Source organism: Thermococcus gorgonarius (assembly GCF_002214385.1).
In the GTDB taxonomy this organism is placed as follows: domain Archaea; phylum Methanobacteriota_B; class Thermococci; order Thermococcales; family Thermococcaceae; genus Thermococcus; species Thermococcus gorgonarius.
Map to the genome: position 1 here is coordinate 327,998 of NZ_CP014855.1, position 54,803 is coordinate 382,800.

Genomic DNA, 54,803 nt, shown 5'->3' on the forward strand with positions numbered 1-54,803 from the left:
CTCGTTGAGCTTGACCAGCTCCCCCAAAGCCCTCTCGTCTATCTTCCTACCGAGCCAGCTCTCGTCGAGGCCGTAGGCTGCCGTTCCCACCATCACGATGTCGAAGATTCCAACAATCTCGCGCATGTACTCGATAGGGTCGCGGTGCCAGGCCGGGGCGAAGCTTTTCAAGCCAAGCTCCTCAGCCACTCTGTCAACTCTCCTCTTCTGATACTCGCTCGCCAAAGCGCCGGCGACGACGCCGTCTATCTTAAGCCCCTCAAGGACAGCCTTCATGTCCTCAACCTCTTTCTCCTTCTCACCGCTTGTAAAGCCCTTGACGAGGGGGATTCCTATGGCTTTGGCCTGAAGCTCGGTGAGGTGGATGTTTGGGACGTGATACATGTAGCTCTCGTCGCTCTCGCTCACCATGCTGACAAGGTACCTGACTTCAAACCCCTGCTTCAGCGCCCAGTAGAGGGCGTAGTTCGAGTCCTTTCCACCTGAGTAGAGTACCGCAACCCTCATTTTTTCCACCCGAAAAATTTTTAAAAACTTTAGGTTATTTTAAATCCGGACGCTTCTAGGCTTCTTGATTAATAAGGGATTAAAAAGGTGATGCCGATGCCAGAGACGGCAGTAATACTAGCAGCTGGCCTCGGGACCAGGATGGGCGGGAAGCCCAAGGGACTTGTCAAAGTTGCAGGAAGGGAGATTCTGTACCGCACCATGGCCATTCTCCAGAGAAACGGCGTTGAGCGCTTCGTTTTCGTCACCAACGACCGCTACGCACCGCTTTACAGGGAGTTCCTTGAGAAACACGGTTTTCCGGCAGAGGTTATCATCAATCCCGAGCCTGAAAAGGGTAACGGGCACTCCCTTCACTTGGCAAAGGGAAGGGTTTCGGGGAAGTTTGTCCTTGTGATGAGCGACCACGTCTACAGCGAGGCTTTTCTTGAGAAAGCAATCAACGGAAACGGCCTCATAGCGGACAGAAGGCCTGGATGGGTTGACGTTGGCGAGGCAACGAAGGTTAAAGTGAGAAACGGCCGCGTCGAGAGGATAGGAAAGGGCATCAAAGAGTGGGACGCAGTGGATACGGGCTTCTTCGTCCTTGATGAGGACATCTTTGAGGTAACCGAAGAGCTGGAGCGCGAGAGGAACGGCGATTATTCGCTCAGCGAGGTCGTTGAAAGGGCAAAGCTTCCGGTAACTTTCGTTGACGGCCTCGGCTGGACGGACGTTGACACGCCGGAAGACATCAAACGGGCCAGAAAAATGCTTGTGAAGACCGCGGTGAAGGGAACAGGAGATGGATTCGTTAGCAGGTACCTTAACAGAAAAATCTCAACCGAGATAAGTGCCCTGCTCGTTGATAAAGTCACGCCGAATCAAATGACTGCTTTTACATTTGCCCTCGGAATCTTCTCTGCCCTGTTAACCCTGGTGAGCCTTCCGCTGGCGGGAATACTCTACCAGCTCAGCTCTATCTTAGATGGTGTTGACGGCGAACTGGCGAGGGCCCAGCTGAGGACAAGCAGACTGGGCGGTTATATAGACTCAATCCTAGACCGCTACGTTGACGGAACTTTCCTGGCACTTCTGGCTTACTCAACGCTTAGCGAGCCCTTGTGGTACCTCATAGCTCTCTTCGCCCTCCTCGGCTCGGTGATGGTCAGCTACTCAACCGAGCGCTTTAAGGGGGCCTTCTGCAGGGATGCCTACGTCGAAGTGCCTTCCCTCAGAAAACTGCTCGGTAAGAGGGACGAGAGGGCATTCATCACGATGCTCTTCCTGCTCTATCCCCTGGATATGTCAATCAAAATGCTGTTCCTCACCCTCGCTCTCCTCTCCAACCTCCGCGTTGGGCTGACCCTTTATTTTGTCTCCAGAGAAGTTTCGTGAGCGAAAACTATTTAACTGGTGTAAAATATCCTACAACAACACAAGGAGGTGATAGGAGATGGTTAGGGTAGTCATACTCGGACAGGGCTACGTGGCAAGTATATTCGCGAGCGGACTTGAGAAGATAAAGGCTGGAAAGATGGAGCCCTACGGCGTTCCGCTTGCCGACGAGCTACCGATTAAGATCAAGGACATAGAGATAGTCGGTTCCTACGACGTTGATAAAGCAAAGGTCGGGAGGGACATCTACGAGGTGGTTAAGGGCTACGACCCAGAAGCCCCGGAGAGCCTCAGGGGAATAACCATTAGGAAGGGCGTCCACCTCGGAAGCCTGAGGAACCTCCCGCTCGAAGCCACTGGCCTCGACGACGAGATGAGCCTCAAGGAGGCCGTTGACCACCTCGTTAGCGAGTGGAAGGAGCTCAAGCCCGACGTCTTCGTCAACGTCTGCACCACCGAAGCCTTTGTCCCCTTCGAGAGCAGGGAGGAGCTTGAGAAGGCAATCGAGGAGGACAGGAAGGACAGGCTCACCGCTACCCAGGTCTACGTCTACGCGGCGGCAAAATACGCCAAGGAAGTTGGAGGAGCGGCCTTCGTAAACGCCATCCCGACCCTCATAGCCAACGACCCGGCCTTCGTTGAGCTCGCCAAGGAGAGCAACCTCGTTATCTTCGGTGACGACGGAGCTACTGGTGCTACTCCGCTGACAGCTGATATACTCAGCCACCTCGCCCAGAGGAACCGCTACGTCCTCGACATAGCCCAGTTTAACATTGGCGGAAACCAGGACTTCTTAGCACTGACCGACAAGGAGAGGAACAAGAGCAAGGAGTTCACGAAGTCAAGCGTTGTCGAGGATCTGCTCGGCTACAACGCCCCGCACTACATAAAGCCGACGGGCTTCCTTGAGCCCCTCGGCGACAAGAAGTTCATAGCGATGCACATCGAGTACATCTCCTTCAACGGCGCCCACGACGAGCTCGTCATAACCGGAAGGATAAACGACAGCCCGGCCCTGGCTGGCCTCCTCGTTGACCTCGTCAGGCTCGGAAAGATTGCCGTTGACAGGAAGGAGTTCGGAACCGTCTACGAGGTCAACGCCTTCTACATGAAGAACCCCGGACCGAAGGAGGCCAAGAACATACCGCGCATCATCGCCCACGAGAAGATGCGCACCTGGGCTGGCCTCAAGCCAAGGTGGCTTTGAAGTACCTTTACAATTTTCTCCTTTTCTTGCTGGAGATCAACGGTTGCTGACTTGTGCTAGGCTTAGTTCAAGTAATCTTCCAGATTACTGCCTTTTTCCGTATTCTCTGTTGTTCATATGGCCTTAAACATTGAAAAGCTTTTAATGATCGTGCTTAAATTCTTTCATGTCGTCTGACAAGAGAATCCTCCTCGTCACCGGCAGGCTGGCAGAGCCGCTCGTCAGGAAATACGGTAAAGGATGCGATGTCTTCGTTACACCTGTTAGCGTCGCGGCCTTCCTCACGCCCGAGCTTATCGCCCGCTACCTGAAAAAAGCCGGAATCAAGAGCGAGGACTACGACCTGATACTCATTCCGGGTCTCGTCCGCGGCTCCGCCCAAATCATTGAAGACGAGCTTGGAATCTCAGCCTTCAAGGGGCCGAGAAACGCGATGGACCTGCCCCAGGTTCTCAATGCCCTGAGTGAAGGTTTTAGGCTGAGTAAAGAAAAGCCCGCTGATGATCTCTTTTCCATTGATGCCCTAAAGAGGGTTGAGGACATAAGGAACAGAACGCGGAACAGGCGCTACATCGAGGATGCCCTGAAGAAGCCGTGGAACGTCCTCATTGGAAACCTTCCGGCGGGGAGGGACTTCCCTGCGAGGATTTTGGGTGAGGTTGTGGATGCTCCAAGACTGGGCGTTGAAAAGACGATCGAGAAGGCCCTCTACTACCTCCGCGAGGGTGCCGATATAGTGGACATCGGCATGGTGGCTGGAGAGAGCAACCTCGACTTCATCGAGGAAATCCCTGAAATCCGGGAACAACTCAAGGAGAACGGTTTCGACGTTCCAATAAGCTTTGACTCGCTCAACACTGCTGAGATTGAGAAAGCCTTAGAGTATGCAGACCTCTTTCTCAGCGTCGATGCTGGAAACCTTGAGGAGCTGGTAACCGAGAAACCCGTCGTCTTAATCCCCACGAACCAGAAGAAGGGCTTCTTTCCGGCAAAACCGAGTGAACGCGTTGAGTTCCTTGAACGGCTGAAGGAGAGGGCCCTAAATCTGGGCTACAGAACGGTCATCCTCGATACCATCCTCGAGCACGTGCCCCACCTCGCCCGCTCCATAACTGCTTTCCAGCTCTATCGCGAGAGGAATCCAGATGACGTCCTGCTCGCGGGCGTTGGCAACGTTGTTGAACTCTACGACGCGGACAGCGTTGGAATGAACGCTCTCCTCGCTGGAATTGCGAAGGAGCTCTCCATAAACCTACTCCTCACGACCGAGGTCAGCGCGAAGGCAAGGGGCTCGGTTCGGGAACTGAGGAGAGCCATTGACATGAACCTCTTCGATATGCCAAAAGACCTCGGCTTTGACCTCCTAATTCTCAAGGAGAAGCGCGCGAGCGAGTGGAGGTTCAAGCCGGCCGAGAAAATCATCGAGGCCGAGGAAAAGCAAGTCGAGCTTGAGCCGGTTTACTTCCGCATCTGGATCAATGACGGGAGAATCTGGGTCAATGCACATCGCGGGACTGAGGCAATCCTCACGATAACCGGGGAGGATCCAAACGCGATAATCGACACGATTTTAGAGCACTTCGAGATAAGCCCGAGGCATGCTTTCTACCTCGGGAGGGAGCTTGAGAGGGCAAAGACTGCCCTGAAGTTAAGGCGGAGCTACGTCCAGGAGGTTGAGCTGTTCAAGGAGTTTTACCTCTCCAAACGGGACTGAGGTATAAAATCTCTCAGCTCCAAGACCAAAAAGCCCTCCTCCCCCAGCTCTTCTTCCTCTCGACCTTCTTAGCAACCAGTCTGTGGAACTTCTCTCACCTTTCCGCACCCGTAGGGGATTAGAACCTCCTTCTTGCCCGAGGAGTAGGGCGACTCAAGGAAGGTCAGCTCGTCCTTTCAGACGACAAGAGTGGAACTGCGAAGGTATAGAAAACGCCCCTGAGAAGCTGGTGCTCTCTGAGCGGTTTTACTCTCCCTCTAGGTATGGAATCCTTGGCTTTCTGAACTGCTCGTCGAGTTCAGACCTTCTCGCTTTCACTTTCTCGTAGAGTTCCTCTACCCTTGTGTCCTCAGGGTATTTTCTCCTCATGACCATCAGGATGCCCTCAAGAAAGCCCAGTATAGAGACCTCTATGAACTCTTTCCCTTTCTTGCTTTCCAAGCCTTCGTTCAGCCTCACAAACGAGTCGAGCCTTGCGATGAGGGCCTTCTCGTCGAGCTCTTCAAGCAGTTTCTTGACTTCTTCAACTTCCGGAACGTCAACAGCCATTTTGTCACGCACCTCCTTCGTTATAGTTTGAGTCCAAAAAACCTGGCCGCGTTTCTTTCGGTGACCTTCTCAACTTCCTCAAACTGCAGCCCTTTAAGCTCTGCTATCCTCCTAACCGCGTACTCAACGTTCCAGGGGTAGTTCTTTTCGCCCTTGTAGGGACTCATGTACGGAGAATCAGTTTCCACAACGATGTTCTCAAGTGGAAGAACCTCAGCCGCCTCCCTAACTTCTGGAATGAAGTCTATCCCCGTGTTTATGCCGATTATGTGTCCGTTCTCGGCTATTTCAAGCGCGAGCTCCTTTGGCCCGCTGTAGGAGTGGAAGTAGGCCCTAACGCCGGCCCTTTGAATGGCTTCAAAGACCTCCCGCTCCGCTTCCCTCGCGTGGAGGACTACCGGGAGGTCGAGCTCGACCGCAAGGCCTAGAAAGTGGTGGAAAATCTCTCTTTGGTTCCTTCTTTCTTCCTCGGTCTTCGCGTAGTAGAAGTCAAGCCCAATCTCGCCGAGGGCGACTATCTCACCGGCGTGCTCACGGATGAAGGCTTCAACCCTCCCGACCTTCTCCCAGTTGCCCCTCCTTGCTTCGTTCGGCGCGTAGCCGAGGGTTGGGTGGATGAAGCCGAAGTAGGGCCTCAGAAGCTCCCAGCTCTTCCAGACGTGGAACTTCCGGTATTCCGTGATGGAATCGACAACCGCTTTAAGGCGCTTCCTGCTCTCCTCTACGATTTCCGGTGCTTTTCCCTTGAACATCTCAACGTGGGCGTGGGCGTCTATCATGGTGGCGAGTTTGGCAGATGGTAGAAAAGCTTTTCTGGTGAGGCGGTGTATTCAAAGTTGGGAGGTTGTTATGTCGAACTTATCACCGGAACTTAGGGAGTACATGGAGAAAGTTATTGAGGCCCTCAAGAATAGGCCCGTCAAGGAGGTACTGAGCTACGCTATCTTCAATGAGAAAGATGAGGTTGAATACTACCGCAAGCTCGCCGAACACGCGGGCAGGGAGAGCATAAAGGTGCTCTTCATCCAGATGGCCGAGGAGAGCCAGGAGCACTACGACAGGCTCTACTCGCTCTTCAAGAAGCTTTACCCGGACGAGGAGCCGGTGAAAGTTGATGCACCTCCGGTGGAGGTTGCTCCCTTATACCCAAAGTTCGAGACGGTGGATGACTACCTCGAGGCCCTGGAGTACTGCATGCAGAGTGAGTTATTCGCCAAAGAGACGTATGAGGTACTCGCTCTAAAGGCTGAAAATGAAGAATCAAGAGTTTTGTTCGCCCAGCTTGCTGAAATGGAAAAGGACCATTACCTCAGGCTTAAGAAGCTTTACGACCTTCTAACGTCCTTCAAACGGCAGAAGCTTTTACCGGAGGAACTTGAGCCCGGCGGGTACCTTTTCAAGGATCGCACTAAGGCCAGGTACCTTCTCTTGGATCTGCTCCCCAAGTCGAAGGAAGCCCATGTGTTTACCAGAGAGAACCCCGAGAAGACTAGAGAGTGGTTCAAGCGTGACGATATTAACATAGTCTGGGTCACAAATCTGCCCGGGAAGGGAAGAATATCCCCCAAGATGCTCGCTGAGTCAGATGGCTTTTTATGCGGTGTTCTTGAGCAGAGGAATGTAGTAGTATTGATCGAGAACTTTGAGATCCTCACACTAATTACCGATTTCAGGAAGTTGTTCGAGTGCGTCTCCAGACTCAGGGACATCGCCGTTAACTCTGGCTCATACCTGCTGGTACATGCGAAGAGGGAAGCTTTGGGGGAGAAGGAGTGGGCTCTCTTGGAGTCCGAGCTTGAGGTAGTGGACTGAGATTAGAGCTTCCTGGTCTCCCAGATTACCCTTCCGTCCTTTCTTACAACTTTCAGAATTCTGTGATATGGGATCTGTGCCTCTCCAACGAAAAAGTACCCGTGTCCGAGCTCTATCATCTCAACGGGAATTTTCTTGACGTCTCCGTAAGTTCCCCTGTGCTCTATGACGACATAGTAGTCGCCCTCATTCTCCCGTGGGTCATACTTGATCTTTGCCAGGACTTCCTTGACGGAGCCCTTCCTCATCAGAGCCACCCCAATATCTCCCTGAGGTTCTCCTTCCAGTCGTCTATGTACCTTCCGTGGCCGGGGAGGCCAAAGTCCACCTCGAACTCGGAAAGCCTCTCAAGGCTCTCCCTCAGCTCCCAGCCGTCCCCTGTGGGGAGGTCAGTTCTCCCAACGGTGCCTTTGAAAACTGTATCTCCGGTGAACATAATACTCGTTTCCCCATCGTTGAGGTAGAGACAAGAGCTTCCGGCGGTGTGACCTGGGGTATGGACCAGCTCAAACTCCAGAGAGCCGATTCTGAGCCTGTCTCCATCTTTGAGCTTTAAATCCACATCCTGCGGCTCAAACTTTCGCCCGTAGGAGTAGGCGAGGATAACGTAGTCATTGCCTTCCTCCAGCGTTTTTGCGGTTATCTCGTGGGCGGCGAAGAGGACTCCGATGCTTCTGCTTTCAAGCCATTGTTTCAGCGCTTTGTTTCCGCCAACATGGTCAAAATGCTCGTGAGTGTTGAAGATTATTGCCCTTTTTATTCCGTTAAGGTAACCCTCCCTCTTCCAGATTCCGGTGTAAACGTGCCAGTTCACTCCGGTACCCGTATCAACTATCAAGGCCTCCCTTTCATCCCGCACAAGGTAGACGTTTGAGTCCCAGGCGAGGCCGTGGAGCATTACCGTATGAGGAGGAATCTCGATTGGAACTAGGTCCCTTGGAAACTCCTCTATGGGGCTTATCTTCAAGTTCTCACCTCCGAGAAGGGCTCGAGGGGGGACCGCCTCTTCATCTCGGGGGAGCAGTCCCGTCAGGAGGGATGAATCTCTTCATCGCCCCGGGAATCTAAAAGCCCGGAACGGGCTTTATTTCCCGAATACGGCCTTTTGATGGGAGTGAGACTCATCGCCTCACCCATCAATTCATCGCCTCAATTCCGATTAACTCTCTCAAACATGCCTTAAAAAGGTTTTATCCCCTAAAATTTTCAAACAGGTTAAAATTCATCGCCTCACATAACTCAGTGAATCATAAGAAAAACTCAAGTCATTACCAAAACCATCCCCAAAATCCTAAACTAATTTTTTATTCCAAACACTAATATTACTCGTGAAGTGAGGTTCAATGTCGCGTAGAATAATAGTCTGGTATGAGTATGCGGAGGGCACAGTAAAACTTGCACTCCAAGAACATGCACTAACCTTGAACAAAAAAGAGCATAAAATGGTAATTCCCGTAAACTCAACGACAATACTCGAAGGACTGAATGATAACATTGAGAAAAAGCTCGAAGAATTCTACCTCGAGGGACACGGCGAGATAGTACTAATTGTATCCCCCCAAGGAGACATGATAGGCTACATGTTCTTAGAGGAAGAACTCCAGCAATTAACCCAGAGAGTATCAGCGTCACATAGTTTCAAAAAGCCTCTTCAAGATGTTCTATCAGTCACAGAGGATGTGGAGAATCCTCTCCCAGCTTTGTGAGCCCCTCTTTTTTTCTTTTTACCATTTACCAAAGGAATCACAGGTGGAAAAATACTAAAGAGAGACTTGTTGAAGATTTGCTGCCGAAAGACAGTCTGAAAATCATCGGTATCCATTAAACTGTGCAAATACAGATTTTGTTACACCGTGACAAAATCTCTATTTTTAAACTCTCAGGACAAACATGTGATTAAAAGTTATGAAAAGCATGATTTTAGTGACATAAATTGTAAAAAATGGAGATAATAATAACAAGTTTAACTTTGTTACATTACGGGATCTTTTTAGTTTAAAAAATTTAAAAGCAAGTGGGAATCTTACCCAAGAATCTCTCTCATAAAAAGTGGGTGCATTCTACGTAAGATAGCAGGTTCCTTTGGGACTAGGCAATGTAGATGACTTGGTTTAAGTCAAAAACTTTAACTGAGGCTTTCATCAACTGAACAATACCGGTATTGATCTCTCTGAGGCCTCGGGGATATTTGAGTCCTTAACCAAGCTTTTGAACGAGCTAATTGGTAAAGATAGAGGTGTTTAATTTAGTTAGGTACTTGTGCGTTTCCTTGCAACTGGGGTGCAAGGAAAATTTGGGATGTAGATCCCAATGCCCCCCCGAGTATGTAGAGGCCAAGAATGCGTACGTCGGACCACTCTCAAAGAAAACCATTGAATACTGTCAGGAGTTCTATCCTGACAGCCACGTTATTCTTTCAGCCAAATACGACTTTTTACTGCCCCATGAGAAGATCACAAACTACAACTCTGCCTGCAACCGGAATCCTATGATAATTCCACCTGAGTTAAAGAAGCAAACCAGAACAAAGACCTTGAATGGCATCCCTTTGATAGAATACGAGAAGGTAGTGGTCATTAAAACAAAACTTGTTCCGGAGTTTATGAAGAAATTCTCGTGACTTTTTGGCAGGAAGAAGGCAAGCTAGAGCTGGATACCCCTGCGGGAATGTGCACGAGTCACATTCCCCCTCCAGGTGAAGCTGATGCCGACCCTTTTGTTCGCGTTAACACCGAAGAGCTCACACATTCACCAACACCTCCTGTTCTCCATACTCCAATTGCTGTCTCCCCTTACCGAGTATCTCATCCATAAATACCCTAAATTTTCTTAGGAACTTCTCCCACTCTTTCTCATCAAGAAAGTTTGATCCCAAGTCCAAACTCTTAATAAGGAGTGGAACCCTCTTTTCTACTCGCCCAGCTTTGATGTCAAAGTGCCACTTCCTATCAATCACGCTGGAAATAGCCGGATAGAGCAGGACAACAGCATCCGCATTCCAGTGAGATGCATAAGCGTACATCTGGTACAAGTCAGACTGAGAAACCCCCAGCTTTTGGTCTTCTTTATCGAGAAGCTTGTACTTGGTGTCGATTATTATTTTCATCCCATCCGTCGTCTGTATTGTGATGTCGGGGATCAGCCAGAATTTACCCTCGGCAAGTAGGTTCCCAATGTGGTGCTGTGTTTTGATAACACTTCCCTCGAACTCCTTGGGCAATACTTCATACTCGCTGTTGGTTAGCAGTCCGGCTACAAAACTCTCGAACACCTTCTCCATCGGCACTAAGAACGTGAAAGTTTCCACCTTTCCGGTCTGGAGACGAATGGCAGTTCCGGCGATGAATACCCTCGCAAGTTCAACCAAGGGCTTGAAGATGGCGTTGAGCCTGTTAAAGTGAATCCGGTACGTTTCATGAACGCTTACCGGAACCACCGGAACACCATCGAGGATTTCCATGGCACTCCTTAATCTCAGGTAATTCTCGTGGGACTGCGTGAGGCGGGCCATTAAGTAGGCTCCGTACTTTAAGGTTCTGTTCAGAAGGTTATCCATTGTCCTGTCGTTGTACCTAACAGGGATAACGTGCCTCCTGTGCCACCTTGATGCATAGGCCCCAAAGTCTATCTGCCCCTTAACATGATTTAACTTCTCCTCAACACGTCTGTAAGTATAATGTCTGTGGTAGCGCAGTGTTTCAAGGAGCTTCTGGGAATAAATTGAGATAAGGATCTCGAGGAACGGGGCTTTCCCCGAAAGAATTCCTGCTACTTCAGAGGGCTTTACTGGGATCTCCCCTCCTACAGCAAGCATTTTCAGCAGGTTTCCCATTATGAGTGTCTTGTGGGACTCAAGGTCATCATAGGAGCTCGTTCTCAGCAATTTCGGGAAAATCTGGAGAGTTAGATTACCGATCTGAACCACTCCAACGAAGTTCTTGGGCTTGATAGTCTTTCGGCCGATTTCGAGGAACTTGATTTCCTCGTTAAGCTTTTCGAGCTTGCCGAACTGGTTTTCAGAAAGGACCAGAGTTTTTGAGTCCTCATCGAACTCTGCCTTTTTCCCGGTAGTGTAGTTGATTGGGGTAAACTCAAAGAGGTCAACTACCGTCACTTTCACTCACGCTCGGCCTCGATGAGTGCCTTTAGCGCCTCGAGGAAGCTATCGTCTGTGAATTCGTCCTCGCTCTTCAGCTCAATTCCATCCTCAGAGCTCCTGATGAAAGAATTCTCGGAATTCTTTGACTTTAGTACTCTCTCGAGTTTTTCAGGAGAATCATAGAAGTACTCTTGGAGCAGCGGTAGTATCTCGTGGAACCAGATTATCTTCAGCTCTTTCAGGAACTCTTCTCTGCTGTTGAGGTGATCATTGAGCCGGAAGTAGTAACTGTGCCCGATCTGGTGGTCTCTATCGTATTCCCTTTTGATCCTTTTGTTCAGGGCTTTCAGGGCACTCACCGCAATACCTGCCAGAGGTTTCACCTCTTCGCTAGCGTTGTCTATTATGTGTTCCTTGAGGACAGTGTAGTCCGGCATCATTTCAATGAAACCGAACCTTCTCCTGAGGGCAACGTCCATCAGGGCAATGCTCCGGTCAGAGGTGTTCATGGTCCCTATGATGTGGAGGTTGGGTGGGACTCCAAAGCGCTTCTTTGAATACGGTAGGGTTGTCACCGTTTCGTTGTCCATGAACAACCGCTTGTCGGTCTCGAGAAGGGTTATCAGTTCACCGAATATCTTTGGGATATCGCCGCGGTTTATCTCGTCGATTATCAAGTAGAACTTCGGCATGCCCTCGGCTTCATTCTTTATCTTCCTCTTTATCCGCTCTATTTCGTCCTTGCTTAAACTTGGAAGTCCAGTGTTTTCCGTCCATTCTTTCTCGACTCCAGCCCAGGCTAAAAGGGCATTGTAGGCGTTTCTGGAAATCCTCTTGAACACTCCCTCCTCAACCTTGAACAGGAGTTCCTTCTTGCCAGTTTCGGGATCCTCGTACGTTTCAGGTTTTATTCCCTCCACAAAGTCCTCGTACGAGAAGGCTGGATGGAAGGTGACGAATTCAAAGGCTTTGAACTCCCTTTTTGTGCCTTCATCCAAGACACCGAGAGGTTTGAGGGCATCAAATCCGATCTTTGAGGCTATCCACTGTGCCTCTTCATGGGACAACGGGAATAATGTGCCCCTGAGCATCGTCCTTACGGCGAGCGAATCGCTTATTGGTTCCTCTCTTTTCATTTCATCATACGTCGGGCCGTTCACAAGTTTGATGATTTTGAATTTGGCTCCTTCCTCTGTCTTCCCGGTGCATCTCGCGATGGCGGTGACTCTCTTGTAAGGATGCGTTAGATAAACAAAAGCTATGTCTCCTTCTTCAATTTCCTCAAAGGCATGGAGGAGTTTACCGGAAAATACCTCCTCAAGACCTTCCTTAATCTGGCTGGGGTCGTACTTTGCAGTGCTCATCACGAGGAGGTAGTATTTGATGTCCTCCCTTAGAGAGGAGTCCTTTCCAAGGCTGTGAATCCCATTAGGCACTTTGTGCCTGATGTACTTGCTCGCCAACCATGTTTTTCCGGTTCCCGGCGGACCGTAGAGGATGAGTTGACCCTTCCGAGCGAGCAGGTTATCAATTTTGCTTGGCATTTTGGGAGGGATAATGACTTCGGATTCTGAGAACTTTCCAACATCAAGTGCTTTAATGATCTCGGAAGGTGCTCTGATAAAGTATGATTGAGGTGCCTTAAATCCAATCTCACTTGCCGATATTGGTGGCTCAAAAGGTTCAAAATCCTCCAATTCCAAAAGATAGAATTCATTGTACCTTGAAAACCATGTGTCTGTGAATTCGGAGTAATGCTCATCCCAGCTTGAAACGATACTTTGAAGACGTTCTTTAATCTCCTCCTTTTTAACAACTTTAGGGAATCCCTTAACCTTTGATTTGCCAACGAACTTTTTTTGATATTCTGAAGGCCCTTTTGAGGTGATGTAATGGTAGACTACATCCCCTTCTTTTACCTCTTCAATGATTTTCCACCTCTTCCCTTTTGGAGCCCAGATTAACTTTCCAACGTAGTCCATTGTTGGAGGGGAGGCTATTTCGACCCAATAGCTAGGTTCATGCTTTTTGATTTTGTCCAAGGCATCCTTTAACGCTGGCAGAAACGTCTTGTAGAATTCCAGCATCGAAGTAACTAACCACTCTATTATTTCTTCCTCAGTATCGGCCGGAGATTCATACATCTTACTTGCTGTAAACCAGGTAAATACTATTTTATCCTCCCGTACTACAGGGGCACCAACTCTTTTCCCAAGTTTATCTAAATCCACATATTCTAAGAGCAGGTCTGCAAGTTTTCTGTTTAACTTCCTCTGCTCCCTCGGAAATTCTAAATGAAGCCCTACCATAAACTGAGCGCTTTCCTCCTCAGGCCGCGCCAGCCATTCAAAATGAACGAGCTTTGAGCTTATGTTGAGTTCTGGAGGAAGCTTAAGTTTGTAGTAAATAGTGTGGCCCTTTTTGGAGAAATATCCTAGCTGGTTCATTGAAACGTTAAACCCTTCTTCAGAAGCCCGTTTGATAAACCCCTCACCGGCCTTGCTGAGAATTCTAATCCCAAGCTTCCATTCTTCCCTGACTATGTTAAATCCGAGTCGTTTGAGGTAGTTCTTGGCCTCCAAAGTCGTGAACTCCTTTATTGAAAGGTCAACACCGGCCACTTTGGCAGCCTTAAGCACTACATATTTGACTGGATATTTCTTTCCCTCCACTACAAGGAATGTGTTTTGTGCTTGGTGTTTTGGAGGTACCCCTTCGCGATTTATTTCATCAATCGCTTTCAGCACGTGCTCTCTTGTTATCCCATCAGGAATCGGCATAGCTTACACCTCAAAACTTTCTCCATCCTTCAGGAGAACGACTTTTTCACTCCATCTCTCTTCAAACCAATCTGGGCTTTCCGTGTGCACCGGGATTAAAACGTCCGGGTCAATATCATTGATGACCTCTTCCAGCTCTTCCTTGGAGATGTGGCCAGACGCATGGAGCCCCTTCTCGAAGGTGGGCTTTCCGTCGGCATCAACGCTGAACCCGTGAACCTCGAAACGGAAGTACTGGAGCCAGTTCCAGAGCCTCAGAAAGCTGAAGGTCTGCTCCTCCGTAAAAGCCTCGCTCGAGGAGTAGATGTAAACCCCTCCATCGGGCATCACATCCAGGAGGTGCGGCATGTCGTAGAACGAGAAGCAGAGGATGTAGTTTTCCTGTTCCCTACGAAGCTCTTCGGGTGTTATCCCGATCTCGGGGTAGTTTATGAAAACCCATTCCTCCCACTTCTCAACCTTTGCCTTGGAGTTCCTGTAAACTCTCAGACCTTTTAGGTGGTTCTGCCCGTCTATCAGGCCCAGAGCGTGGAGAAAGTATGCGTCCTTCGTGGTCACTACCAGCTGTCTGCCAGTTTCTTCGGCAATTTTCTTGAAGCTCTCTAGCCGCTCGAAGTTTCTAGCCGAGAAATCGGCCACTACAAGCCCTTTGGCATCATCCACGATGGCTTTTGCATTCTGATAAACTTCTTCTTCCGAAACGTTCACGTCCTCTCCTCTTCCGGCCCTCGTGCCCTCGGTTATCAGAACCTGAGCGCTTTCCGCGGCCCTGATGAACTCCTTTGTTTTGTCCGCGTTCTTTCCGTGAAGACGGAAGTCTCCGGTGTACGCGACGCTGACGTCTCCTTCAACGATGTAGGCGACGGCGCCGAAGATTGAATGATCCACAGGATAAGCGCGGATTTCAAAACCGAGATCTTGGTCCTCAACTAGGGAAACGTTACTCCCCCGTATGTAGTTCACCTTGTTGGGGTTTTCTGCCAGTTCAACATTGGCCCTCCATGTAAGGAATAACATCCCCTCCTCCGGGAGCTTTTCGGTTAGAAAAATGTCTCTGCTGGCATAGTACTTTAGCTTCCTGTTGGCTTCGAGAACATAGGGGTTCGAGTCGCTGGGCTTCCTTAGGGCATAGTAAGGCAACTCCATCCCCATGTGACTCCCCCGGCTTGTCTCCCTCAAAGCCTTGAGGATTATCATTGTGGTTGGAGAGCCAACGATCGGGACTTTCTCATCAAGGAGTGCGATGTTTCCAACGTGATCAAGGTGGGCATGACTTATCAGAACTGCGTTGACAGGCACCTTTGGGGATTGCCGGACCTCTTCCAAGATATCAGCCGGAATAAGGTCTCTCCGGTAAACGTTGAGCCTTGGTATCAGGCCGAGTCTCCAGAGGTCATGTATTCCGCGGGAGGGCCTCTCGCTTATGAACTCTTCATAATAACGGGCATATTTTGCGAAGTTCATGCCAAAGTCCAAAAAGATGCCATTGTTGTCTTCTTCCAAGTGGATTTTTGAACCTCCAATGGTGGTGGCCCCATCATAGACGGTTATTTTCATGGCGGTTCCCTCGCCTGCGAGAAATAATCTAAAAAACAAAAGGGTCAAATCCCCTTTTCTAACATCGTTACAAGCTTCATCGGGGCGGATCTAAGATACATTGGAGTGGGTCTGAAGACTCCTTTTAGGATCTTCAGTGGGATTGGTGGGCTGAATCTCTGGAAATTCTCCAGTTCGACTATGTAAAATGTCTCATAGTCACCCCACCGGTTCTTCGCGAATTCTTCCCACCGGCTGTCCCAGTTCTCGCCTATTATTGACTGTACATAATCTAGCATTCCATCAAGGTCGTATTGTACCGCAGGTTCTTTGACCGTGGATTTCCCTATGAAGCTTCTTCTCGCAGGCTCGGGGCCCTTTGAGGTTATGTAGTGGTAAACGATGTCTCCTTTGGAAACCTTCTCCATGTTCTTCCAGTATCCCTTATCCGCGGGGGATACGAGAATCTTCCCGATGTAATCAATTGTGGGAGGTCCAGAAGTTTCGATCCAGTATTTGGCTAGGTTTTCCATTGGGTAACACCCTTGGTAATAACAACTGGAAGGTATTTAAACTTTGTTAGCTCTAGAGGAAATCTGCATAACATTGATTTCGAATTTCATGGCATACTATGAGGACAATGAGAAAGGTTAATAGTATTGTGCGGGATTTTTATCTGCGAGATAAGAACATTACAAGGATGTAACGTAGATATTCTTTAAATTTTGGGTTTTTAACAGAAAACCTGTCTAGGAATCTTTGGGTGCAATATCGTCGTGCATATCCATCCAGTGGAAGCAATTGATAAGTTAGGTGATCTAAGGTTAAATCAAAAAGCAAAAGATTTTGTTATGATGTAACAGGATCTTCTTAATATCATTTTCAAATATTGGAGTAGATAAAAAGTCATAAGACACCTGAAGGGGGCAATACGCGCTGTTTTGTCAGTTATTAAGATAGAATCAAGAGAGTTTTTCTTGTCTCTTTCTTAAAACTTAAAAGCTCTGAACGTTAAAAACTTCAGGGAGTTAAAACTAAATGGGAGTGGTTGTCATGATGTCCATTGAGAGTAAAGATGTTGCTGAAAAAGCTGGACTTATTGAGTCTCTTCTCACGAACCTCGAAGCTGAAACCACAACTGATGACGCTATGGACATTTTCAGAGAGATTTTCGAGCATTGGGGCTTTGATCGCGAGGATTATGAAATCGAAAGAGATGACCTCGATGAATTTGTTGATGAAAACACAGGGGAGCTCAGAATAATCTCAATTGCTCATTCTACCCTGAACTTCTACGTTATTTATGCTGAAACTTGGAAGGACACTCTTAAATATCGCCAGAAGCTCGTGAAGAACTTGCTGAAGTTCACTTCCTATTCATCCGACATCTCCTTTGCCAACTTCATCCTGGTTCTCGATGTAAAAGAAAATCCCAAAAGCCAGAAACACAAATACTGGAAGCTTATCATCCCAATCTACCAGAGAAAACTTGAGAGCGCAAAGCTCAACGTCTACGTAATCGACCCAGAGGAGAAAAAGTTCAGAACGCTGGCAGCGAACATGGCCAAAGTCGCCCTTGAGCTCAGTAAGCATGATACACTCTCCGCCAGCTTAATCAAGGACGCACTGAACAGATACATGCTCATTAGACCCTTAACCGAGGAGTTCTTTAGAGAATACAAGAAAAACTACTACGAACTTAAGAACTGGATTAAAGAGAGGTATGGCCACAAACTTAGGGCTCTTTGTCCTGAAGATTACCTTCTAACCGGTGAATCCACCGAGATTCCTAAGGCCAAGAGAGAGGAAATTTTCGTTGAGAGGGCCGCCAAGACATTCGCCCATACTCTCTTCAACAGGCTGATGTTTGTCTACTTCCTCCAGAAGAAGGGCTGGATAGTCGATCTCAGCACCCTTAGAAAGGACCTCAAGGATGAAGTGGATGTTAAGAACTTCGTCAGGTGGCTCCACGACCAGTATGAAGAATACGGTGGAAACTTTTACCGCGATTATCTTAGAACCCTCTTCCTCTACGCCATGAACCGACCGAGGAAGGGATACAGCCGCAGAAACATCGAGGAAATCAAGGCTATTCCCTCCCCCGTTGTTAGAGACGTCTTCATCTACGGGGTTCCCTATTTCAACGGTGGACTCTTCAGTCCGGTTGAGATGGCAGGGGTGAACCTCGACGAAGTTATCACGGAAATTGATGATAAACTTATGACTGAAATCGTTATGGGGTTCTTTGAGGCCTACAACTTCACTGTCACGGAGGAGACCCCCTACGAGGTCGAGGTCGCCGTCGATCCAGCCATGCTCGGCAAGATCTACGAGTCTCTAATTGCCGAGGAGGAGCAGGTCGAGAGCGAGGAAGAGAGAAGGGCCTCGGGGATATTCTACACCCCAAGGAGCGAAGTTGACTTCATGTGCAGGATGGCGGTCTACGAGTACCTCGAGAGGAACACTAAGCTTGATAAAGACGTCCTCATGAAGTTCGTGTTTACTCCTTCCTACGAATGGAATCCAAAGGATCTTTCATGGGAGCAGATAGATGCCCTTGAGAAAGCGCTCAACGATGTTAAAGTGGTAGACCCAGCCGCTGGAAGCGGTGCCTTTCTCGTTGGAATGTACCACCTCCTCATAGAGCTCCACGAGAAGCTCACCGAGGACAGCGTGGTAACCTACAAGAAGAAGCTCGAAATCATAAGGGACAACATCTACGGCGTCGACATAAAGGACTGGGCGATAAGGGTGGCAAAGCTCAGGCTCTGGCTGGCGCTCATCGAAGGTGAAGGCAAGCTTCCTAACGAGCCAATCCTACCCAACCTCGAGACAAAGCTCGCCGTTGGGGATTCTCTCGCTCCGCCACACTTTGTTCTGAAAATAGGGGGCAAGAAGAAGGTAGTGGAGATTCCCCTTGCGAAGTTCAGGGAGAGCCTCAAGCTTCTCTGGGCCAAGAAGGGTGCCAGTGAGGCGATAGTGGCCTACAAAGAGCTCGTGAAGAAGTACTACCTCGGGGAGAGGATAGACGGGAAGTCCGTGACCCTCAAGGACATCGAGAGGGCCAAGTGGGGTGCCCTTCAGGAGTTCCTTGAGAGGGCCCTTGAGGAGGAGTTAAAGGCCAAGGAGAAGAAGGAGGTTAAATTACTCCTTGAGGCAGTGAAGAACGAAGACTTCTCGGCCCTTGAGAAGCCCCCATTCATATGGGAGCTCGACTTCCCTGATGTGATGCTCGAGAAGAGGGGCTTCGACATCGTGATAGCTAATCCACCATACGTGAGGCAGGAGAAGATCTATCCCGAGTACTACGATTTGGCCGAGTTCCAGATGCTACCAAAGAAGGAGCAGGAGAAACTCAAAAAGGACTACAAGAACAAGATAAAAGCCCACATGGAGACCATACTGAAGGAGAAGTTCCTTTATCCTGGGGATCCCTCATTGCCTGGCAGGAGCGACCTCTACGCGTACTTCTTCATCCAATCGGTCAACCTGCTGAACCCTAACGGCTCGCTGGTCTTCATCACCTCGAACTCGTGGCTCGATGTTGACTTCGGAAAAGCTTTGCAGGAGTTCTTCATCAGGGCTACTTATCTGAAGGCCGTTATTGACTACACGAAGAGGAGCTTCGAACAGGCCGATGTCAACACCGTGATAACCGTCCTGACGAGAAAGCCCTCCAAGCTCTTCAACCTCATTGACGAGAAGTCCTTCACCAACTTCGTCCTGCTCAAAGTCGGCTTTGAGGGAGTGGACCGGAGGCTGGTAAGCAAAATCCTCGAGCCGCACTTTGACCAGAAGGGGATTGAAGTCTTTGGTGGCATTGTCCACAGTTACGAGGACGATGACGTCAGGGTGAGGAGCGTTAAAACGGTGGAACTGGCAAAGATGGGTGGCTTTAAGATTCAGCCCTTCCTTGTTGGAACCTACACCCTTCAGGGCGAATACAAAGGCATGAAGTGGGGCGGGATTCTAATTAGAGCCCCAAGGATATTCTATGTGATCCTTGATAAAGGCAGGGGGAAGCTGGTAAAGCTTGGGGAGATTGCTGAGATTAAATATGGGATCAAAACAGGAATTAATGATTTCTTCTATGTCGAGCCCATAAAGGATCCTGTAAAGTTCCCTAAATGCTCTATTTGTGGGAAGACTCATGAAGATGACCCACTGTTAGTGCCAGTCAAAAATCCGAGAGGGTGGGAAGGATACATAGAGAAGGAATTTCTCGTACCTGTGCTAAAGAGTCCCCGTGAAATCAAAAAACTAGCCGTGGAACCATCCACGTTGTCAACTAGATTGTTCCTGTGTCCCAAATCAAAAGAAGAATTGAAGTTAGAAGGAAAGGTTCATGCTCTTTCATACATAGAATGGGGAGAAAAACAAACAAGTAAGGGGCATCAAGGAAAGCAGGCTAAAGGAGTTCCATTTCCACAGATTTCCTCAGTACAAGGCAGAAGATATTGGTATGATGCAAGCAACTCAATTAAATACTTTGACTTTGTATGCAATAGATTTTTTAATGATAGATTTTTCTTTGCATATTTTACGGAGAGAATTCCAATTGATCAGACATTCTATGGGGCGGTGGTTAAAGGGAGGGAAAAAAATCCTGATGATTTTCTATTCCAGATTGCACTATTGAATTCCACAGTAGAAGTTCTCATAGCTAGTTTCTTTGGTAGGACAGGGCTGGGAGAGGGAGTTCTGCAATATGCCCTTTATGAAATGGAGGATCTGATTTCCCTCAACGCAACTGAAATGAAATTATCCCCTTCTCAGAAACACATAGTTATCCAAGCCTTCGAACAAATGGCTAACCGTCCAATCAAGTCCATCTTCGAGGAGCTCGGCCTTCCGAAGCCCAACCGCGACTTGAGCAACATCAACCCCGAGGACGTCTCCCTCGACAAGGTTCTCCCTGACAGGCGCGAGCTTGACAGGGTCATCTTCGAGGCATTGGGATTAACGGAGGAGGAGCAGCTTGAGGTCTACAAAGCCGTTGTGGAGCTCGTGAAGGCGAGGCTGGTGAAGGCGAAGACGTTTTCGAAGAAGAAGGGGAAGAGGTGAACCCATGCTCAAAAGGTGGGCAAAACTCATCCTAAGTTTGCTAGCGTATTCTCCACTTTTTGTAATACTCTCAATAAAGAACCTTCCCCTAAAATGGGGACTTATTGTTGGAACAGGGGTGTTTGTTATTATCTTCCTAATAGCGTGGGCCGTGATAAGGTCCGTGATGAAGATAAACGGACGGCCGATAGTAGTCAAGATAGACAGGGATATTAATGAGCAATATGTTGGTTTTATTGTCACGTACATAGTTCCTTTTATTGGGACCATTAAGACTGTAAATGACATAATCTCCACTGGAATTTTAATCGCTGTCATCTTTGCCCTGTATTTAACCACCTCACTTTTTGCTGTCAACCCGCTCCTAAAGTTACTCTTTGGGTACAATCTCTATTTATGCACGATTAATAATAAAGATGGAATACTCTTATCCAGGGAAAAACTTAATAGGAATGAGGAGTTATTTTTGCAGGCATACCCACTCGATAAAGGTTCCAACATCTTTATTCATCACAAAGGAGGCGTGAGTAAGTATGAACCAAACAAGAATTAATCCCGAAGGAGACAATCTGGTGAGAATTGATGTCTCAGAAATTATGTCTAAATTTCCCACAATAAAGGACGAAGAAATTTTGGTCCCAGGGATGTTCATTATCAAGAGATATCCAAAGCAAGATGGGGAAAACAGACAATACAAATATCTCTTTTACCATGCGGAGATTACAGATGTAGTTGCAGAAATCTTACAGGAAATCTTGTTTGCATACATCACCTCTCTTTCAAGGTTAGAAACAGAGAGCATTCCGGTTTATCATCCTGATTTAGAAGAGACACCTTGTTATGTTGAATTGTCTTCCAAAGACTTTCCATATTGGATATATTTTGTTGAAGCTCTTAGAACTGATTACGAGGAGGAGAGAGTGCCTAAGAACATCGAGAGTAACTTGTGGGGATACTTATTTTTCCTCCGTGGTTCACAGTATGCCATTGGATATGCTAAAAGGCTTTCAAAATCTAAAGTTGTCAAAAAACGTTTCCTAAGAGGTGGTCTTGCCCACAGGGGAGATGTGCTTAACTCCGTTGAAGAAACCGAAAAGGATAAATTGATACTAGCCTTTAATGCCATAGAAACCGTTGAGGGAATTGAGTTCGATAATTCTGCAGACTTCGTGTTCGTTGTGAATTTTGATGATGTGGACCCCAATAAAGCAGAGTCGTCTTGGGGGGTGATCTGGAACAAGAGCGGCTTTGAGTCTTTGTTAGATGTCTATGAACATCAAAAACGAAAAGCTCTTGAAATCCTAGAGCAATGTAATACTCTTCAATCTGTTCTCACAGACGAAGATTTCCAAAACTTCAAGCAGATCATAGAATCCAACAGACAGCTTCATAAAATGCTACTCCATCCCGTAACGAGGCAATACATGAACGAGACGACCATAGAAGATTTCAAATGGGTAAAAGAAAAGTTTGGTGATGAAGTTTCTTTTGATATCGATGAAGATTCAAATAGAGTCATGCTTCCTCCTACTGACTCTGAAGAATACAAAAAGGCTGTTAGGGAGGTTTTAGGAGTTATTGGGGCCAGGTTCACAAAAACTCTAAATGATCAACACATTTCAAAGGGAAAACCTGAAGAGTTGAGGTGAAAATATGAGGGGTATTACATCTCTCGATGAGATATCAGCATCATTAGACGAAATTCTAAAGGATGTGATTTTAAGAAATCCCTCATTAAGTGAGCCTCAGATTGTTGCGATGTATATCAATAGAATCCAACAGTATAATAACAAGTACCCAATATGGATCCCGTGGTCTGGGTATTATCGCCTCCAGATTAGATCTAAGGTCGTCTCCCAAAAGCCTTATGCGCTTTTTGCTAAGGTTATCCACCAAAAGCCTTATGCGCTTTTTAACACTGGACCATGCAATAAAACTGGACCATGCAATAAAAATCGAGTAGAACTCGGGGACATCTTGTTTGTAGTTAAATATTACAAATATAATAATAAGAACAAGAGTAGGATGATTGATCAGATGCGCGTGTCTTTCTTGCAAGCTAAATTAAACAAAAATACCAACAGTTGGAAAATAAGCGCTCATCAGCAAGAATTTTTGTTTACCCCTAGTAAGTATTCATTCCACTTTGGACAAAGTTGGGGGGATTCTAAGGAGAGAACACGAAGAATAACTTCTAAATCTAAATGGTTGTTCACATATTTACTGATGTCTACATCCAAGGATATTCCCAATTTAGCTGCGAGTCCTGAGCTAGTTGAGTGTTGGAGGGATCCAATACAACCATGCAAAGATTATACAATCCCGGTAAGTTCATTTGTTTCAGTCTTTTGTTCAAAAACACCTATATTTATGTGCGGAGGCTATGCACTCTGGCTTTATAAGTTCCTCAGAAAAAATGGAATTGGTGGATATATCATCAACAAAGGTCAAACTTCGAATTCGGAATTGGAGGACTTAGTTAACACAATTTACAGATTTACAGGCCTTCTGCCAGACCCCCCAGATGAATTTGAAGGATACTCTGGGGAAGGAACATTCGGAATCGTTGAGTTCACATTTACACCATTAGAAGAGGGATAACTTAGGAGACTTGAGTGAAGTTCCCTCTCAAAATCGAAGCCATCTCAATAATAACTAATATGTTAGATGATATGTTAGACGGGGATTTCGATGCACGAGCTCGACAAGGCAATATTTGAAGTCTTTACGGGCTCGGGAGGGACTATTGCGGCGAATCTAAGGCCATACTTCAGTCTGGTTCTTGAGGTCTATGGAGCATTCGAAATTATTCACAGGTTTATCCAATGGCGGAAGAGAGAAGAAAGGAAAAGGAACCTCAAAAGATCCCTCGCACTCACGTTTCAGAAAAAGCTCGATAAAGCTCGTAGTGATCTTGAAAAACTGGCGGATGATGTCGCATACGCGTTTGGGGCACTCTTCATGTACTCCGTGGCGATACCTCCCTTTGAACCTAAAAAGAAGGCCAGAGACATAATCAAACAGCTTGAAAACGACTACATCGAGATGACAAAGAGCATGCAAGAATTAATGAGACTAGTCAAGAAACATAAAAAGATGATAGTTTCAGCCCTTGAGCTGGATGAAACCCAAGTTATGCTGTTGGAAGGTTTAAGTGAGGCTTTTGAAAAAGAAAAACCTGATATCGAAGCGCTCACTGATTATCTCCCCCTGATTGCTCAGGAGATGCAGAAGACCGAGAAAGAGAGAAAGGATTTCAGCCGTGAGCTTGCTAAAGGAATAGGAAAGTTCAACTCGGCTTCCGGGCTCATTGTAATAAACCATGCCCTCGGAATCAACAGCCGTTACAAGCGGTGCTTCAAAAAAGCAGCCAGATACGGGCTTAAAGAGTTCTCTCAAAGGTTCAATGAATGCCGTTTTGGAAATTGATGGATTTCGCGTATTCTACTAGATACCCCCGTTAGCTAGAGTTCATTTTAACTAACAACCACTAACTTTTTATGGGTTGTTAGTCAAATTGAAAACTATGAAGCCTATCATTCAGTTCCTGCTTGCAGAGTTTGGGGGGAAGGCGATAACCCGCGAGGAACTGGAGAGACTGGCCTCCAGCTTCAATGAGGACCTTGACTATCTGGTTAACTATCTGATTCAGTACGGTTACGTCATTCGCATATTACGGGGCCTCTACTACGTGAAAACACCTGTTGAGTTTTCAACAGGAGGTTCTCCTTCGATCTACCGACTTTTGGCTCTGGGAATGGATAGACTAACGAGGAATTGGTACTTCGGCCTCTTCACGGCCCTGATTCTGAATGGCCTCACCCACGAAACCTACACGACGGTCTTCGTGATAAATGACAGAATAGCGAGGCCAAAGCCAATCACCGTGAATGGAATCTCTGTTAGAATAATCCGGAGCAGGAAGAACATTTTTGACTTTGGAATCGTTGTCAGAGACTCCCTCAGGTTTTCAGACCTTGAGAAGACCCTCCTGGACTTTCTCTACTTCGCCAACTATGGCACAATACCAAAGTCACTTGCTTTGAGGATATGGGAAGAGTATCAGGACAGGGCCAGCAAAGATAAACTTCAGAAGTATCTGAGGAGATATCCCCGGTCGATAAGGAAGGTGGTTGAGAATGCCCGATGAGTCCCTTCTCATGGAGATTCGGAAGAACGAAAGAAGGGGTTTCGCCAGGTTTGTATCGCGAAAAACGAAGATAAAATCCGTAGACCTCGTGGAGTGGGACTACATAATCCACACAATCCTCAAGGAGCTTGAGAGGGATCCTCTCTTCAAGGAGAACTACGTCTTCAAGGGAGGAACATGCCTTGTTAAATGCCACCTCGGTTATTATCGCTTCAGCAGGGATCTCGACTTCGCGTACCGGCAGGGCGATGAGCTTAGAGAGATGAGCCGAAGCAGGCTGAAAAAATTCCTGAACGAAGAAACGGGCAGAATTGCGGAGATCCTGAAGTGCGTGGCCAGGGATCTGGGCCTTGAATTCCAATACAATAGTCACAGCGACTTCAACAACCACAGATATTTTAGCTTTCTCCTTGGCCCCGGCTGGTTTAGGGAAATAATACTCTACTCTCCCTTGAGGGAGAAGATAAAAATAGAGGTAAATTACGCTGAAAGACTAGCATTCAGGCCAAAGACTCTAAAGGCCCACACCCTCCTGTCATGGAAGCGTGTTGAACTCACACCAAAGGAGTACGAGAGGTACGTTGAGTTTCTCGGCAACTATTATCCCGTTTCCCTAGTGGCTTATTCTGATAGGGAAATTTTAGTTGAAAAAGTTAGGGCCCTTCTAACAAGAAAAGAGTTCAAGCTCAGGGATCTCTACGACCTTTACAAGCTTCACCAGAGGGGTCTCAAGGTAAGCCATTACAGGAATGAGATAGCGGACAAGGTCAGGACTTATCTCGCATTAAGTTCCACGGCATCTCAGAACTTGGGAAGCTCGATAGAGGCTCTACAAAAGGGGAAGTTCCTTGTGGATATCGAACCAGAGATAGATCGGGATATTGGTCTCATCGTTGAACCCTTCTCAAAGGAAGAGTTTTTGAACTTCGTTGAGGAGTTACGTTTTGAACTTGGCAATCTCATTGACGAATTGAAGGACTTGATTGAGGTGGAAACCAATGGCTGAATCGGCCATACATCTTCTCGATAAGTATGGTCTCGTTGACAACAACCGTGTGAGACTAATAGACGTCCTCAGAGAAGTTTTGACCTCTGGAGACTACAACAGAATAGACGTCGCTGTGGGCTTTCTCTTCATAAGTGGCATGAGGGAGATTCAAAACGAACTCGAGGAGTTTTTCTCGAATGGAGGTAAGATGAGGATAGTAATAGGCAATCAAACGAACAGGGAAACTTTTGAGCAGCTCAGCATGGTTTATCACTCCCTTGAGGCGCTCCAGAAAATAAAGCGCCGCGAGAAGAGCGTTGAGACAAATCTTGACCGGCAGAGCGAGGACATCGAGAAAAACACTAATTTCATGGAGCAGACCGAGGAGAACGAGCTCTTCTTAAGAAGGCTTATGGAATGGATCCTAAACAATAAACTTGAGATTAGAATCTACGTCAAGGAGTTCATGCACGCCAAAGCTTATCTCTTCTATCCATCAAGGCCGTCAGTCACTAGAATAGGGCTCGTGGGCTCGAGCAACTTTACGCTGGCGGGGTTCTCAGGCAACACCGAATTAAATGCCATCGTACAGTCAACTCACTTTGAAAGTCTTAAAGAGTGGTACGATAAGATCTGGGAGGAGGCCCTGCCATTTAACTCAAAGCTCCTTGAGATAATCGAAAGCAGCTGGGCAGGTCAGGTTCCTGGTAATTTGCCGTTGCCATGGGAGGTCCTTATTAGGGGTCTGTATGAGCTCTACAAAGAGATACTGGAGCGAGATACAGGGTTTCTCTTGAGGAAGCTGGAAAACGTGCTCTATCCATTCCAGAAGGATGCAGTTATGAGAGCGATATCCATCGTTAACAAGTATGGAGGGGTTCTGATAAGTGACGTTGTGGGTCTAGGTAAAAGCTACATAGGACTGGCGCTTTTGGAGCACTTTTCCCTACTTGATCTCCTCCACGGCCGTTCGAGGGAAGTCGCAGTAATAGCACCCCCTGGTCTTGTCCGCTATTGGGAAGGATTATTATGGGAATACAACATTCCTGGGAGAGTGTTTTCATCCGGTCTGTTGCCCCGTAGGGAGCTATCACCTGATAAATACCGAGAAATGGAGGAATACATCAAACGCGTCGGAACTGTCTTAGTTGACGAAGCCCACCACTATTCAAATCCAAGCACGAAATCCTACAAAAACCTCCAGGAACTTGTCGCTGGCAAAAGACTTATTCTCTTGACGGCGACACCATACAGGAAGAGATACAAGGACATAATAAGCCAGATTCGCCTTTTCCTCCCAGAGAGACGCCATCCCTTCCCGATAACACCCCAGACATGGGATGATCTAACAAAGGCCATAGAAAAGGGTGAAATAGATCCTTCCTACGTGTTCAGGGAGATACTGATACGAAGAACTCGGTACGACATTCTCAAGCTCTACGGAGGAGAAGGCAACTGTATTCGCGTAAAGAAAAACAAAAAGCTCTGTTTCCCTAAGAGAAAGCTGTCAGTGCTCACGTACACAATATCAGAGATTTACTCGGAAGATATCTACGAGTTGCTTTTGGAAGGTATCTCTTCCATGAACTATGCCAGGTTTGACCTTTACAGCTATGTCCTCCCCCAGTTTCAGGACGCCGAACCATATCGGAGTCTCTCCTCGGCCGGTAAAGGACTCAGGGGCATCATGAGGATCCTTTATCTAAAACGCTTAGAGAGCTCTTGGTATGCAATGTATCAAACCTTGAAGAGAGATCTAATAAAGACCAAGAACTTCATTAATTTTGTCAAAAACGGTTTCATACCTGCGGGAGACGAGTTTGACGACGTTCTCCTCGGAAAGATCAATGGAAACCGAGAACGGGTTCTCAGCGAGGAAGAAGTGAGGGACTTCATCAGAAACTACAGGCTAAAGAATGAAGTCACATACAAGGCAGGCGCCTTTAGGGTTAGTAAACTCCTTGAGGATTTGAAGCATGATGTGGGAATCTTAGAGTTAATGGAGAAGAGACTCAGGCCTCTCAAGGAGAACCTTGAGAACAACTCTGAGAAAGACCCAAAGCTAAGGAAACTCGCGGAAGAGATAATAAGACTGAGGCAGGAAGGCAAGAAAGTCCTCGTCTTCAGTGAGTTCGAGGAGACCGTTCAGTGGATTTATCGGGGCCTCAAGAAGATGCTCCCTGAAGATATCGCTCAAAAGATGGAATACGTGAGCTCAAACACCAAGGGGATAGCTGACAAAATAAGACGCTTTGCTCCGAAGGCTAATGGTTACAAAGATATCGAGGAGTCTCAGGAACTCCACATCTTAATAGCGACCGATGTTCTCAGCGAAGGTCTCAACCTTCAAGATGCTAACGTCGTCATAAACTACGACCTTCACTGGACCCCAATTAAGCTCATTCAGAGGATAGGGAGGGTCGATAGGATAGGGACAGAGCACGATGAAATTTTGGTTTACAACTTCTTCCCCGAGAGGAAGCTTGAGGAGAACCTTGGGCTCCTCCAAAAGGTCGAGAGAAGAATTCAGGAGTTCAGCAGGGCCCTTGGCACGGATGGAAAAATCCTCCAGGAGGAAGAGGAGTGGAATCCGTCGGCAATGAGGGCAATCTACGGAACTGATGAGATAGAGAAGATAGAAGATGAATTCAGCGGTTCACTATTATCTGTTACAACGTTTGCAGAGAAGCTTTTGAGGGATTACAAAGAGGCAAATGAAAAACGGTTCAATGAACTCATCCAGAGGTACTCAATGAGAAGTATTGCAAGGGTTCCCAAGATAAGTGCCCCAATGGCGTTCTTTGTCTGCAGTAATGGTGTGATCTCCCAATACTTTGTTTACTACCTTGCAGACGGTAAGTGGAAACCTCAAAACGTGCCAATAGAACAACTGTTAAGAGATACTGGCTTAGATGAAAATACACCTCCCTACAACAGCAGTGAAGCTATGGAAACATACCGCATTGTTGCTAAGAAGGCATTATCTGACTTTAAGAAATTGCTAAAGATTGCGGAGAGCGAGCTGGAATACACCCATAAAAGACCATCAAAGATACCGTCAAAGATACAGCTTATCCTAAGAAAAATCGAGGAAAAAATAGAAAAAACAAGGAACCCCGGAGAGAAGGAGTACCTTAGCCAGCTTCGCGATTTGGTGTACTGGGGTTATCTGAATCATGAACCCTTCAAAAATGCATTATTCAAGGCTAAGATAACTAAAAGAACTTCTAGGGACGAGGTGATAAACCTCTGCCAGGAGCTAGTTGAGCGGTTTGGCATAGCGGCACGTCGCAGTGCCATCAAGGAGGAAGTCAAAAAGCGTAGGACTGAGGGTGTTAAACCGCACATAGTTGCAGGCATTCTCTTTGTCCCTGCGGAGATGTGAGTTAAGCTTTAGTTTTCAAAGACTTTAATCTTTAACTGCAATAATGGGAGGGTGAAAAAGATGGAGGAAAATATCGTCGGCGTTACGTTCCCCGTCCCAAAGTGGTTTCTTGATAGGATACTTGATGAGGGCAAAACCGTCTTCGTGAAGCCGTCTACGCTGAAAGTCCAGCCTGGCATGAAAATAATCTTTTACGCCTCAAGGGAAGACCAGGGCTGGCACGGCGATGCGGAGGTCGAGAGCGTCGAGTTCTTCACGAACATCGAGGAGATAATCAGGAATTACAAAGACGAGCTCTTCCTCACTCCCGAGGAGCTGAGGGAATACGAGCGCGAGAGAGCTAAGTGGCACTCGCGGGGAAGAAGGCCGAGACCGTGGATGGTGCTCAGACTGAGGAATATCAGAAAGTACCCGAAGCCCGTCAAACCACCGAGGTTCATTGCCGTTTCGGGAAGATATGTAAAGGAGAAGGAGTACAGGGAAATTCTAAGGAAGGCCGGGATTTGATTGGAACTGGGGGCTTACTGGCCTGGATCGCGGTAATAATCGGGGGATTTGCTATGGAGCTGGCCGAAATCGTTGAACGGGTCAAAAAGATTAAGGCTAAAATTCCCAACGAAGAATCAACAAAACTGCACGTAATCCTCCCAACTCTTAAGGCCCTCGGATGGGACATCTTTAATCCGGATGAGCTCATGCCCGAGACACGAACTGAAGAAGGCCGGCCAGACTATGCTCTCAAGATAAACGGTAGAACCGTTGCATTTCTCGAAGCAAAAAGCGTTAGGGAAAGAATATTCACCGACGGGAGAGTTAACTCAAAGCATGCAAGACAGCTCGCCAGATACTGCTTTGACAGGGGAGTAGACCTCGGCATCCTGACCAACGGGCTCCAGTGGGCATTGATAAAGGCTTATGAGCCGGGTAAGAGTGTTGAGGAGAGAGTCATTCTCGCCGTGGATCTAATGAACCAGAGCATGGAGGAGGTTATCGAGAGGCTCCGCTGGCTTTCAAAGGATTTCCTCCTCAAATACGTTAACATACCGCGAGAATATGCGAAAATTCCAACTCCCACCCCGACAGGTGGAGAAGATTATCCCAAACAAGAAGCATCCAAGGAAGGGTATCAATTCAAAACCCTCTACGTTTCAGCACAGGAAGTCGAGGAACCTCCCTCGGCGGTTCTTGTGAGAGAACTCTTTGGAAAAGACTTGAAGGATTGTTTTCCTCGGGCCGTGTTTGTGAATGTTAACGGCAGATGGTACAGGGTTCAGATAAGTTATGGGGAGCAGTGGCGTGGGCTTAAACTTGCGTGGAGCAGTGTTACTTCCGTTGTTGTGCGCTTCCTGATGGACAAAGGCATACGCGACTTTCCAGAGGTTGGTAAATACCTTTCAAGAGTCCCGCGTGTTTCTGATAGGCATTGGAACGCCGTTGCCAGGATTGGAGACCTGTACTTGTATCTCCCAGAAAACGGAAAGAAAGCCGTGGAAGTTCTGCGCAAAATTGAAGAGAGCACGGGAACAGAAATTGCCCTCGAAATACTGGGGCCAAAGTGCAATGCTGTCTCATGAAATAAGGGCCTCAATGAGCTTGTAGTCTTCCTCTGGGATTTCCCTCATGGCTTTGCCCATTAAATGCCCGCTCCACTTCTTTTTGTTAGTGATGAACTTCAGCTTCGGAATCAGCGGCTTGAACTCGAGCTCGCCGAGCTTTATTGGCTTAACCTTCACCCTGAGCGGGTAAGTCTCGTTGAGGTGAGGCGGGCTTTTGAAGATCCTCGTTGAATCCTCATAAGGCTCGCTAACGACCTCAAAGATGCCAACAATCTTGGGCTCGAGAATTTCCTTATCCTTCCGCTCCTGCTTGAGGTAAATAACCAATCTATCACCAGGTTTGACCTTGGCTATTGTGTTCTTGTGCCTCCTTGGCACGCCCCAAATGTTCTTTTCCTTAATAACTTTCCAATTTGCACGATTGGTAATGCAGAGCCAGTATGTCATTGACATCACCTGGTTCTTATTTTGGCTGGAGACTAATAACTATTTCCCAAAATGGGCTGGCAGCCCAGATTCTCTGAAATTTCTGTCCGGGTCTCTAATCTCCCTTCGCTAGAAGAATGCCATCTTTCAGCCTTTTAACCTTGTGCAGATCTATGGACTCTTAAAGCCTTCTGATGGAGAAGAACGTTAAAATTTAATAATCGAGAGGGTCCTCAGAAGACGAGGACCGCGTTTATCTGTACGATCTCGGGGCTTATGGTGTTTCCGCGGACGGTCTTCTTTCTCCTTTCGCCCTTTTCTTTTGGCCTGAAACCCGGGCCCTTTGAAAGGAGAATCTTGACCCTTCTTGGCCCGTGTATGTCCGGCCTCATGGGGAAGCCGTCCTTGTCGGTACCGCCCCTGATCTTTATCTTCGCGGTTTCCGGTATCTCTTCGCCGAAGATCTCGGTGAGGTTCATGCCGAGCTCGCTCACAGGTATCTCGTCTCCTATCCTCTTCCCAATGAACTTCTCGGCCACTTCACCGGTTATCTCTATCTGCTTTGCTATCCCAGTCTTTGGGTTTGAGAGCACAAGCTTGAAAGTCGCCATTTCCTCCCACCTCCATTCATCAGCGGGATTCATTGGGCGTAGCCCTTTCCCGCCACAAGTTCAGTGGGCGGTTTAAAAATCTTCCCCTGCGCAAACGATATAAACTTGCCCGGGAAACATCCAGATTACCAGCTATGGAGGGAGTGACCATGGGTGAGGTAATCAGGGATGTCCTTGAGATAGCGGAAAAAATCAAAAACATGGAGATCCGCGGTGCTGGAAAGATCGCCAGATCGGCCGCGTATGCACTCCAGCTTCAAGCGGAGAAAAGCAGAGCGCAAACGCCTGACGAACTGTGGGATGAGCTCAAAAAGGCGGCCAAGATACTGTATGAGACCAGACCGACGGCGGTTTCCCTTCCCAACGCCCTGCGTTACGTTATGCACCGCGGAAAGATAGCGTACTCCAACGGAGCGGATCTCGAACAGCTGAGGTTTGTGGTTATCAACGCGGCCAAGGAGTTCATCCACAACTCCGAGAAGGCCATTGAAAGGATAGGGGAATTCGGAGCAAAGAGAATAGAAGACGGAGATGTTATAATGACCCACTGCCACAGCAAGGCTGCCATAAGCGTTATGAAGACCGCCTGGGAGCAGGGAAAGAACATAAAGGTCATAGTCACCGAGACAAGGCCCAAGTGGCAGGGCAAAATAACCGCAAAGGAGCTCGCCAGCTACGGCATCCCCGTCATCTACGTCGTTGACTCCGCTGCCAGGCACTACATGAAGATGACCGACAAGGTCGTTATGGGTGCTGACAGCATAACCGTAAACGGGGCAGTTATAAACAAGATTGGAACGGCCTTGATAGCTTTGACGGCCAAGGAGCACAGGGTTTGGACTATGATAGCGGCAGAAACCTACAAGTTCCATCCCGAGACGATGCTGGGCCAGCTGGTCGAGATAGAGATGCGCGACCCGACGGAAGTCATTCCGGAGGAGGAGCTAAAAACTTGGCCGAAGAACATAGAAGTCTGGAACCCGGCGTTTGACGTTACGCCACCTGAATACGTTGATGTTATCATAACGGAGCGCGGCATAATACCGCCAAGTGCGGCCATAGACATCCTCAAGGAGGAGTTCGGCTGGGCTCTCAAGTACACCGAGCCGTGGGAGGACTGAGCTCATACTTCTTTCAAATTTTCGAGCAGTCTTGCCTTCTCTTGGGCCTTTCTTAAGTGCTCCACGGTAACTTTTGTGTAAATCTGGGTCGTTGAGAGATTTGAGTGCCCCAACAGTTCCTGAATGGCCCTTATATCCACCCCCCGTTCGAGCATGTGGGTGGCGAAGCTGTGCCTGAGCATGTGAGGGGTTACCTTTATCCCTGCCTTCCCCCCATACTTTCTTAGAAGGTGCCAGACAGTTTTGGGGGACAGCTTGTCCTTTTTCTTCCTCCTTACTTCGACGAGAAGGTATTCGCTCTCGTCTTCCCTTTCTAGGAGGTATTTTCTTATTTCCTCCGCCAGTTCGTCCGGAATTGGTACAACTCGGTCCTTTGCCCCCTTTCCTCCCCTGACCACTATAATCTTTCTTTCCAGATCAACATCTTTCTTTTTCAGATTGCACAGCTCGCTTACTCGAAGGCCGGCCCCGTAAAGGAGGAGAAAAATCAACCTGTCCCTTCTTTTTAGGGGCGGAACACTCGATATCAGCTTTCTGATTTCGTCGACCGTTAAGGCTTTCGGAAGGCTTCTTGGAACCTTTGGGGGCTTCAACTTCTCCGCCTCATCGTCCTGGCCTTCAAAGCGAAAGTACGCTCGTAAGGCCTGAACTACCAGATTCAGACTTCTATTGGAATAACCCTTCCTCCTCAGGGACGCTAAAAACCTGAGGGCGGAGCGGGCCTTTAGCTCCCCGCCCCATTCGAGATATTTCCTTACGTAGTAGGAGTACATTCTCACGGTGTTTGGACTTTTCCCCTCAAGGTCAAGATACGTTGCAAACTCCTCGACTGTCTCTTCTATGCCGCTCAAAGTCTCACCGTCACTAGTTCTCTTCTTTGCCTGCGCTCAGGAGTATCTCTCTTATTTCGTTTTCTTCCTTGGAGGTTTCCTGGACATTCTCTTCCTGGGGTTTGGTTTCTGGTGTGGTCGTTTCCCGGGTTATCTCTTTGGATATGACCAATCCGAGGTAGACCGTCTTCAGAAGCTCTTCAATGGCTTCTTCTTCCTCGGCGTAGATGTATCCCTGACCCACGACTATTTTGCCGTTCAGCCCAAGTTTTTCGACTGCCAGGGCAAGGTACTCCTCGGGGGGAACCCCCTCGGCCGGGAACAATGCCTTCCATGCATCCTCTATTTTTACCGGTTTGGTTTTCTTTTCCAGGAGGGTTTGAAGTGTCTCGTTTTCCTGCTTGACGTTTAGGTATTCGTTCCTGAGCTCCTCGTATTTTGCCTTGAGCTCCTCGTACTCCTTTCTCAGTTTTTCATATTCTCTGGAGAGCTCGTCGTAGTTCCCCTTCAGGTCCAGGTACTGGTTCCTCAGGTTCATGTACTCTGGAAGGACGTTCAGGCTTTTGAGTCCCGCCCTGACCAGTGCATTTTTAAGCTCTTTCCTCACGAGCTCAACGTCTATGTTTTCGAGATCATGACCGAGGGGAAGCTTCATCCTCTCTATGTGGCCGACCATTTCGCTCAGCTCGTTAAAAAGCCTCTCGGCCAGCTCTCTTCCTACTCTGTCTGCATCTGTGGCTATTATGAGAAGGTCTGCGCCTGCTGCCGCGCTCTTGGCTATCTCGATGTTCGTTGTCGGAATTATTGAGGAGATCGTTATGTTGTATTCGCTTCCCAGGGCAAGCCCCTGAAGGGCCTTGCTGACGACCTCAACGTCGCTTGCGCCTTCCACGAGAACCCTAACGTCAACTATTGCCATCGTCTTCACCTTCATTGATTTTGGCATCTTCTCTTAAAAACCTTAGTTGCTAGTTAGATTTTTAAACGCTCGTCCCTACTAATTCCGGGCTCAGGGCCGGTGGCCTAGCCAGGACGGGGCGTCGGCCTCCGGAGCCGAAGGTCGCGGGTTCAAATCCCGCCCGGCCCGCCAGAATTTTCGGGCGTGTCCTGTTTTGGTGGTTATTAAAGAGTCCGACGGTTAAGTCCTTCCCAGTATCTGCCCCTCAACCTCAGGATCTGAGAGAAGTATCAGGGTGAGAGCGGAGAGGGCAAAGAGCGTTGCCCCCTGAGCCAGGACGCCCAGCATCATCCACAGTATCGAAAACATGAGGTCGAGAAAAATCAGGTATTTCCCCGCTGATACGGACCACTCCATCCCCTTCCACAGCCCGATCAGTATCACCAGATGGAGGGCTGTAATAAACGTACCGCCCGCGAGTTGCAGTCTATCGTTTATTGAGAGCGCCGTTATTCCACCAAAGTACGTTGAGATCATAAGAAGTGAGATGAAAACCGCATGTTTGGCTTCTATGGATTTCATGGGGGATCACCCTTTATATTTTCCCGCTTATAAGAAGTATCCCAAAGGCTATGAAAATAGCCCCTGCCGCCTTCTGAAGAAGCCCTTGGGGGATCATGTTTCCGATTTTCTCACCGATCAATGCCCCAATAAGGTTAACCAGAACGAGAGCGAGTGCGGATCCGATAAAAGCTTTTTCCCATCCATACTTTGTTGCAAAAAGCATGGTTGTTATCTGTGTCTTGTCCCCCAGTTCCGCAAGAAAGATGGTAACAAAAATCAAAAGGACTGCACTTTCCAATCCCGGCCACCTCACAGCTTTTCCATTGCCCTCTTTATTCGTTCAAAGGCCTCGGCTAGAAGTTCCTTTTTCGTGGCGTAGCTTATCCTTACCCAGCCTTCTCCCTGCTTTCCAAAGGCCGTTCCGGGTATCACTACTACTCCCGCCTCCTCCAGAAGCCAGTTGGCGAAGTCCTCACTCGTCATGTCTAGCTCTGGGTCGATCTTTACCCATATGTAGAACGCTCCTTTTGGTCTAAACGCTTTCAGGTGAGGTATCTCGGATAGGTACCTTAGGGCTAACTTTCTCCTTTCGGCGTAGGTTTTCCTCATCTTTTCAACGGCTTCCCAGCTTCTCTTATCGCGAAGGGCTGTTATGCCCGCTATCTGGATAAAAGATGTCACGTTTCCAACTATGTACGCGTGGAGCTTTATCATGTCCTTTATGACCTGTTCTGGTGCTATGGCAAAGCCAAGTCTCCATCCCGTCATCGCGAAGGTCTTGGAGAAACTGTTCGCGAGGACTGTGTTGTCTGGGGCGTATTTTATCATTGGGTGATGCTTTGCACCCTCGTAGAGGAAGTGTTCGTAGGGTTCATCGCTCAGGATGTATAGGTTATAATCCTCCGCTATCTGCCCAATCGCTTTGGCCGTTTCCTTGTCAAGGGTGGCACCAGTTGGATTGTTTGGATAGTTCATGACTATCATTCTGGTCCTTTTGGTTATCATCTCGACGAGCTCATCGGGATCTATCCTGAAGTTGTTTTCCTCCCTCAGCGGAATGCGGAGGATTCCGGCCTCTGAAATCTTTGCGTCCTCAACGTAACAGACGAAAGCCGGGTCCGGGATTATGACGTCATCACCCTGCTCCAGAAGGGATTCAAAGGCCAGATACGTGGCCTCGTAAGCACCGGCCGTGACTATTATGTTGTCTGGATCGACATCAACCTTATAGAATTCCTTGTAGTATTCCGCGATTGCCTCCCGGAATTCAGGTATTCCCGCGTTTGGAGTGTAGTGAGTGTAGCCTTCGTCAAGAGCCCTTTTAGCGGCCTCTTTTATTACCTGGGGGGTGTCAAAATCGGGCTCTCCGATTCCGAGGGAGATCACGTTTTCCATTTTTCTTGCCTTTTCAAAGAGTTCACGTATCTTGGAGCGCTGAATCAAGTTTATCCTACCGGCCATGAAGTATTTTCGCTTTTTATATTTCACGAATACCACCCCGGCATAATGTAGCTCCCGGGGGCACTTTTATAAACTTAACCCGGTTAATTGTCAGTTTATCCCCGATTTGAACTAAAGGGCTTCAACCAGGGCAGAGATTTCGAAGTGTTTTTTCGCCCTTTCGGGGTCACAGTTCTGCATGGGCACTTCTTTTAATCCCAGCTTTTCCAGAATCTCCTTTAGTTCTTTCTTTGATCCAAAGAAAACAAGGTAGTTAACGCCTTTTCTGAGCCCTACTTTTTTTATCGCTTCCCTTATCTGAAGTGATCCAGCGAGTCGTAGCAGGAGTTCTCCTCCAAGAGTTTTTGCACGGTTCGTTCCCCTTTCGAAGGATCTCTTCGCCAATATCGCTGAGTGTGCAACTGCCTCAAAGCAGGGTCCGTTCACTGCCTGAAGTTCGGATCCAAGATGCGGCATTAGTTTCTCAACTTCATCAACATAGACCGCAGTTACGACTACCCCTGGCACTACTTCCTCCATTGGATCACCCTATTTTCTGTTTCTGTGCGTGGCTGTGTTATAATCCTTGCCCCTTTAGTTTTAAATAATTTTTGAGTTATCCGGAATATTTTAAAAAATTTTTGAGAAAAATATTGCGACAATATTATTATGCAACCGCAAAGTATTTAACTACTTAAAGCTCTAACTAAAGTAGTGACATGCTCCACAAGGTGATACATCGCATGCCAAAAATGCGCATAATAAGTGTTCAGCTTCCACAGAGCTACATAAATGCTATGGATCAGCTCGTAAGAAGGGGGCTTTACCCCAATAGAAGCGAGGTAATTCGCACTGCCATCCGTGAATTCCTCAAGAGAGAGCTCTACTCAGAGATCCCAGAGGACGAGGGCCCTGAATATATCATAAAGTAACAAACTTCCGTCTTTAGGTTTGGAGGGGGTAGAGAGGATGGTGTTTAAACTCCTGGAACAGGCCGGAATTAAACTTGATCTGGACGAGGAAAACAAAGTAGAGAAGAAGCAGGATTTTCTTAGTGAGGAGTTTGATGAGGACTTCATAAAGATTGCAATTGTGGGTGTCGGTGGCTCTGGAAACAACACCATAACGAGACTTTACGAGTTGGGCGTTGAGGGGGCAGAGTTAATAGCGATGAACACCGACGCACAGGCCCTTAGGCACGCCAAAGCCCACAAGAAGCTTCTCCTTGGGAGGGAAATAACCCAGGGTAAGGGATCCGGCGGTGATCCAGAGGTCGGATACCGGGCTGCTGAAGCAAGTGCCCATGAGATAGCCGAAACTATTGGGGATGTGGATCTTGTTTTCATCACCGCTGGAATGGGCAACGGTACTGGAACCGGAGCCGCTCCCGTCGTCGCAAAGGTGATAAAGGAACGTGCTAGACACAACGGCCGTTTCAGGGAGCCTCTGGTTGTCAGTGTTGTCACGTTCCCCTTCAAGACAGAGGGCACTATCAGAGTGGAAAAAGCAAAGGCCGGTATAAAGGCTCTCCTCCACTATTCAGACACAGTTATCATAATCGAAAACGACAAACTTCTCAAACTCGTTCCCAACCTGCCTATAAACGCCGCCTTCCGCTTTGCCGATGAGATAATAGCCAGAATGGTCAAGGGCATAACCGAGACCATAAAGCTCCCTTCCATGGTGAACATTGACTTCGCCGACGTCTACAGCGTCATGAAGGACGGCGGTGCTGCCCTCATAGGAATCGGTGAGAGCGACTCCAAGAACAGGGCCGTTGAGGCCGTCAAGGCCGCCCTTGAGAACAAGATGCTCGACGTCAAGTTCGGAAGCGGCAACAAGGCCCTAGTTCACTTCACCGTTGGTCCGGACGTTAACCTCGGGGAGATCAATGAGGCGATGGAGATAGTCTACAACAACCTCGGCGCCAAGTCTGAGATAAAGTGGGGTGCCAGGGTCGACGAGGACATGGGTAAGGTCGTTAGGGCCATGGTCATAATGACCGGTGTTGAGAGCCCGCACATACTCGGCGGGGAGAATGCACTGCAGACGGACTCCAACATAATCGTTCCGAGATCTTCAGGGCCCCTTCCATTTGAAAAGAAAGCAACCTCTGATGATATATACAGGATCATCTCAGGGCGGGAAGATCCAGCCAGCTCTAAGCTTGAGGTTGAAGTCAGAAGGAGAATAAATAAGCTCTTTGAGCCCTACGAGTTCTGATTATTTTCAGCCTTTTGTTGTCTTTCCATTTGTGGCACTAACCTCAAAAAGATCAGTCCTGGTAGGTCGGTGATACGATGGCAGCTGTGATCAGTATAGCCAATCAGAAGGGCGGTGTTGGAAAAACAACTCTAACCTTAAATCTCGGTTACGGGCTTGCAAGGATGGGCAGAAAAGTCCTTCTGATCGATGTGGATCCCCAGTTCAATTTGACTTTTGGACTTATCGGAATGGACGTCCTAAACTACGAGACTACCAACGTTGGAACGCTGATGACAAGAGAAAGCAGTGTGGAAGAAACGATAGTTGAGATCACCGAAAACCTCCATCTCATTCCCAGTCATCTCAATTTGTCCGCCAAGGAGATAGAGATAATCAACGCTTACAACCGCGAGAGAAGACTTGAAAAGGCGATAAGCCCGGTTCTCCCCGACTATGACTACGTCCTCATAGACAATCCTCCAAGCATGGGGATATTCCTCGTTAACTCGCTAACGGCCTCTGACTATGTCCTAATCCCCCTGGAGCTCAGCTATTTCGGCGTTATAGGCATGCAGCTCATGTTTAATCTGATGGCAATGATCCGGGAAGAAACCAACGAAAGCCTGACCCTTATGGGTCTCGTCCCCAACAAGTTCACCCGCCAGACCAAGGTTCCCCAGACCAGGCTTAAGGAACTCAGGGAAACGTATCCAGATGCCCCTATACTCACGACGATCCCGAAGGCCATAGCCCTGGAGAAAGCGCAGGGCGAGGGGGTTAGTATATTTGATTACGAACCCGAAGGAAGGGCTGCCCGTGCGTTTGAGAAGCTTACTCGTGAGGTGATCTCCATTGTCGAAGGAGAGTAAAGGCAAGATTCCCAAGCTTTTTGCCGGATCGGTTAACGATCTGACCCGGCCATCTAAGCCCAAGAAGGAGAAAGAAAAAGGCGATCTCAAGCATCAAAAGAAGCAGAAAACCCTCTATATAAGCCTCGATATTAACAGAAAGCTGATTGAGCTGTACGGGGAGGAAGGGAGGAGGCAGAGCATAATAGTGGAGGACGCCGTTAACCTTTACTACTACCTCAAGCAGGCCTTGGGCGAAAAGAAATTTGAGGAGCTCATGAGCGCTGTTAGGAGGGAAGACCCCGAGTTCCTCCGGGATTACATGGGGCGTTTCCGCATCTGATTTTTGATTATTCGCAGAACTCTTCTATTATTCTCTCAATTATCTTGCTTGTCTTTGCCCTATCGCTCTTGTAAAGGTAGGGTATTCTTATTACCTCTGCCTTGATTCCGTTTTTTCTGAGTTCCTCCTTCAGTCTCTCACAGTTGAAATTCTGATCTGGGCCGATTGCTATAACGTCGGGGTTTATCCTCTTGACGAGGTTCATGTCTATCGTGCCGGGAGTTCCTATGTAGACCTCATCCACGTATTTAATCGCCCTGAGAAGTTCTGCCCTGTCCTCGGCGGGGTTTATAGGATCGCGTCTCTTCTGCATTCTGACGGTCTCGTCGTGGGCGACTATAACAACGAGTTCGTCCCCGAGTTCCTTTGCCTGTTTCAGGAAATGAATATGGCCAACGTGAAGGATATCAAATACCCCGCCCACAAGGACCCGTATCTTTTTTCTCTCTTTCTCTCTCATTTCGTCCATTTCATCCCACCGTGAGCTCCCAGATCTTGTCCTTGGCGTGGTGGATGTTCTTGACGGCCTTTCCCTTGGGCTTTTCTTTCATTGCCTTTCCGCTCATCAGCGCTATTCCAATGGCAAGCGGCCTTCCGTAGTTCTCTTCGACCACGAATACAAAGTCCCCCTCCTTTATGTTCTCGTCCGCGTCTGTTATTCCCGCAGCCATAACGTCGGCTCCTTTGAGGATATACGGAACGGCACCCTCGTCAACCACAACACGCCTCGGCCACTTTCTTAGATCCTCATGGTTGGAGAGCTCGTAGAGCGCTATCACCAGGGGGAACACCAGGTCTTTTCGTCTTATGAAGAACGGTTTCCCGTTTACCAGGAGTATCTCGGTTGTTTTATCGAACTCAGCGACCTCTACCTTATCCTTTTTGTTTAACATCTTTCCCGCTATCTCCTCACCGAATATCTCGCTCATCTCTCTGAGGATGGCCTTTACCTCCTTCTTGCTGAGGGGGTGTTTGACCTTGAGCTCCATTATATCGCCCCCATTAACTCCTCATGGAATTTTCTGGCTTTTTCACGCGGATTCTTGCTCTCGTATATTGAACGACCGACTATTACGTAATCGGCTCCAGCTTCAAGGGCCTTTTTTGCGCTTCCTCCCTGCGCTCCAACACCGGGAGTCAGGATTTTTATTCCGTCCCTAAGCTTTGAGCGGATGTATGATATTCTTTCGGGCCGTGTGGCCGGAGCTATTACACCGAACGGTCTGACATCGTTGGCCAGCTTGATGAGCCCGTCTGCAACTGGCTGAATGAATTCCTCGGCACCGGGATGGCTCATCTCCACCACAATTATAACTTCTCCGAGTTCTTTCACGGCATTTACGCTGTCCCTTCCCGTAAAACCGTGAACTATCACATAGTCGGCTCCGGCCTCAAAGACTTTGCCCGCTATCAGCCTGTTGGTGTTGGGAATATCCGCCAGCTTGAGGTCAGCTATTAGGGGTACGTTGGCCGTCTCTTTCAGCTCTTTGATGACGTCCAGTCCCGCTCCCAGAATGAGGGGCCAGTTCACCTTTATTGCCCAAAGGTAGTCTGAGGTTTCCCTGGCTATTTCAAGCGCTCTCTCCCTCTCGTACACATCGAGGGCCAAAACAAGTCGCTTCATGTGTTCACCTCACCAGCGATTTGACCTCTTCCGGGATCTCCTCTCCCTTGAGAACAATTGCGACGTGATAGGCACTTTTAATGGCATCTGCAGGGTTTTCTGCCCAAGTTACAATTACGGTATCACCGTCTGAAAAATCCAGAACGTCTTCGATCCTTTCTGCGAGCTCCTCCATGGTTTCTTTCAAAGGTCTGTTGTCCTCGGGGAATACTATTTCCCCTCCTTTCACTCTGAGTATCATGGCCCCCCTTGCAAAGAATCTGATAGCCTCATCCCTTAGGTCTATGCTCTTGAATTCGGGGGCGTTCTTCACGACCAGGGCATATGCCGGCATGTTCTCAACTTTGCCCACAAAGTGGGCCTCTGAAAAGAGTTCCTTCAGTTTTTTCACAAGTTCAATTCCCTTTCTGTTCAGAAAATGTCCCCTCTGGGCGGATTCTATGATGCCTATACCGTCGAGCTTCTTAAGAAGCGTTCTTACACTGCCCTCTCCGAGATCCAAGGCCTCTGCCATCGTCTTCCTGCCGACCGGTTCCCTCAGCATGAATATAGATGCTATAAGGTCTTCGAGCGTGAATTCGGGATACGCTCCTCTCTTCCAACTCATCGATTTCCCTCCAGAACTAGTATGCCTATTCGTTAAAAAGATTTTAGCCCTCTGCCGGTAGGTGGCTCATCATCGGTCAGACGGGAGTAGATCTTCATCGGGCCATCAATTGCTGTTTTGCCAGTTGTTCCCGCCGATAGCGTTTTAGGCCCTACCTCTAAAAGCTTTTGGTGGTAGCATGATAAGGGTTGGAACGTGTGGCTTCTGCGAGGCTAAGAAACGGTACTTCCTCGATTTCGAGATTGTTGAAGTCCAGCAGACTTTCTACCGTCTCATTGATGAGAAAACCCTGGAAAAGTGGAAAAGAGAAGCCCCTAAGGACTTCACTTTCTCCATAAAAGCGTTTCAGGGAGTGACACATCCTCACACCAGCCCAACCTGGAGGAGGAGTAACGTAAGGCCTTCAAGGGATGTTGGTCTTTTGAGGCCGAACTCAACGGTTCTTCATTTCTGGAGACTGACGCTGAGGGAAGCGGAAGTTCTTGGGGCCAGGTTTGTTCTGATACAGCTTCCCAGAAGTTTCAAGGAGACCGAAGAGAGCTTCGCCAACGCGGGAAGATTCTTCAGCATGATCGACAGGGGAGATTTCGAGATAGGGGTTGAACTCAGAGGGTGGAGTGAGAGGGGAATAAAACGCTTTGTTAGGGAGTTTGACGTGATAGACGTTGCCGATCCTCTGGTGAGGATACCCCTTCATAGGGGGAACGTTAACTACTACCGTCTCCACGGGAGGTATGAGAACGGCAGGATCATTTACAATCACTCATACACGGATGAGGAGCTTGAAAAGATCCTCGAAAGGGTCCTTGGGTGGAACAGGGAGGAGAGCTTTGTCCTGTTCAACAACTCAAGTATGTGCAACGATGCGAAGCGGTTCAAAGGCCTGCTAAAGCAGCGCTTGGCGGGTTGAGTTATATCTCTTTTGGGGGAATCAGAACTCCGAATTCCGTTATTATTCCCCTGATGTACTTCCAGGGGGTTATATCGAAGAGGTAGTTCCTAACCCGGAAGCCCTGCCGGGTGTAAGGCCTTTCAATAATTTCGACCTCTTCGCTTTTCAGTTCCGGGTGGATTTTGAAGCTTTCAGCGGCTCCGTAAAACGGTACCGAGTTGTCGTGACATGCCAGCGCCAGAAGGTACGTCCCGGCTTTGTTTATCAGCGCTCCATCCTGGGTGATGTTGTCCGCTCCCACTAGAGCTAGGGTTGCCTTCTTTGAAAACAGCCCAATCTGGGCATCGGTTATAACCTCAAAAGGAACATCGAGCTTTTCCAGTTCTCTTGCCAGTGCTATTCCTTCGTAGTCAGGGTTGCTCTCCGTTAGGATAACCCGGAACCTCTTTCCTTTTCTCCTGGCCGATTTCAGTATCTCCAGAACAGCAGATGAAAACGAGTGGGTTATTATCACTTCGTTCTCGTCGATGAGCTCGCTTCCTATGTTCCCAATCTCCCGCTTCGCTTCTTCGGAGAGCTTTATGAATTCTTCGGCCTTGGATTTCACGAGGGTGGGATTGCCCGTTATCGGGATAAACCGGGTTAGATTGTAGAGGGAGGCCATCGTCATGTTGACGTTGATTATCTCCTCTCTAATTTCCTCCAATGCCTTCTCAAGTTCTTCCCCTTCCATCATTTCTGCCAGAAGGCGATAAGCTTCAGCACCTTTCTTGGCGAGCCAGCTGGCACCTCGTATTCTCTCGGCCTTCATTTCCTCTATGATCATTTTGACTTCGGTGGGCAGCATGTCCGGACACCTCAATAAGTTGGACGGCTGCTTTATCACTTTTTCCTTAGTGAACGGGGATTTATTTCACCGCCGGTGAAAACAAGGCTTAAGTATTTTACAACTGTAAAACTTTCGGTGACTGCAATGACAAAGGTCAAGGTGGGAATCAACGGCTATGGAACTATTGGAAAGCGCGTCGCCTACGCCGTAAGTAGACAGGACGATATGGAACTCACCGGTGTTACCAAGACGAAGCCGGATTTCGAGGCTTACCTGGCAAAGGAGAGAGGAATCCCCGTTTACGCCGCGAGCGAGGAGTTCCTACCGCGCTTTGAGAAGGCCGGCTTTGAGGTTGCTGGAACTCTCAACGACCTCCTCGAAGAGGTTGATGTCGTCGTCGATGCAACGCCCGGAGGAATGGGTGCCAAAAACAAGGCCCTCTACGAGAAGGCCGGAGTTAAGGCCATCTTCCAGGGTGGAGAAAAGGCGAGCGTTGCCGAGGTTTCCTTCGTGGCCCAGGCCAACTATGAGAAGGCCCTTGGGAAGGACTACGTCAGGGTTGTCTCCTGCAATACGACGGGCTTGACCAGAACGCTCTCTGCCCTGCAGGAGTACATAGACTACGTTTACGCTGTGATGATACGCCGTGCAGCAGACCCGAACGACTCCAAGCGTGGGCCGATAAACGCAATAAAGCCGACCGTTGAAGTCCCCTCCCATCACGGGCCCGACGTGCAGACGGTCATTCCGATAAACATCGAGACGATGGCATTTGTGGTTCCAACGACGCTCATGCACGTGCACAGCGTAATGATTGAGCTCAAGAAGCCCATAACCGAAAAGGACGTCATAGACATCTTCGAGAACACCACCAGGGTTCTGCTCTTCGAGAAGGAGAAGGGCTTCGACAGCACGGCACAGCTCATAGAGTTCGCCCGCGACCTGCACCGCGAGTGGAACAACCTCTACGAGATTGCCGTTTGGAAGGAGAGCATAAGCGTAAAGGGCAAGAGGCTCTTCTACATCCAGGCCGTCCACCAGGAGAGCGACGTAGTTCCCGAGAACGTCGATGCGATAAGGGCGATGTTCGAGCTGGCCGACAAGTGGGAGAGCATAAAGAAGACGAACAAGAGTTTGGGAATTTTGAAGTGATTAAAACTTTTCCGGAAGAACCTTTATTCCCTTTCTTTTTGCCAGGCTTCTGAGCTTTCTATCGAATGTGACTAGTGTTCCCTTCTCCAGAGCATGAAGCAGAACCACAACATCGTTGAACCTTGATAGTGAGATTTTCTCTCTAACCAGAAGGTTTAGGGCATTCTCGATGGTTTTGGGACTTTCACTCAGCCCCCTGAACCTGGGATCATCCATGTATCCCTTAAGAGACTCAAGCGCATCTTTGGCCGAAAAACCGTTGTTTTTGAAGAACCACACGTACTCTTGCATAACTATTGTCGGAACATACCACCTATCCAGGGACTCAAGCATGTTCTCTGCTTCACTGTGGAACTCTGTGTCCTCAAAGGTGTCATAGATGAGAACGTTCGTGTCTATGACCCCATGCATTCTTTCATGCCCTCCTCAATGGACTTCTCTATTTCCTCTGGAGTGATGTTCCTGCCCAGCTTAAGGCGTTTTCTCTGTTTCTTGAGTCTTTGAATCACTATCTTGTCTCCTTCGAGGCTAACCTCAAGAATTTCCCCTTCTTTTATCCCAAGGGCCTTTCTAATCTCCGCCGGGATAGTTATTTGATAGTTTCTCGTTACTTTTGTAATGCCCATAGTAGGTTCACCTTACTAGTAGGTTCGTGCCACTCCTATATTAAAGTTGCGAACAACGTTAAAATCCCAACTTTTTCTTTACTTCTTCAGCGCTCAGCCCCTTCACGAGCAAGTCCTTTTCCCTGCTCGTTTCGCCCTTCACTATCTCGACCTCCGCGCCGAAGAGCTTCGAGAAGAACTTCACGACCTCTTTGTTCGCCTTCCCCTCGACGGGTGGAGCCTTGATTTTGACCTTCAGCCTTCCGCGCCATTCGTCAATTCCCTCAATAGCGTTCTTTTTTGCCTTCGGCTGGACGTGGATAAAGAGGAGCGTTCCACCCTTCGTCTCCTTCAGGAACTTCATCCTATCACCCCCTTCGGGTAGGTTAAGCCCTTTAAACCCCTTTGCCTTAGTCTCCTCCATGAGAACTTTCATAATCAAGGCAAACGAGGCCCATACGAGGGCGGATTTCAGACTAAACGATCTCCCCGGGACGAGCGGAAGAATCGACCTCCTGTGCAGGGTTCTGAACTCTGCCTTTCTCCTCTCCCACGGCTTCAGAAAGAACGTTAGGGTCTGGCTTCTCCTCTACGGCCCGCCGAATCCTCCCAAGGCAATACGGTTTGAAGGACCCAAGCTAAAGGTTCGCCTGAACCCAGACGAGAGGAGCACGGCTAAGCTGATAATGAAGGTATTAAAAGCTGGTGAAGACCTCAGGGAGCCGGGAAAAGAGATTGAGGTTTATCCGGGTCTCTACGTTAGCAACAGAACCTTTGAGGACGTAATACGGCTGACCGTGAAGAATTCCGCGCTCTACTACCTCCACGAGGATGGAAAGCCAATAGGCGAGTTGAGCTTCCCCCAGAACGTTGCCTTTGTCCTTGGAGACCATAAGGGCTTGAGCAGAGAAGACGAGGCCTTTTTGGACAACATAGCCGAGAGGGTGAGCGTTGGGAGAAAAAGCTACCTCGCGTCGCACGTTGTTACCTACGTCAACATCTTTCTTGACTCCCTCCCAAATCCTCCCTAATACCTCCAGACGATCTCCGGTGGAAACTCGCCGCGCTTAAGCTTTTCGAGTATATCTCGGGCAACTGAGTGAGCGAGGTCAAAGGTTTTCCTGTCGATCAGCCCGTAGTTCAGGGCCATTTCCAGCTCGTCTTCATCGAGGAGAAAGGCCTCGCCGTTGGGGAAGACGAAGATGTCGAGGAAAAGGTCGAGCATCTCAAGCTTGCTCCCCTCGCGTTTTGTGTAGGCTAAGACGTCAATGTAGAGGCCCTTGAAGTTCCCCTCCCTATCGTAGACCTTTAGGATGTCGTAGTTCTCCCCGACGAAGGCGAAGTAGACCATTCCATAGCCGTTGTCTATCACCTTAACGCCGTTCACTTTCAAAGGGACAAGCATTCCCTCAAAGCGGGACCTGGCGACGATGACGTCTCCCAAATCGGCTATCACTTCATCGTCCCGCTCAAGGACACGGTTTGGAATTCGCTTATAGATGAGGTGGATTCTCTTCATGGTATCCCTCAAAACAGCTCGCTCAGAAGCTTTAAGGCAGTTGCGGAGCCGATGAGAAGGTAAACCCACCTGAGATTTTCGCCCCCGAGCTTCATGGCGGCCCTCGCCCCGAGCCACGCTCCAATGCACACCGGGACGAGTAGTGGGACCATTAGCGCGTAGTCTATGTTCCCACCAAGCCCGTACACAATGGCCGCGGTGAGGTTGTTGAAAAATATGAGGGTCTTCGCCGTGCCGTTGGCCCGGAGCATATCCATCCCAAAGAATGCCCTCAGGGCGGCTATAACTATGAGCGTGGAAGCTATGCCAAGGATGCCAATGTAGGCCCCGATTAAAAAACCTGCCGCCGAGATCCCCAGCCTATGGGCTTTTTTCACGGTGAATATCAACCCCTCCGGTTTGCCTTTGAGCGAAACGTAAACGCCCGCGAGGAGGAAGAGCAGGGACACCATACCCGCCGTCCTCTCGGGAAGGGAAGCAAAGAAGTAACTGCCGGCCAGGGCGCCAAGGATGGATGAGGCGATAAGGTAGGGGGCGCTTTCAGCCTCCACGGCGCCGCCGCGGTAGTACGTCACCGACGAGACGAACGTCAGCGCTGCTATAGCTACCTTTAGCGTGCCCACGGCAGTCTGGACTGGAAGGTCAAGGAAGGTTAGCAGGGAGAATATAATGATGCTCCCGCCGCTCATGAGGGAGCCGATGAACCCCGCTATCAGAGATACCATGGACAGCAGTGCGGTCTGCATATGCTTAAGTTGGTGGAACTCCTTAAATCAGTGCCGAAAATGATGCCACCAAATAATTTTCATCCTTGGAAGTCAATAGGTGTCCATGATGAGGAGGCTAGAAGACATCGAGGAGGTTTGCGAAGACATAAGAAGAGAATACCCTACTATGCCTTGGAGACGGATTGTAGGCCTTAGAAACGTTGTTGTTCATCACTACTTCGGTGTTGACCTTTCGGTGGTTTGGGTCATCGTGAGTTCTCAGCTTGAAGAATTGAATGAGGAAATTGAGAAAATCATTGAGAAGGAGTGCTAGTTCCCGAAGATTAGCTTCTTCAGCTTTTCGGGAAGCTCCTCAATCTTTACCCGCACCTGCTCCCTCGTGTCGCGGTCGCGGATTGTGACCGTGTTGTCTTCCGGCGTCTGGTTGTCTATTGTCACACAGTAGGGCGTTCCGATTTCGTCGTAGCGGAGATAGCGCCTCCCTATCGTGTCTTTCTCATCGTAGACGGCTATGAAGCCGGCCTTCTGGAGGGTTCTGAAGACGTCGTAGGCTATGCTCTTGAGCGGCTCCTTGGCAACCAGCGGGAGCACGGCCACCTCTATTGGTGCCATGTCCTTCTTGAGCCTGAGATAAGTCCTGTCCTCCTCTATAACGAGGCTGTTCTCAAGGAGCAGGTAGAACGGCCTGTCTATGCCGAAACTCGGCTCCAAAACATGGGGCACTATCTTCTCGCCCGTTATCTTCTCCTCGACTTCCCTGATTATGAAGTCGTCCTTTTCAAGCTCGTAGCCCTCGATTGTAACCCTGCCCTCCCTTTCAAGGAGCTCCACCAGCTCGCGCTTCTTCTCCTCGTCCAAGCCCTTTATCAGCTCGTTTATCCTCTTGGCGTCCTTCTTGAGCTTCGGACCGACGCGCTTCATGTTAAGACTAACTTCAAGTCTCTTCACGATTTTTGGCTCGTCGTAGTGGATAAGAACCGTTAAGTCAGCCCCGCTCTCGCGCATGTGTCTGCTGAGGTCGTAGTCGCCGCGGTTGGCTATCCCAACACACTCCACCCAGCCGAAGCGCTCGCTGTGAATTTCCGCGTCCCAGGTGTCGCGGGAGTAGTGGGCCCTCTCTTCCGGCAGCTGCTGGCGGAACCTAATCTTGCCCTCCGGGATGCCAATGTCGAGGAGAACCCGCTTCACCATCACCATGTAGTAGGCGAAGAAGGTGTTCATGATGTAGCCCTTCTTTACGGCCTCCTCGGCGGTTATCTCAATCTCTCCAAGGTTCTTGAGCTGGTGCTCTATCGGGTAGAGCCTGAGAACCTCATCTTTAACCTCGTCGAAGTGGGGATGCTCCGTTTCGTTGGGGTTGAAGAATATCTCAGCTTCCGCCTGCGTGAACTCCCTGAGGCGGAGCATTCCCTGCCTCGGAGAAATCTCGTTGCGATAGGCTTTTCCGATCTGGAAGACGCCGAAGGGCAGTTTATTTCTCGCAAAGTTGGCCAGACGCCTGAAATTGACGAACATTCCCTGTGCAGTTTCGGGCCTTAGATAACCCTTCTGGTCCCCGTATGGGCCGATTCTCGTCTCGAACATAAGGTTAAAGTACCACACGTCGCTTAGTTCGCCACCGCATTCGGGACAGCGGATGTCGTGCTCCCTTATAAGCTGGGTGAGGTGTTCGGCGCTCATTCCCTCGGTGTCTATGCCCAAAGCCTCTTCAACGAGGTGGTCTGCCCTAAACCTTGCCCCACACTTCTTACACTCAACCAGAGGGTCAACAAACTTCTCGACGTGTCCGCTCGCTATGAAGACCTTCTCAGGGGTTATATCCGGAGTCTCGACCTCGAAGAAGCCCTCCCTCTGGAAGGCCTCCCTTATTTTCTGCTCAATTTTCCTCTTTATCGTCGCACCAAGCGGGCCGTAGTCATAGAATCCGCGTGAACCGCCGTAGATTTCAAAGCTCCCCCATGCGAAGCCCCTTCTCCTCATCAGGTCCTGTAAAATCTCGTACTTGTCAGGCTTTTCTCCCATCTCTCACCACCTGAAACTGGAGTAAGGGGATTTCATAAAAAGCTTTTGGGAACACCATCGTCAGTTTGTCAAGAAAAATGGGAGGTAGACGGGAGACTTTCAGCCTCTTTCCAGCACGAGGACGCTGATTGGGGGAACCTTGATGGTTCCGGATACAATGCCTTCGGCATGATTCTCCGGCCAGACGACCTTCCACTCGCCGAGCGGGAGCTCTAGCTCTGCTGGACTCTTCCAGCTGTTCGCTATGACGAGAACCTCGTCGTTGTGCCCCCTGAAGAAGGCCATAATTCCGCCCTCAGCGGTGTAGAACCTTATGGCGCTACTCCTGAGCGCGGGAGTTTTCCTCCTCAGCTCAGCCAGTGCCCGGTAGTGGTTCAGCACGTCTCCGTTTACCTCGTTCCACTGTATAGGGTAGCGCTGCTCGTCGTAGTGGTTTTTGTCGCCGAGAAGTCCTCTCTCGTCGCCCTGAAACGTCACGGGCGTTCCCGGAAGGGTGTAGATGAGCATCGAAAGAAGCTTGAGCCGCTGGATTGACTCGTTCGTAGGAGTGTCCCCCAGTGAACCGCCACCGAGGTCGGTGAGAACCCTCGAAGTGTCGTGAGAGCTGACAATGTTGAAGCCCATAGCGACGACGTTCTCACCGTAGCTCGCGTAATAGCGTCCCATCATCTTCATTGCCGTCTCACCGCTCAGAAGGCCCTTTGCGTAGTTCAGGAGTATGTCTCTTCCGAGGGCGTAGTTCATGAGCGAGTCGAAGCGGTCTCCTTTAACCCACTCAGGCGAGAGCTTCCATATCTCGCCGACGAGGTAGGCCTCAGGGTGCTTTTCCTTGACCCTCTTCCTCAGCTCGGAGAAGAAAGCTCCGGGGTCAAGAACCTCGTTGGGGACATCGACCCTTATCCCGTCGAAGCCGAAGTCGAGCCAGTGAAGGGCGGCACCGATGAGGTATTCCCTAACCTCCGGGTTAGTGGTGTTGAGCTTCGGCAAACTGCCAATCCCCCACCAGCCGAGATAGGCGTTTCCGTCACCCAGCTTGAAGGGCCATTGCTTGATGAAGAACCAGTCCCAGTAGGGACTCGCGTTCCCGTTCTTCCAGACGTCGAGGAAGGCAGGGTTTCCGATTCCACAGTGGTTGGGCACGAAATCGAAGATTACCCGTATTCCCCTCTTATGGGCTTCATCGAGGAATTCTCTAAGCTCCTCCTCAGTTCCGAACTTCGGGTCGAGCCTGTAGTAGTCGTAGGTGTCGTAGCCGTGGGCGCTCCCTGAGAGAGTTATCGGGTTGAGGTAAATTATCGTGACGCCGAGGCTCTGCAGGTAGTCGAGCTTCTCAGTGATGCCCTTTATGTCGCCGCCGAAGTACTGGTGGCAGCAGTGGAGCGGCGTTATCGGGTCGCTCCAGTTGGAGAGTACTGGCTTTCCAGGGTTGACCTGGTTGAACAGAAGTTCGTCATGGTCGAGGGCAGGGGCATCGTTGCTCCTGTTCCCGTCCTTGAACCTGTCCGGGAATATCTGGTAGGTTATCCCGTTGCTTACCCACTCCAGCTGGGGGAAGCGGTCAACGCCGTCGAAGCTGAAGAAGGGGTTCTTGCTCGTGTTAAGGACGGCGAACCTCTCCCCATCGACCGAGTTCAGGACGATGTAATACTTAACGGGTTCAACAACTGGGATCTCGGCACGCCACATCTCTTTCGAGTTCCACCAGACCTGGAGCCTCATCGTGTAGTTCCCTCTGTCGGTCACGAGGGTGGCAGAGCCTACCGTGCCCCTCTTCACCTCGAACCTTATCACAGTCCTGTTGTCTGCGATGCTCAGGTAAGCTGGATCGCTTGGGTCAAAGTCCACGTAGAAAGCTGCACTTCCCTCAACTATTCTCACCGCGTTCTTTCCGCCGTAGCCATCGTCGACGTAGCCGTCAGCGTCCGGATCGTAGGGCCTTCCTGTGCCGTCGTCGGACATGTCCTTAACCCACTGGCCGTTGATGAAGTACTTGTACTGGTACTTGCCGGGGCCGAGGCAGACGGTTATCGTCCACGTTCCGTTTATCTCCTTCATCGGCCACTCGCCCCAGTCGTTGAAGCTACCGCGCAGGCTGACTGAAGTCACGACCTTGTTTCCGGGGTCGTATGTGAAGGTCACGGGTACTTTACCCGAGGGGCAGCCCTTATCTGAACCTGTGTAAATCGGAGAGTAGTTGCCCTTCGGAGGTTCAAGTCCTCTCTTCGGAGGGGCTGTGATTGTAGTGGTTGGCGATAGGCTTTGGGAAGTTGTGGTTGAGAGAGGAGTTGATGTCGTCGAAGTCCGGGATTGAGACACCGGAGTTCCGGAAGAGGACGTAGTCGTTGGGCTTGTCGTAGGTGCAGTAGAAGTCGTGGTTGGCAAGGTACTTCGGGAAGTTGTGTTCACAAGACTCTCAGTTGATGTCGTAGAAATCTCGGATTGGGTTATGCAGCCGCTAGCTATCGCGGCCAGAACGAGCAGGACGAGCAAGAGGCCAGCTCTTTTCATGCTTTCACCTTAATCACCCTCAGTGATACAGACTTATATGCCTTTCTCAGATCGGGTAGTTCTGGAAGGAAGTGGAGGAGGAAAGACATAACGGAAAGAGTTATAAACCGTTTCCCTCGTTAAGGCTATGAGCTTTGATTGTTTGGAGGTGCGTGAAAATGGCGGAAAGACCACTCGATGTTATCCACAAGTCCCTCGACAAGGACGTGCTCGTGCTCCTGAAGAGAGGAGGAGAGTTCAGGGGAAAGCTCATCGGTTATGATATCCACCTGAATGTTGTCCTCGCCGGTGCCGATTATATCCAGGACGGCGAGGTCGTTAAGAGCTACGGTAAAATTGTCGTAAGGGGAGACAACGTTCTGGCGATTTCCCCCGTTGACATTGAGTGAACCCTCGTGAGGTGATACCATGGGAGCGGGGACGGCACCAAAGGGCAAGCGCAATAGGACTCCGACCCACATAAGGTGCAGGCGCTGCGGTAGGAAGGCCTTCAACGTCAAGAAGGGCTACTGCGCCGCCTGCGGCTTCGGTAGGAGCAGAAGGATGAGGAAATACAGCTGGTCTCACAAGTGGAAAAAGAAGAGGAACCTCTCCTACTGAGCTTTTTTCTTTTCTATTCTCGTACTCAATAGCTTCTCTATCTCATCCCAGAGCCTTTCTGCAAGTTCTCTCTTGCTCATTCTCGGGAGCCTCTTGTGGATGTCCCTGCCGACGAGGATAACTTCGTTTTCATCGCTCCCGAAGGCCTTGAGAGTGTTGGCCACAACTAAATCACTTCCTGCTCTGGATATCTGCTTCCGGGCCTCACTGATCAGCTCTTCTTCATTTAATCCGGTTTCTGCCTTGAATCCTACTAGAAAAACCTCCGGCTGGAGTTCTTTTATCCTGCTGATGATTTTGGGAGTCGGTTCAAGTTCAAGGGTTAGAATCCGGTCGCTCTTGATCTTTACTTTGCTTTTCTCCTTAACTCTAAAATCACTGACCGCTGCGGCCATGACAACAACATCGTACCTCTTTGAACTGAGCTCGGATTCTATGGCGTTCATCATTTCCTCAACGGTGTCCACTTCTATCTGCCTCTCTACGAAGCTTGGAACGCTGCTTCTGGTTCTTATCAGCGTTACCTCCGCCCCCCTCAGTTCGGCCTCCTCCGCCATGGCGACGCCCATTTTGCCGCTACTCGCGTTCGTTATGAACCTTATGGGGTCTATGTACTCTCTCGTTGCTCCAGCTGTGACGAGGACGCGTTTTCCCTTCAGGGGTTTGGGGTGGAGCTTTTTGATGACTCTGTAGACTATCTCATCTATTGACGCGACCTTTGCTTTCCCCTCTTCAAAACGCGGCCCTATGAACTCGATGCCAAGTTTCTTGAGCTTTTCAATGTTCTCTTTTATTATGGGATGGTCGTACATTGTGGAGTGCATCGCAGGGGCTATCATTATCGGCGTGTGAGAAAAAGCAGTTGTCACGACGGTTGTAACGGGTGTGTCGTCTATTCCGTTGGCTATCTTTGAGATCGTGTTTGCCGTTGCTGGACAGACAAGAATTAGGTCGGCTTTGTTCTCATGCTCCCCGGCCAGTTCCACATGCTCGATAAACCCGGTTATCTCTGTAACAACAGGATTTCCAGTTGCGAACTCCATGGCATAAGGATGTATTATCTTGGTCGCGTTTGGCGTCATGACTGCGTGAACCTCAGCACCGTGCCTTATTAGCTCCCTTGCCAGCTTAACGCATTCAACTGCCGCTATGCTCCCAGAAATTGCAAGCACTATCTTTTTTCCAACCAGCTTTCTGCTCTTCGAGGCATGTATAAGTTTGATGTGGTGTAGCATGATATCACCATAGAACAGTGGGGGAAGGACATTTAAAACCTGCCCTGAACTGGCTGTGCTCTCAGGGGAGACTTTACGATTATCTTAATCATGTTGGGGTCATCAACTATCTTGGTGTTTGAGGGGTCCTCCAGGGTAAAGGGGCCAATTTGAGACTTCAGGATGGCTCTAATAACGTCTTCTGAGCACTCTCTTCCCGTTATGATAGTAACCTTTGAGGGGGATCCTCGGGTCAAAGTCAAACTCCATAAAAACAACAACTGGATACCTTGAGTCCCCGATCTCCAGGGGAACCAGAAAGGCCTGATTAATTTTTTCTAGGTGTTTCTCACTATAAACTATGCTTATTTCAACTTTCTCTTTGAGAATCCTTGCAAGATCGAGGAGGGTTTCCTCCATTCCAACATCGGGAACTACAAGTCTGATTGAAAAAGTCTCCCTATCTTCGTTTAGAAAGAGCCAGCGAATAAAA

The 54,803-nt window shown here is 48.9% G+C and carries 58 protein-coding genes and 1 tRNA gene (2 of these 59 running past the window's edge); 28 read left to right on the forward strand and 31 right to left on the reverse strand.

Features of this window, described 5'->3' with window-relative positions:
- Positions 1–507, reverse strand: partial view of a diphthine--ammonia ligase gene (locus A3K92_RS01910; RefSeq protein ID WP_088884661.1) — the 5' portion only. It extends 168 nt beyond the left edge of the window; only the first 507 of its 675 coding nucleotides appear in the window; the start codon lies at positions 505–507; the stop codon falls past the left edge of the window.
- A gap of 90 nt (positions 508–597) precedes the next feature.
- On the opposite strand from A3K92_RS01910, the gene A3K92_RS01915 reads away from it, so the two are divergent.
- The 3 genes from A3K92_RS01915 (at position 598) to A3K92_RS01925 (ending at position 4,805) form a co-directional block, all read left to right on the forward strand.
- The gene (locus A3K92_RS01915; RefSeq protein WP_232460888.1) at positions 598–1,884 is read left to right on the forward strand and encodes a bifunctional L-myo-inositol-1-phosphate cytidylyltransferase/CDP-L-myo-inositol myo-inositolphosphotransferase; all 1,287 of its coding nucleotides are present in this window, start codon (positions 598–600) and stop codon (positions 1,882–1,884) included.
- A 58-nt stretch (positions 1,885–1,942) separates the two neighbouring features.
- On the forward strand, positions 1,943–3,091 hold the full coding sequence (locus A3K92_RS01920; protein WP_088884663.1) for an inositol-3-phosphate synthase: 1,149 nt from the start codon (positions 1,943–1,945) through the stop codon (positions 3,089–3,091).
- Between the two features lie 166 nt (positions 3,092–3,257).
- A complete protein-coding gene (locus A3K92_RS01925; RefSeq protein WP_088884664.1) occupies positions 3,258–4,805 on the forward strand; it encodes a dihydropteroate synthase-like protein in 1,548 nt (515 codons plus the stop codon).
- Positions 4,806–5,051: 246 nt separating this feature from the next.
- On the opposite strand, the gene A3K92_RS01930 is transcribed toward A3K92_RS01925, so the two are convergent.
- A complete protein-coding gene (locus A3K92_RS01930; RefSeq protein WP_088884665.1) occupies positions 5,052–5,354 on the reverse strand; it encodes a DUF3216 domain-containing protein in 303 nt (100 codons plus the stop codon).
- A gap of 20 nt (positions 5,355–5,374) precedes the next feature.
- On the reverse strand, positions 5,375–6,133 hold the full coding sequence (locus A3K92_RS01935; RefSeq protein ID WP_088884666.1) for a YchF/TatD family DNA exonuclease: 759 nt from the start codon (positions 6,131–6,133) through the stop codon (positions 5,375–5,377).
- Positions 6,134–6,203: 70 nt separating this feature from the next.
- On the opposite strand from A3K92_RS01935, the gene A3K92_RS01940 reads away from it, so the two are divergent.
- Positions 6,204–7,166, forward strand: coding sequence for a DUF835 domain-containing protein (locus A3K92_RS01940; protein WP_088884667.1), 963 nt, complete (start codon positions 6,204–6,206; stop codon positions 7,164–7,166).
- Between the two features lie 2 nt (positions 7,167–7,168).
- Here A3K92_RS01940 and A3K92_RS01945 read toward each other — a convergent pair whose 3' ends face one another.
- Together A3K92_RS01945 and A3K92_RS01950 are read right to left on the reverse strand one after the other, a co-directional pair.
- Positions 7,169–7,414 carry a DUF504 domain-containing protein gene (locus tag A3K92_RS01945; protein WP_088884668.1) on the reverse strand — a complete coding sequence of 82 codons (246 nt, stop codon included), beginning with the start codon at positions 7,412–7,414 and terminating at the stop codon, positions 7,169–7,171.
- A complete protein-coding gene (locus tag A3K92_RS01950) occupies positions 7,414–8,133 on the reverse strand; it encodes an MBL fold metallo-hydrolase (RefSeq protein WP_088884669.1) in 720 nt (239 codons plus the stop codon). Before A3K92_RS01950 ends, A3K92_RS01945 begins: the two co-directional genes overlap by 1 nt.
- A 376-nt stretch (positions 8,134–8,509) precedes the next feature.
- On the opposite strand from A3K92_RS01950, the gene A3K92_RS01955 reads away from it, so the two are divergent.
- Positions 8,510–8,872: a hypothetical protein gene (locus A3K92_RS01955; protein WP_088884670.1), complete on the forward strand. Its 363-nt coding sequence runs from the start codon at positions 8,510–8,512 to the stop codon at positions 8,870–8,872.
- A gap of 515 nt (positions 8,873–9,387) precedes the next feature.
- Positions 9,388–9,786 carry a hypothetical protein gene (locus A3K92_RS01960; protein ID WP_157722406.1) on the forward strand — a complete coding sequence of 133 codons (399 nt, stop codon included), beginning with the start codon at positions 9,388–9,390 and terminating at the stop codon, positions 9,784–9,786.
- A gap of 120 nt (positions 9,787–9,906) precedes the next feature.
- Here the strand turns inward: A3K92_RS01960 and A3K92_RS01965 are convergent, their stop codons facing one another.
- Genes A3K92_RS01965 through A3K92_RS01980 form a run of 4 tightly spaced genes read right to left on the reverse strand, consistent with a single transcriptional unit; the run spans position 9,907 to position 16,114 of the window.
- Positions 9,907–11,280, reverse strand: a complete 1,374-nt coding sequence (locus A3K92_RS01965) for an McrC family protein (RefSeq protein WP_157722407.1) — start codon at positions 11,278–11,280, stop codon at positions 9,907–9,909.
- A gap of 2 nt (positions 11,281–11,282) precedes the next feature.
- Positions 11,283–14,045, reverse strand: a complete 2,763-nt coding sequence (locus tag A3K92_RS01970; protein WP_198361950.1) for an AAA family ATPase — start codon at positions 14,043–14,045, stop codon at positions 11,283–11,285.
- A gap of 3 nt (positions 14,046–14,048) precedes the next feature.
- Complete coding sequence (locus tag A3K92_RS01975) at positions 14,049–15,602, reverse strand: ribonuclease J (RefSeq protein WP_088884673.1); 1,554 nt, start codon at positions 15,600–15,602, stop codon at positions 14,049–14,051.
- A 44-nt stretch (positions 15,603–15,646) separates the two neighbouring features.
- On the reverse strand, positions 15,647–16,114 hold the full coding sequence (locus A3K92_RS01980) for an EVE domain-containing protein (RefSeq protein WP_088884674.1): 468 nt from the start codon (positions 16,112–16,114) through the stop codon (positions 15,647–15,649).
- Positions 16,115–16,619: 505 nt separating this feature from the next.
- On the opposite strand from A3K92_RS01980, the gene A3K92_RS01985 reads away from it, so the two are divergent.
- The 10 genes from A3K92_RS01985 to A3K92_RS02030 all read left to right on the forward strand — a co-directional run bounded on the left by A3K92_RS01985 (position 16,620) and on the right by A3K92_RS02030 (position 30,742).
- A complete protein-coding gene (locus tag A3K92_RS01985; protein ID WP_232460889.1) occupies positions 16,620–20,645 on the forward strand; it encodes an Eco57I restriction-modification methylase domain-containing protein in 4,026 nt (1,341 codons plus the stop codon).
- A 4-nt stretch (positions 20,646–20,649) separates the two neighbouring features.
- Positions 20,650–21,198, forward strand: a complete 549-nt coding sequence (locus tag A3K92_RS01990; protein ID WP_088884676.1) for a hypothetical protein — start codon at positions 20,650–20,652, stop codon at positions 21,196–21,198.
- 19 nt (positions 21,199–21,217) lie between these two features.
- Positions 21,218–22,294, forward strand: a complete 1,077-nt coding sequence (locus A3K92_RS01995) for a hypothetical protein (RefSeq protein WP_157722408.1) — start codon at positions 21,218–21,220, stop codon at positions 22,292–22,294.
- A gap of 4 nt (positions 22,295–22,298) precedes the next feature.
- Positions 22,299–23,246: a hypothetical protein gene (locus tag A3K92_RS02000; protein WP_088884678.1), complete on the forward strand. Its 948-nt coding sequence runs from the start codon at positions 22,299–22,301 to the stop codon at positions 23,244–23,246.
- Between the two features lie 90 nt (positions 23,247–23,336).
- A complete protein-coding gene (locus tag A3K92_RS02005) occupies positions 23,337–24,074 on the forward strand; it encodes a hypothetical protein (protein WP_088884679.1) in 738 nt (245 codons plus the stop codon).
- 97 nt (positions 24,075–24,171) lie between these two features.
- Entirely contained in the window at positions 24,172–24,795 is a 624-nt protein-coding gene (locus tag A3K92_RS02010) for a type IV toxin-antitoxin system AbiEi family antitoxin domain-containing protein (protein WP_088884680.1), read from the forward strand.
- Positions 24,785–25,801 (forward strand): nucleotidyl transferase AbiEii/AbiGii toxin family protein, encoded by a 1,017-nt coding sequence (locus tag A3K92_RS02015; RefSeq protein ID WP_088884681.1) that lies wholly within the window; start codon positions 24,785–24,787, stop codon positions 25,799–25,801. The genes A3K92_RS02010 and A3K92_RS02015 overlap by 11 nt, the downstream gene beginning before the upstream one ends.
- Entirely contained in the window at positions 25,794–29,168 is a 3,375-nt protein-coding gene (locus tag A3K92_RS02020) for a helicase-related protein (RefSeq protein ID WP_088884682.1), read from the forward strand. Before A3K92_RS02015 ends, A3K92_RS02020 begins: the two co-directional genes overlap by 8 nt.
- A gap of 60 nt (positions 29,169–29,228) precedes the next feature.
- On the forward strand, positions 29,229–29,675 hold the full coding sequence (locus tag A3K92_RS02025) for a DUF365 domain-containing protein (RefSeq protein WP_198361963.1): 447 nt from the start codon (positions 29,229–29,231) through the stop codon (positions 29,673–29,675).
- Between the two features lie 53 nt (positions 29,676–29,728).
- Complete coding sequence (locus tag A3K92_RS02030; RefSeq protein ID WP_088884683.1) at positions 29,729–30,742, forward strand: type I restriction endonuclease; 1,014 nt, start codon at positions 29,729–29,731, stop codon at positions 30,740–30,742.
- On the opposite strand, the gene A3K92_RS02035 is transcribed toward A3K92_RS02030, so the two are convergent.
- Positions 30,737–31,171, reverse strand: a complete 435-nt coding sequence (locus A3K92_RS02035; protein ID WP_088884684.1) for an EVE domain-containing protein — start codon at positions 31,169–31,171, stop codon at positions 30,737–30,739. The two genes, A3K92_RS02030 and A3K92_RS02035, sit on opposite strands and share 6 nt — an antisense overlap.
- Positions 31,172–31,383: 212 nt before the next feature.
- The gene (locus tag A3K92_RS02040) at positions 31,384–31,761 is read right to left on the reverse strand and encodes a 30S ribosomal protein S6e (protein WP_088884685.1); all 378 of its coding nucleotides are present in this window, start codon (positions 31,759–31,761) and stop codon (positions 31,384–31,386) included.
- Positions 31,762–31,910: 149 nt separating this feature from the next.
- Here A3K92_RS02040 and A3K92_RS02045 point away from each other — a divergent pair, with 149 nt between their 5' ends.
- On the forward strand, positions 31,911–32,882 hold the full coding sequence (locus A3K92_RS02045) for a ribose 1,5-bisphosphate isomerase (protein ID WP_088884686.1): 972 nt from the start codon (positions 31,911–31,913) through the stop codon (positions 32,880–32,882).
- Between the two features lie 2 nt (positions 32,883–32,884).
- On the opposite strand, the gene xerA is transcribed toward A3K92_RS02045, so the two are convergent.
- Together xerA and A3K92_RS02055 are read right to left on the reverse strand one after the other, a co-directional pair.
- Complete coding sequence (xerA, locus tag A3K92_RS02050; protein WP_088884687.1) at positions 32,885–33,733, reverse strand: site-specific tyrosine recombinase/integron integrase; 849 nt, start codon at positions 33,731–33,733, stop codon at positions 32,885–32,887.
- Between the two features lie 13 nt (positions 33,734–33,746).
- A complete protein-coding gene (locus A3K92_RS02055) occupies positions 33,747–34,631 on the reverse strand; it encodes a toprim domain-containing protein (RefSeq protein WP_088884688.1) in 885 nt (294 codons plus the stop codon).
- Positions 34,632–34,724: 93 nt separating this feature from the next.
- On the opposite strand from A3K92_RS02055, the gene A3K92_RS02060 reads away from it, so the two are divergent.
- A tRNA-Arg gene (locus tag A3K92_RS02060) sits at positions 34,725–34,802 on the forward strand.
- Between the two features lie 48 nt (positions 34,803–34,850).
- Here the strand turns inward: A3K92_RS02060 and A3K92_RS02065 are convergent.
- The 4 genes from A3K92_RS02065 to cgi121 all read right to left on the reverse strand — a co-directional run bounded on the left by A3K92_RS02065 (position 34,851) and on the right by cgi121 (position 37,154).
- Positions 34,851–35,192 (reverse strand): hypothetical protein, encoded by a 342-nt coding sequence (locus tag A3K92_RS02065; protein ID WP_088884689.1) that lies wholly within the window; start codon positions 35,190–35,192, stop codon positions 34,851–34,853.
- A 13-nt stretch (positions 35,193–35,205) separates the two neighbouring features.
- Positions 35,206–35,472, reverse strand: a complete 267-nt coding sequence (locus tag A3K92_RS02070) for a TMEM165/GDT1 family protein (protein WP_088884690.1) — start codon at positions 35,470–35,472, stop codon at positions 35,206–35,208.
- Between the two features lie 11 nt (positions 35,473–35,483).
- Positions 35,484–36,662 carry an aminotransferase class I/II-fold pyridoxal phosphate-dependent enzyme gene (locus tag A3K92_RS02075; protein WP_088884691.1) on the reverse strand — a complete coding sequence of 393 codons (1,179 nt, stop codon included), beginning with the start codon at positions 36,660–36,662 and terminating at the stop codon, positions 35,484–35,486.
- Between the two features lie 84 nt (positions 36,663–36,746).
- Positions 36,747–37,154, reverse strand: a complete 408-nt coding sequence (cgi121, locus tag A3K92_RS02080) for a KEOPS complex subunit Cgi121 (RefSeq protein ID WP_088884692.1) — start codon at positions 37,152–37,154, stop codon at positions 36,747–36,749.
- A gap of 203 nt (positions 37,155–37,357) precedes the next feature.
- Here cgi121 and A3K92_RS02085 point away from each other — a divergent pair, with 203 nt between their 5' ends.
- The 4 genes from A3K92_RS02085 (at position 37,358) to A3K92_RS02100 (ending at position 40,010) form a co-directional block, all read left to right on the forward strand.
- On the forward strand, positions 37,358–37,546 hold the full coding sequence (locus tag A3K92_RS02085; protein WP_088884693.1) for a ribbon-helix-helix domain-containing protein: 189 nt from the start codon (positions 37,358–37,360) through the stop codon (positions 37,544–37,546).
- A 37-nt stretch (positions 37,547–37,583) separates the two neighbouring features.
- Positions 37,584–38,837: a cell division protein FtsZ gene (ftsZ, locus tag A3K92_RS02090; RefSeq protein WP_088884694.1), complete on the forward strand. Its 1,254-nt coding sequence runs from the start codon at positions 37,584–37,586 to the stop codon at positions 38,835–38,837.
- Between the two features lie 77 nt (positions 38,838–38,914).
- Entirely contained in the window at positions 38,915–39,688 is a 774-nt protein-coding gene (locus tag A3K92_RS02095; RefSeq protein WP_088884695.1) for a ParA family protein, read from the forward strand.
- Positions 39,672–40,010 (forward strand): CopG family transcriptional regulator, encoded by a 339-nt coding sequence (locus A3K92_RS02100; protein ID WP_088884696.1) that lies wholly within the window; start codon positions 39,672–39,674, stop codon positions 40,008–40,010. Before A3K92_RS02095 ends, A3K92_RS02100 begins: the two co-directional genes overlap by 17 nt.
- 7 nt (positions 40,011–40,017) lie before the next feature.
- On the opposite strand, the gene A3K92_RS02105 is transcribed toward A3K92_RS02100, so the two are convergent.
- Genes A3K92_RS02105 through A3K92_RS02120 form a run of 4 tightly spaced genes read right to left on the reverse strand, consistent with a single transcriptional unit; the run spans position 40,018 to position 42,241 of the window.
- Positions 40,018–40,470, reverse strand: a complete 453-nt coding sequence (locus tag A3K92_RS02105; protein ID WP_088886010.1) for an adenylyltransferase/cytidyltransferase family protein — start codon at positions 40,468–40,470, stop codon at positions 40,018–40,020.
- A 10-nt stretch (positions 40,471–40,480) separates the two neighbouring features.
- Entirely contained in the window at positions 40,481–40,999 is a 519-nt protein-coding gene (locus A3K92_RS02110) for an RNA-binding protein (RefSeq protein WP_088884697.1), read from the reverse strand.
- Positions 40,999–41,634 carry an orotidine-5'-phosphate decarboxylase gene (gene pyrF, locus A3K92_RS02115; RefSeq protein WP_088884698.1) on the reverse strand — a complete coding sequence of 212 codons (636 nt, stop codon included), beginning with the start codon at positions 41,632–41,634 and terminating at the stop codon, positions 40,999–41,001. Before pyrF ends, A3K92_RS02110 begins: the two co-directional genes overlap by 1 nt.
- Positions 41,635–41,638: 4 nt before the next feature.
- Entirely contained in the window at positions 41,639–42,241 is a 603-nt protein-coding gene (locus A3K92_RS02120; protein ID WP_088884699.1) for a DUF4443 domain-containing protein, read from the reverse strand.
- Between the two features lie 178 nt (positions 42,242–42,419).
- On the opposite strand from A3K92_RS02120, the gene A3K92_RS02125 reads away from it, so the two are divergent.
- The gene (locus tag A3K92_RS02125; RefSeq protein WP_088884700.1) at positions 42,420–43,151 is read left to right on the forward strand and encodes a DUF72 domain-containing protein; all 732 of its coding nucleotides are present in this window, start codon (positions 42,420–42,422) and stop codon (positions 43,149–43,151) included.
- Position 43,152: 1 nt separating this feature from the next.
- On the opposite strand, the gene A3K92_RS02130 is transcribed toward A3K92_RS02125, so the two are convergent.
- Positions 43,153–43,980, reverse strand: coding sequence for a translation initiation factor eIF-2B alpha/beta/delta subunit family protein (locus tag A3K92_RS02130; protein WP_088884701.1), 828 nt, complete (start codon positions 43,978–43,980; stop codon positions 43,153–43,155).
- A gap of 126 nt (positions 43,981–44,106) precedes the next feature.
- On the opposite strand from A3K92_RS02130, the gene A3K92_RS02135 reads away from it, so the two are divergent.
- Positions 44,107–45,114: a phosphorylating glyceraldehyde-3-phosphate dehydrogenase gene (locus tag A3K92_RS02135; RefSeq protein ID WP_088884702.1), complete on the forward strand. Its 1,008-nt coding sequence runs from the start codon at positions 44,107–44,109 to the stop codon at positions 45,112–45,114.
- Here the strand turns inward: A3K92_RS02135 and A3K92_RS02140 are convergent, their stop codons facing one another.
- From A3K92_RS02140 to A3K92_RS02150, 3 genes are read right to left on the reverse strand one after another with little or no spacing between them, the layout of a single operon-like run.
- Complete coding sequence (locus A3K92_RS02140; RefSeq protein ID WP_088884703.1) at positions 45,115–45,525, reverse strand: PIN domain-containing protein; 411 nt, start codon at positions 45,523–45,525, stop codon at positions 45,115–45,117.
- The gene (locus A3K92_RS02145; RefSeq protein WP_088884704.1) at positions 45,510–45,740 is read right to left on the reverse strand and encodes an AbrB/MazE/SpoVT family DNA-binding domain-containing protein; all 231 of its coding nucleotides are present in this window, start codon (positions 45,738–45,740) and stop codon (positions 45,510–45,512) included. The genes A3K92_RS02140 and A3K92_RS02145 overlap by 16 nt, the downstream gene beginning before the upstream one ends.
- A 58-nt stretch (positions 45,741–45,798) precedes the next feature.
- Positions 45,799–46,083, reverse strand: a complete 285-nt coding sequence (locus tag A3K92_RS02150; protein ID WP_088884705.1) for a DUF167 domain-containing protein — start codon at positions 46,081–46,083, stop codon at positions 45,799–45,801.
- A gap of 58 nt (positions 46,084–46,141) precedes the next feature.
- On the opposite strand from A3K92_RS02150, the gene trmY reads away from it, so the two are divergent.
- Positions 46,142–46,750, forward strand: coding sequence for a tRNA (pseudouridine(54)-N(1))-methyltransferase TrmY (gene trmY / locus A3K92_RS02155; RefSeq protein WP_088884706.1), 609 nt, complete (start codon positions 46,142–46,144; stop codon positions 46,748–46,750).
- Here trmY and A3K92_RS02160 read toward each other — a convergent pair.
- Together A3K92_RS02160 and A3K92_RS02165 are read right to left on the reverse strand one after the other, a co-directional pair.
- On the reverse strand, positions 46,747–47,238 hold the full coding sequence (locus tag A3K92_RS02160) for a DUF402 domain-containing protein (protein WP_088884707.1): 492 nt from the start codon (positions 47,236–47,238) through the stop codon (positions 46,747–46,749). The two genes, trmY and A3K92_RS02160, sit on opposite strands and share 4 nt — an antisense overlap.
- An 8-nt stretch (positions 47,239–47,246) precedes the next feature.
- A complete protein-coding gene (locus A3K92_RS02165) occupies positions 47,247–47,984 on the reverse strand; it encodes a sulfite exporter TauE/SafE family protein (RefSeq protein WP_088884708.1) in 738 nt (245 codons plus the stop codon).
- 88 nt (positions 47,985–48,072) lie between these two features.
- Between A3K92_RS02165 and A3K92_RS02170 the strand changes: the two genes are divergently transcribed.
- Positions 48,073–48,279 carry a HepT-like ribonuclease domain-containing protein gene (locus A3K92_RS02170; RefSeq protein WP_157722409.1) on the forward strand — a complete coding sequence of 69 codons (207 nt, stop codon included), beginning with the start codon at positions 48,073–48,075 and terminating at the stop codon, positions 48,277–48,279.
- Here A3K92_RS02170 and glyS read toward each other — a convergent pair.
- On the reverse strand, positions 48,276–49,988 hold the full coding sequence (glyS, locus tag A3K92_RS02175) for a glycine--tRNA ligase (RefSeq protein WP_088884710.1): 1,713 nt from the start codon (positions 49,986–49,988) through the stop codon (positions 48,276–48,278). The two genes, A3K92_RS02170 and glyS, sit on opposite strands and share 4 nt — an antisense overlap.
- A 99-nt stretch (positions 49,989–50,087) precedes the next feature.
- The gene (locus A3K92_RS02180) at positions 50,088–52,127 is read right to left on the reverse strand and encodes an alpha-amylase family glycosyl hydrolase (protein ID WP_232460890.1); all 2,040 of its coding nucleotides are present in this window, start codon (positions 52,125–52,127) and stop codon (positions 50,088–50,090) included.
- A 527-nt stretch (positions 52,128–52,654) separates the two neighbouring features.
- On the opposite strand from A3K92_RS02180, the gene A3K92_RS02185 reads away from it, so the two are divergent.
- Together A3K92_RS02185 and A3K92_RS02190 are read left to right on the forward strand one after the other, a co-directional pair.
- The gene (locus tag A3K92_RS02185; RefSeq protein WP_088884712.1) at positions 52,655–52,885 is read left to right on the forward strand and encodes an LSm family protein; all 231 of its coding nucleotides are present in this window, start codon (positions 52,655–52,657) and stop codon (positions 52,883–52,885) included.
- A gap of 19 nt (positions 52,886–52,904) precedes the next feature.
- Positions 52,905–53,096: a 50S ribosomal protein L37e gene (locus tag A3K92_RS02190; protein ID WP_088884713.1), complete on the forward strand. Its 192-nt coding sequence runs from the start codon at positions 52,905–52,907 to the stop codon at positions 53,094–53,096.
- On the opposite strand, the gene coaBC is transcribed toward A3K92_RS02190, so the two are convergent.
- A complete protein-coding gene (gene coaBC / locus A3K92_RS02195) occupies positions 53,090–54,331 on the reverse strand; it encodes a bifunctional phosphopantothenoylcysteine decarboxylase/phosphopantothenate--cysteine ligase CoaBC (protein WP_088884714.1) in 1,242 nt (413 codons plus the stop codon). The two genes, A3K92_RS02190 and coaBC, sit on opposite strands and share 7 nt — an antisense overlap.
- Positions 54,332–54,499: 168 nt before the next feature.
- Positions 54,500–54,803: the 3' portion of a hypothetical protein gene (locus A3K92_RS02200; RefSeq protein WP_088884715.1), read on the reverse strand. 74 nt of this gene lie beyond the right edge of the window; only the last 304 of its 378 coding nucleotides appear in the window; the start codon falls outside the window, past its right edge; the stop codon is at positions 54,500–54,502.

Excerpts from the sequence above, each read along its gene's own strand:
- A3K92_RS01915 (WP_232460888.1), top strand. The coding sequence starts at position 598 with ATGCCGATGCCAGAGACGGCAGTAATACTAGCAGCTGGCCTCGGGACC.
- A3K92_RS01920 (WP_088884663.1), top strand. The coding sequence starts at position 1,943 with ATGGTTAGGGTAGTCATACTCGGACAGGGCTACGTGGCAAGTATATTC.
- A3K92_RS01925 (WP_088884664.1), top strand. The coding sequence starts at position 3,258 with ATGTCGTCTGACAAGAGAATCCTCCTCGTCACCGGCAGGCTGGCAGAG.
- A3K92_RS01930 (WP_088884665.1), bottom strand. The coding sequence starts at position 5,354 with ATGGCTGTTGACGTTCCGGAAGTTGAAGAAGTCAAGAAACTGCTTGAA.
- A3K92_RS01935 (WP_088884666.1), bottom strand. The coding sequence starts at position 6,133 with ATGATAGACGCCCACGCCCACGTTGAGATGTTCAAGGGAAAAGCACCG.
- A3K92_RS01940 (WP_088884667.1), top strand. The coding sequence starts at position 6,204 with ATGTCGAACTTATCACCGGAACTTAGGGAGTACATGGAGAAAGTTATT.
- A3K92_RS01945 (WP_088884668.1), bottom strand. The coding sequence starts at position 7,414 with ATGAGGAAGGGCTCCGTCAAGGAAGTCCTGGCAAAGATCAAGTATGAC.
- A3K92_RS01955 (WP_088884670.1), top strand. The coding sequence starts at position 8,510 with ATGTCGCGTAGAATAATAGTCTGGTATGAGTATGCGGAGGGCACAGTA.
- A3K92_RS01970 (WP_198361950.1), bottom strand. The coding sequence starts at position 14,045 with ATGCCGATTCCTGATGGGATAACAAGAGAGCACGTGCTGAAAGCGATT.
- A3K92_RS01975 (WP_088884673.1), bottom strand. The coding sequence starts at position 15,602 with ATGAAAATAACCGTCTATGATGGGGCCACCACCATTGGAGGTTCAAAA.
- A3K92_RS01980 (WP_088884674.1), bottom strand. The coding sequence starts at position 16,114 with ATGGAAAACCTAGCCAAATACTGGATCGAAACTTCTGGACCTCCCACA.
- A3K92_RS01985 (WP_232460889.1), top strand. The coding sequence starts at position 16,620 with ATGGGAGTGGTTGTCATGATGTCCATTGAGAGTAAAGATGTTGCTGAA.
- A3K92_RS01990 (WP_088884676.1), top strand. The coding sequence starts at position 20,650 with ATGCTCAAAAGGTGGGCAAAACTCATCCTAAGTTTGCTAGCGTATTCT.
- A3K92_RS02000 (WP_088884678.1), top strand. The coding sequence starts at position 22,299 with ATGAGGGGTATTACATCTCTCGATGAGATATCAGCATCATTAGACGAA.
- A3K92_RS02005 (WP_088884679.1), top strand. The coding sequence starts at position 23,337 with ATGCACGAGCTCGACAAGGCAATATTTGAAGTCTTTACGGGCTCGGGA.
- A3K92_RS02010 (WP_088884680.1), top strand. The coding sequence starts at position 24,172 with ATGAAGCCTATCATTCAGTTCCTGCTTGCAGAGTTTGGGGGGAAGGCG.
- A3K92_RS02015 (WP_088884681.1), top strand. The coding sequence starts at position 24,785 with ATGCCCGATGAGTCCCTTCTCATGGAGATTCGGAAGAACGAAAGAAGG.
- A3K92_RS02020 (WP_088884682.1), top strand. The coding sequence starts at position 25,794 with ATGGCTGAATCGGCCATACATCTTCTCGATAAGTATGGTCTCGTTGAC.
- A3K92_RS02025 (WP_198361963.1), top strand. The coding sequence starts at position 29,229 with ATGGAGGAAAATATCGTCGGCGTTACGTTCCCCGTCCCAAAGTGGTTT.
- A3K92_RS02030 (WP_088884683.1), top strand. The coding sequence starts at position 29,729 with ATGGAGCTGGCCGAAATCGTTGAACGGGTCAAAAAGATTAAGGCTAAA.
- A3K92_RS02035 (WP_088884684.1), bottom strand. The coding sequence starts at position 31,171 with ATGACATACTGGCTCTGCATTACCAATCGTGCAAATTGGAAAGTTATT.
- A3K92_RS02040 (WP_088884685.1), bottom strand. The coding sequence starts at position 31,761 with ATGGCGACTTTCAAGCTTGTGCTCTCAAACCCAAAGACTGGGATAGCA.
- A3K92_RS02045 (WP_088884686.1), top strand. The coding sequence starts at position 31,911 with ATGGGTGAGGTAATCAGGGATGTCCTTGAGATAGCGGAAAAAATCAAA.
- A3K92_RS02055 (WP_088884688.1), bottom strand. The coding sequence starts at position 34,631 with ATGGCAATAGTTGACGTTAGGGTTCTCGTGGAAGGCGCAAGCGACGTT.
- A3K92_RS02065 (WP_088884689.1), bottom strand. The coding sequence starts at position 35,192 with ATGAAATCCATAGAAGCCAAACATGCGGTTTTCATCTCACTTCTTATG.
- cgi121 (WP_088884692.1), bottom strand. The coding sequence starts at position 37,154 with ATGGAGGAAGTAGTGCCAGGGGTAGTCGTAACTGCGGTCTATGTTGAT.
- A3K92_RS02085 (WP_088884693.1), top strand. The coding sequence starts at position 37,358 with ATGCCAAAAATGCGCATAATAAGTGTTCAGCTTCCACAGAGCTACATA.
- ftsZ (WP_088884694.1), top strand. The coding sequence starts at position 37,584 with ATGGTGTTTAAACTCCTGGAACAGGCCGGAATTAAACTTGATCTGGAC.
- A3K92_RS02095 (WP_088884695.1), top strand. The coding sequence starts at position 38,915 with ATGGCAGCTGTGATCAGTATAGCCAATCAGAAGGGCGGTGTTGGAAAA.
- A3K92_RS02105 (WP_088886010.1), bottom strand. The coding sequence starts at position 40,470 with ATGAGAGAGAAAGAGAGAAAAAAGATACGGGTCCTTGTGGGCGGGGTA.
- A3K92_RS02110 (WP_088884697.1), bottom strand. The coding sequence starts at position 40,999 with ATGGAGCTCAAGGTCAAACACCCCCTCAGCAAGAAGGAGGTAAAGGCC.
- pyrF (WP_088884698.1), bottom strand. The coding sequence starts at position 41,634 with ATGAAGCGACTTGTTTTGGCCCTCGATGTGTACGAGAGGGAGAGAGCG.
- A3K92_RS02120 (WP_088884699.1), bottom strand. The coding sequence starts at position 42,241 with ATGAGTTGGAAGAGAGGAGCGTATCCCGAATTCACGCTCGAAGACCTT.
- A3K92_RS02125 (WP_088884700.1), top strand. The coding sequence starts at position 42,420 with ATGATAAGGGTTGGAACGTGTGGCTTCTGCGAGGCTAAGAAACGGTAC.
- A3K92_RS02130 (WP_088884701.1), bottom strand. The coding sequence starts at position 43,980 with ATGCTGCCCACCGAAGTCAAAATGATCATAGAGGAAATGAAGGCCGAG.
- A3K92_RS02135 (WP_088884702.1), top strand. The coding sequence starts at position 44,107 with ATGACAAAGGTCAAGGTGGGAATCAACGGCTATGGAACTATTGGAAAG.
- A3K92_RS02140 (WP_088884703.1), bottom strand. The coding sequence starts at position 45,525 with ATGCATGGGGTCATAGACACGAACGTTCTCATCTATGACACCTTTGAG.
- A3K92_RS02145 (WP_088884704.1), bottom strand. The coding sequence starts at position 45,740 with ATGGGCATTACAAAAGTAACGAGAAACTATCAAATAACTATCCCGGCG.
- A3K92_RS02150 (WP_088884705.1), bottom strand. The coding sequence starts at position 46,083 with ATGAAGTTCCTGAAGGAGACGAAGGGTGGAACGCTCCTCTTTATCCAC.
- trmY (WP_088884706.1), top strand. The coding sequence starts at position 46,142 with ATGAGAACTTTCATAATCAAGGCAAACGAGGCCCATACGAGGGCGGAT.
- A3K92_RS02160 (WP_088884707.1), bottom strand. The coding sequence starts at position 47,238 with ATGAAGAGAATCCACCTCATCTATAAGCGAATTCCAAACCGTGTCCTT.
- A3K92_RS02165 (WP_088884708.1), bottom strand. The coding sequence starts at position 47,984 with ATGCAGACCGCACTGCTGTCCATGGTATCTCTGATAGCGGGGTTCATC.
- A3K92_RS02170 (WP_157722409.1), top strand. The coding sequence starts at position 48,073 with ATGAGGAGGCTAGAAGACATCGAGGAGGTTTGCGAAGACATAAGAAGA.
- glyS (WP_088884710.1), bottom strand. The coding sequence starts at position 49,988 with ATGGGAGAAAAGCCTGACAAGTACGAGATTTTACAGGACCTGATGAGG.
- A3K92_RS02185 (WP_088884712.1), top strand. The coding sequence starts at position 52,655 with ATGGCGGAAAGACCACTCGATGTTATCCACAAGTCCCTCGACAAGGAC.
- A3K92_RS02190 (WP_088884713.1), top strand. The coding sequence starts at position 52,905 with ATGGGAGCGGGGACGGCACCAAAGGGCAAGCGCAATAGGACTCCGACC.
- coaBC (WP_088884714.1), bottom strand. The coding sequence starts at position 54,331 with ATGCTACACCACATCAAACTTATACATGCCTCGAAGAGCAGAAAGCTG.